The 49,361-nt window shown below is 41.4% G+C and carries 40 protein-coding genes and 1 tRNA gene; 14 read left to right on the plus strand and 27 right to left on the minus strand.

Going from position 1 to position 49,361, the window contains the following annotated elements:
- Positions 1-228: 228 nt before the first annotated feature.
- The 6 genes from Q4519_RS03390 to Q4519_RS03415 all read right to left on the minus strand — a co-directional run bounded on the left by Q4519_RS03390 (position 229) and on the right by Q4519_RS03415 (position 8,385).
- Positions 229-4,488 (minus strand): NACHT domain-containing NTPase, encoded by a 4,260-nt coding sequence (locus Q4519_RS03390; RefSeq protein ID WP_303509537.1) that lies wholly within the window; start codon positions 4,486-4,488, stop codon positions 229-231.
- 356 nt (positions 4,489-4,844) lie between these two features.
- Positions 4,845-5,303 carry a hypothetical protein gene (locus tag Q4519_RS03395; protein WP_303509539.1) on the minus strand — a complete coding sequence of 153 codons (459 nt, stop codon included), beginning with the start codon at positions 5,301-5,303 and terminating at the stop codon, positions 4,845-4,847.
- A gap of 115 nt (positions 5,304-5,418) precedes the next feature.
- Complete coding sequence (locus tag Q4519_RS03400) at positions 5,419-6,033, minus strand: hypothetical protein (RefSeq protein ID WP_303509541.1); 615 nt, start codon at positions 6,031-6,033, stop codon at positions 5,419-5,421.
- Between the two features lie 117 nt (positions 6,034-6,150).
- Positions 6,151-6,615 (minus strand): hypothetical protein, encoded by a 465-nt coding sequence (locus Q4519_RS03405; protein ID WP_303509544.1) that lies wholly within the window; start codon positions 6,613-6,615, stop codon positions 6,151-6,153.
- A gap of 100 nt (positions 6,616-6,715) precedes the next feature.
- Complete coding sequence (locus Q4519_RS03410; RefSeq protein WP_303509547.1) at positions 6,716-7,273, minus strand: hypothetical protein; 558 nt, start codon at positions 7,271-7,273, stop codon at positions 6,716-6,718.
- 2 nt (positions 7,274-7,275) lie between these two features.
- Positions 7,276-8,385, minus strand: a complete 1,110-nt coding sequence (locus Q4519_RS03415; protein ID WP_303509550.1) for a hypothetical protein — start codon at positions 8,383-8,385, stop codon at positions 7,276-7,278.
- Between the two features lie 304 nt (positions 8,386-8,689).
- Between Q4519_RS03415 and Q4519_RS03420 the strand changes: the two genes are divergently transcribed.
- Positions 8,690-8,821 (plus strand): hypothetical protein, encoded by a 132-nt coding sequence (locus Q4519_RS03420; protein ID WP_303509552.1) that lies wholly within the window; start codon positions 8,690-8,692, stop codon positions 8,819-8,821.
- Here the strand turns inward: Q4519_RS03420 and Q4519_RS03425 are convergent.
- Both Q4519_RS03425 and Q4519_RS03430 read right to left on the minus strand, forming a co-directional pair.
- On the minus strand, positions 8,807-10,954 hold the full coding sequence (locus Q4519_RS03425; RefSeq protein ID WP_303509555.1) for a hypothetical protein: 2,148 nt from the start codon (positions 10,952-10,954) through the stop codon (positions 8,807-8,809). The genes Q4519_RS03420 and Q4519_RS03425 overlap by 15 nt on opposite strands.
- A gap of 275 nt (positions 10,955-11,229) precedes the next feature.
- Complete coding sequence (locus Q4519_RS03430; protein ID WP_303509558.1) at positions 11,230-11,760, minus strand: hypothetical protein; 531 nt, start codon at positions 11,758-11,760, stop codon at positions 11,230-11,232.
- A 100-nt stretch (positions 11,761-11,860) separates the two neighbouring features.
- Between Q4519_RS03430 and Q4519_RS03435 the strand changes: the two genes are divergently transcribed.
- On the plus strand, positions 11,861-12,181 hold the full coding sequence (locus Q4519_RS03435; protein WP_303509561.1) for a helix-turn-helix domain-containing protein: 321 nt from the start codon (positions 11,861-11,863) through the stop codon (positions 12,179-12,181).
- 342 nt (positions 12,182-12,523) lie between these two features.
- Here Q4519_RS03435 and Q4519_RS03440 read toward each other — a convergent pair whose 3' ends face one another.
- A complete protein-coding gene (locus tag Q4519_RS03440) occupies positions 12,524-14,563 on the minus strand; it encodes a DNA internalization-related competence protein ComEC/Rec2 (RefSeq protein WP_303509563.1) in 2,040 nt (679 codons plus the stop codon).
- Between the two features lie 33 nt (positions 14,564-14,596).
- Here Q4519_RS03440 and Q4519_RS03445 point away from each other — a divergent pair, with 33 nt between their 5' ends.
- Together Q4519_RS03445 and Q4519_RS03450 are read left to right on the plus strand one after the other, a co-directional pair.
- Positions 14,597-15,118: a DUF2062 domain-containing protein gene (locus Q4519_RS03445; protein WP_303509566.1), complete on the plus strand. Its 522-nt coding sequence runs from the start codon at positions 14,597-14,599 to the stop codon at positions 15,116-15,118.
- Between the two features lie 278 nt (positions 15,119-15,396).
- A complete protein-coding gene (locus Q4519_RS03450; protein ID WP_303509569.1) occupies positions 15,397-16,389 on the plus strand; it encodes a porin in 993 nt (330 codons plus the stop codon).
- A gap of 399 nt (positions 16,390-16,788) precedes the next feature.
- Here Q4519_RS03450 and lolE read toward each other — a convergent pair whose 3' ends face one another.
- Genes lolE through Q4519_RS03465 form a run of 3 tightly spaced genes read right to left on the minus strand, consistent with a single transcriptional unit; the run spans position 16,789 to position 19,941 of the window.
- A complete protein-coding gene (gene lolE, locus Q4519_RS03455) occupies positions 16,789-18,021 on the minus strand; it encodes a lipoprotein-releasing ABC transporter permease subunit LolE (protein WP_303509572.1) in 1,233 nt (410 codons plus the stop codon).
- Complete coding sequence (lolD, locus tag Q4519_RS03460) at positions 18,021-18,731, minus strand: lipoprotein-releasing ABC transporter ATP-binding protein LolD (protein ID WP_232802533.1); 711 nt, start codon at positions 18,729-18,731, stop codon at positions 18,021-18,023. Before lolD ends, lolE begins: the two co-directional genes overlap by 1 nt.
- Positions 18,724-19,941 carry a lipoprotein-releasing ABC transporter permease subunit gene (locus tag Q4519_RS03465; protein WP_232802534.1) on the minus strand — a complete coding sequence of 406 codons (1,218 nt, stop codon included), beginning with the start codon at positions 19,939-19,941 and terminating at the stop codon, positions 18,724-18,726. Before Q4519_RS03465 ends, lolD begins: the two co-directional genes overlap by 8 nt.
- Positions 19,942-20,025: 84 nt before the next feature.
- On the opposite strand from Q4519_RS03465, the gene Q4519_RS03470 reads away from it, so the two are divergent.
- The 5 genes from Q4519_RS03470 (at position 20,026) to Q4519_RS03490 (ending at position 27,344) form a co-directional block, all read left to right on the plus strand.
- Positions 20,026-20,595: a PilZ domain-containing protein gene (locus tag Q4519_RS03470; RefSeq protein WP_232802535.1), complete on the plus strand. Its 570-nt coding sequence runs from the start codon at positions 20,026-20,028 to the stop codon at positions 20,593-20,595.
- Positions 20,596-20,598: 3 nt separating this feature from the next.
- Complete coding sequence (gene mfd, locus Q4519_RS03475) at positions 20,599-24,063, plus strand: transcription-repair coupling factor (protein ID WP_303509578.1); 3,465 nt, start codon at positions 20,599-20,601, stop codon at positions 24,061-24,063.
- A 9-nt stretch (positions 24,064-24,072) separates the two neighbouring features.
- A complete protein-coding gene (locus Q4519_RS03480) occupies positions 24,073-24,768 on the plus strand; it encodes a CsiV family protein (RefSeq protein WP_303509581.1) in 696 nt (231 codons plus the stop codon).
- A 314-nt stretch (positions 24,769-25,082) separates the two neighbouring features.
- Complete coding sequence (locus Q4519_RS03485; protein WP_303509586.1) at positions 25,083-26,717, plus strand: sensor histidine kinase; 1,635 nt, start codon at positions 25,083-25,085, stop codon at positions 26,715-26,717.
- 75 nt (positions 26,718-26,792) lie between these two features.
- On the plus strand, positions 26,793-27,344 hold the full coding sequence (locus Q4519_RS03490; protein WP_232802539.1) for a hypothetical protein: 552 nt from the start codon (positions 26,793-26,795) through the stop codon (positions 27,342-27,344).
- Between the two features lie 13 nt (positions 27,345-27,357).
- Here Q4519_RS03490 and Q4519_RS03495 read toward each other — a convergent pair whose 3' ends face one another.
- From Q4519_RS03495 to Q4519_RS03505, 3 genes are read right to left on the minus strand one after another with little or no spacing between them, the layout of a single operon-like run.
- Positions 27,358-29,085, minus strand: a complete 1,728-nt coding sequence (locus Q4519_RS03495) for a polyamine aminopropyltransferase (RefSeq protein ID WP_303509589.1) — start codon at positions 29,083-29,085, stop codon at positions 27,358-27,360.
- A gap of 5 nt (positions 29,086-29,090) precedes the next feature.
- Positions 29,091-29,990, minus strand: coding sequence for a DUF350 domain-containing protein (locus Q4519_RS03500; RefSeq protein ID WP_232802541.1), 900 nt, complete (start codon positions 29,988-29,990; stop codon positions 29,091-29,093).
- Between the two features lie 14 nt (positions 29,991-30,004).
- Positions 30,005-30,976, minus strand: a complete 972-nt coding sequence (locus Q4519_RS03505) for a hypothetical protein (protein ID WP_232802542.1) — start codon at positions 30,974-30,976, stop codon at positions 30,005-30,007.
- 257 nt (positions 30,977-31,233) lie between these two features.
- Here Q4519_RS03505 and Q4519_RS03510 point away from each other — a divergent pair, with 257 nt between their 5' ends.
- Positions 31,234-31,722 carry a DUF2919 domain-containing protein gene (locus Q4519_RS03510; protein WP_232802543.1) on the plus strand — a complete coding sequence of 163 codons (489 nt, stop codon included), beginning with the start codon at positions 31,234-31,236 and terminating at the stop codon, positions 31,720-31,722.
- A gap of 32 nt (positions 31,723-31,754) precedes the next feature.
- Here Q4519_RS03510 and Q4519_RS03515 read toward each other — a convergent pair whose 3' ends face one another.
- The 6 genes from Q4519_RS03515 to Q4519_RS03540 form a co-directional block, all read right to left on the minus strand.
- Positions 31,755-33,041 carry an NAD(P)/FAD-dependent oxidoreductase gene (locus Q4519_RS03515; RefSeq protein WP_303509594.1) on the minus strand — a complete coding sequence of 429 codons (1,287 nt, stop codon included), beginning with the start codon at positions 33,039-33,041 and terminating at the stop codon, positions 31,755-31,757.
- A 70-nt stretch (positions 33,042-33,111) separates the two neighbouring features.
- Positions 33,112-33,663: an alpha/beta hydrolase YcfP gene (gene ycfP / locus Q4519_RS03520; protein WP_232802545.1), complete on the minus strand. Its 552-nt coding sequence runs from the start codon at positions 33,661-33,663 to the stop codon at positions 33,112-33,114.
- Between the two features lie 253 nt (positions 33,664-33,916).
- A complete protein-coding gene (lpoB, locus tag Q4519_RS03525) occupies positions 33,917-34,513 on the minus strand; it encodes a penicillin-binding protein activator LpoB (protein WP_232802546.1) in 597 nt (198 codons plus the stop codon).
- A gap of 11 nt (positions 34,514-34,524) precedes the next feature.
- Complete coding sequence (locus Q4519_RS03530; protein WP_303509599.1) at positions 34,525-34,935, minus strand: YcfL family protein; 411 nt, start codon at positions 34,933-34,935, stop codon at positions 34,525-34,527.
- Positions 34,936-34,955: 20 nt separating this feature from the next.
- Positions 34,956-36,302, minus strand: coding sequence for a COG3014 family protein (locus Q4519_RS03535; protein ID WP_232802548.1), 1,347 nt, complete (start codon positions 36,300-36,302; stop codon positions 34,956-34,958).
- Positions 36,303-36,395: 93 nt separating this feature from the next.
- The gene (locus tag Q4519_RS03540) at positions 36,396-36,749 is read right to left on the minus strand and encodes an HIT domain-containing protein (protein ID WP_232802549.1); all 354 of its coding nucleotides are present in this window, start codon (positions 36,747-36,749) and stop codon (positions 36,396-36,398) included.
- A 484-nt stretch (positions 36,750-37,233) separates the two neighbouring features.
- Between Q4519_RS03540 and Q4519_RS03545 the strand changes: the two genes are divergently transcribed.
- Positions 37,234-39,237: a methyl-accepting chemotaxis protein gene (locus tag Q4519_RS03545; protein WP_232802550.1), complete on the plus strand. Its 2,004-nt coding sequence runs from the start codon at positions 37,234-37,236 to the stop codon at positions 39,235-39,237.
- A gap of 114 nt (positions 39,238-39,351) precedes the next feature.
- On the opposite strand, the gene Q4519_RS03550 is transcribed toward Q4519_RS03545, so the two are convergent.
- The 6 genes from Q4519_RS03550 to yejK all read right to left on the minus strand — a co-directional run bounded on the left by Q4519_RS03550 (position 39,352) and on the right by yejK (position 46,285).
- Positions 39,352-40,215: a 6-carboxytetrahydropterin synthase gene (locus Q4519_RS03550; RefSeq protein WP_232802551.1), complete on the minus strand. Its 864-nt coding sequence runs from the start codon at positions 40,213-40,215 to the stop codon at positions 39,352-39,354.
- 91 nt (positions 40,216-40,306) lie between these two features.
- Positions 40,307-41,440: an ABC transporter ATP-binding protein gene (locus tag Q4519_RS03555; protein WP_303509606.1), complete on the minus strand. Its 1,134-nt coding sequence runs from the start codon at positions 41,438-41,440 to the stop codon at positions 40,307-40,309.
- On the minus strand, positions 41,421-42,302 hold the full coding sequence (locus tag Q4519_RS03560; protein ID WP_232802553.1) for an ABC transporter permease subunit: 882 nt from the start codon (positions 42,300-42,302) through the stop codon (positions 41,421-41,423). Before Q4519_RS03560 ends, Q4519_RS03555 begins: the two co-directional genes overlap by 20 nt.
- Positions 42,295-43,893, minus strand: a complete 1,599-nt coding sequence (locus tag Q4519_RS03565) for an ABC transporter permease subunit (RefSeq protein WP_303509610.1) — start codon at positions 43,891-43,893, stop codon at positions 42,295-42,297. The genes Q4519_RS03560 and Q4519_RS03565 overlap by 8 nt, the downstream gene beginning before the upstream one ends.
- Entirely contained in the window at positions 43,890-45,173 is a 1,284-nt protein-coding gene (malE, locus tag Q4519_RS03570) for a maltose/maltodextrin ABC transporter substrate-binding protein MalE (RefSeq protein WP_336623435.1), read from the minus strand. The genes Q4519_RS03565 and malE overlap by 4 nt, the downstream gene beginning before the upstream one ends.
- 104 nt (positions 45,174-45,277) lie before the next feature.
- Positions 45,278-46,285, minus strand: a complete 1,008-nt coding sequence (yejK, locus tag Q4519_RS03575; RefSeq protein ID WP_232802556.1) for a nucleoid-associated protein YejK — start codon at positions 46,283-46,285, stop codon at positions 45,278-45,280.
- A 75-nt stretch (positions 46,286-46,360) separates the two neighbouring features.
- On the opposite strand from yejK, the gene Q4519_RS03580 reads away from it, so the two are divergent.
- The 3 genes from Q4519_RS03580 (at position 46,361) to Q4519_RS03590 (ending at position 48,671) form a co-directional block, all read left to right on the plus strand.
- On the plus strand, positions 46,361-46,573 hold the full coding sequence (locus tag Q4519_RS03580; protein ID WP_232802557.1) for a YejL family protein: 213 nt from the start codon (positions 46,361-46,363) through the stop codon (positions 46,571-46,573).
- A gap of 94 nt (positions 46,574-46,667) precedes the next feature.
- Positions 46,668-48,473, plus strand: a complete 1,806-nt coding sequence (locus Q4519_RS03585) for a DUF3413 domain-containing protein (RefSeq protein ID WP_303509616.1) — start codon at positions 46,668-46,670, stop codon at positions 48,471-48,473.
- 121 nt (positions 48,474-48,594) lie between these two features.
- A tRNA-Pro gene (locus Q4519_RS03590) sits at positions 48,595-48,671 on the plus strand.
- The last annotated feature ends 690 nt before the right edge of the window (positions 48,672-49,361 follow it).

The following is a 49,361-nucleotide window of genomic DNA, read 5'->3' on the forward strand; positions in this document are numbered from 1 at the left end:
ATCTTATTCAGCATCTTAAATTAGAGCATCTTAGGTGTCTAACATGCCCCACTCAAAGTAGCGCCAAGGGCCTTCGTGTCGAAGGTTATTGATGTTTAAAACTTTTTTCTTCCGCAGTTCGTTCTATCGTGACTACCAGAGGCCAAGTGTGACAATAAAGTTCGAAACTCACTTTTGGACATAAACGAGTCAGTGGCTTTGCTAATTTTGAAAAATACGGATTAGCTGTCATGAGTCAGAGACTAAAGCTCTTTTATTCATATCAATGGTTATAACTTCTATCTCATCGATACCTACATACCCGTGTGCAATCGACTTCCAATAGTCTTTAAGCGCTGAAGCAAGCTTATCAGTACCTACTCGCTTACCGCTTATCTTCCAATACTTGGTCGACTTCTGTGATACCAAAAGAAATACACCACAACCAGCAGTGCCCTCTCTGAGATAATCACCAACGAGCTGGTTTCGAAGCCGCTCGCACAAATCAGGACCACTCCAACCTTTATCAAGTAACTTCAACTCAATCGGCACTGGAGAGGCGACTTTCGGGTTGGCAAGCCAAATGTCCATCCTTTGCTCATTAGCTAACTCTGGCTCTTCTGCGATTGTGTAGTAACCGTTGGCACTTTTTCTTAGCTCAGCAGCAATAAGCGTTCTAATCTCATTTTCTTTGGTTGCTCTTTGCCAAGTCATCCAAGGGCTATCATTACCATTTTCGACCCAATCCTTAATCGAAAGAATTTGTTGGACACCCAGTTCAAATAGCTGCCTGTGCGACTCAGGAGAGATCAGATTAGTTTTGTGAAACTCCTTAAACTGGTTATCTGACCATAGCGGGACATCACCATAAGCTTCAGCCATTTTGTATGCGTTCTTTTTCATCCACGGTCGATGTGACTCGTCAGGGTGATCTTCTATCAGCTGTGTCAATGCGTAATAACTTTCCTTTGAGGGAATCTCGACCAAGTAGTTGAACAACATATCTCTTGCTTCTTGAGCATGATCTCGTGTTGTGGGGCTATAGACCCCTGTGCCGGCTCGATTAAGGTCATCACTGGCTCTGATATATTTATGCATCAGTCTGTACAATGTCTTTAGGTGAGCAACCACTTTAAATCGTCCTACATTATAAAGAGAACGATGTGAACTCCTCCCACCTAACAACGCTTCCAGAAATACTTCCGCAGCGTTCGTTGCCTGTTCAGGTTCAAGCGTTGCTAGCCACTCCTCTAACTCTTGAATACCTTGGTCAGGCTCACTATCGACTAACAGCGCATACCACCATGCAATTTCATGATCGTCACCTTGACTTGCTGATATGTATTTTTGGGCTAGCAAAGATAGTTGCTCAGCACTAATACCACCTTCAATCAAGAGTCTTAAGCAGTATTCCTTATTGGCTTGGATTAAATTGTCAGAACTGACTAGATATTCAAATACGGTGCCAGCGAGATGTTGTTTGAGCCAAGGTGCGTGATACACCAAATCGTGTAGAATGTGGCTTGAAACCTCTTTGGCTTTACTATTATTCTCTAGCTCCCAAAACACCTCTTTAAGAATGGCCTTATTTGTTTCCTCTGGATAAGTTCGATGTACTACCTCAAGCCAACTTGGGAATCCATTTATATCCCATGTTATATAGCGCAATAGAGTTCCAAGGTCTTCAACACTTAAAGACTTCGGAAAGTCAGAGTCTTCCTTTGCTTGAATTTCTAGCCCAGCTAAGCCTAATAACAAGGCATACGGGATTGAATTACCAATCACCTCCTCTGAATGCAACTGTGGGCGAAAGTTTCGCCAATGATTCATACAAAACTCTTTGTATGAATTTGCCACTTGTAAGCCAAATTCAGGAATTAGCCGCTCCCATTGACTTGCACTGCGTCGACTTGTAGCTGGACTATCTTTTTCTAGCTCACTTAATAGCCAGACATGGTTATTAGTAATTTCGCCTGACTTACCCTTTGGAGCAGTAATCTGAGACGGATTTTCTTGCAGCGACTGTATCCAGTCTATTCGGCTACTTTCTCGCTCCTTCTGTTTTTTTTCTGCTTGTCGGCGATACTTTGCTTGCTTAGCCTTGTACCTTAGCGTTGATTCAGGAGTTATCGGATTTAACAAATTATCTAATCGTGATACTAAGACTTCTTCACCATGCACAGCAATACGAAGCTCCTCTAACATGTTTACAGGTGTGCCTAACTGTTGATAGAGCCTGAATGCAGCATTCAGTGCGACTAATCGGTCATCTTGCTTATTGCGAGTGCTAACAAATGATACTAACCTTGAGAAACCATCACGATTGAAAGCCCAAAAATGTTTTAAATATGAGATGCTGCAATCATCAGTCAGGGGCTTATCTTTCTCACTTAGATGTTTTCTTGCATTCTCGATGCTATGCCAATAAAGAGCATCATTCAGCTCTTGCCATTCAGGCACCAGATTACCGAGGTCATGTTCAACATCATTTGTGTACCCCTCTCCCCAATACTGCAAAGCTTCTACATTTGCCATAGTGGACAGCGAAAGCTCTGACAAAGTGAATGGATCCCTATTGACCACTAGCCTTTCCAAACACTTGATGGCAGAACCAAACAACCATGCGTATTGCTTAGATACCCTACATTCTCTTTTCTCTATAAAAGGAGCAACACTAAGGTAACGACCTAACCCTTTTAGTAATTCAGGAATAAGTTTGATTTCTGCTCTCTCGATAAAGTTAAGCAGCGTCCTACCCAAACGCGATACTTCAAACCTTTTAAACTCAGCTACATGATGAATTGATTCAACTAGATATTTAATAGAATCTTCGTCGGGTACGGTATGGTCAACCAACTCACTCAGTAAGTCTTTAGGGATTTTCCCTCTGCTAATAATCTCTTGCCAGACAAGAGCTCTTTGCTCTTCATCCCCACAAGTCATTACAGCTCGTACTGATGCAATTCTGGCATACTTATCTCGCTTGCTAGATACAGAAATTTCTATAAGTGGTTCGGTGCAAGCATTCATCTTCCCTTGCCAGACTAAACGGCCAAGGAAAAATATCGCATCATCATTGCCCGCATATTTGTGAATAAGGTTAAGTACATCCTTCGTCAGATCTGGCTGTGCAATTCGGGTAATAGCGGCGTTGTCTTGAGCAGAATGATCATCTGTATTATTGGCAATTTGAGCCATAATATCAGAAAGGATTTGCCTCCTTACTGACAACGGCAACTGAGAGGGGTCGCCTTCCTCTATAGCGATTTCAGGCTTGATAGCCAAGATCTTCGCTCGCAGACGATCATCAAATAAAATTAACCATGGCAATATCGGGCGAAATAAAGGGGTAACAACAGTTTCACCGAAAACTTCCCTAATAAAGTAAGACTCGATTTGGGAGCGCAAACCTTCTTCTTTCAATAAACCAGAGAAAAACTGTGCTGCTAATAGCTCACGAATATCCCTATGCCGGAACCTTACTGCACCGTAAATAATGTCATTGAATAAACCGCTCTCAAGTAAAGACTTAACCTCTTCTCGTTCCCAGTCGTACAGAATGATGTCGGCATCAATTCCTTGCTTTACCTTTTCGGCATCAGGCACATTGATCCCTACATTACCCGTTAAGATAACGGCAGCAGCCAACCGTTGAGCACCTTCACGGGCCTTGTCTAAGTTGAGAGGCTTTCGAGCATTGTTATGTTCCTCATTTAGACGAACATCAACACTGTGTTGTAGCAGATGTAGTCGCCCATCAAGAGATTGGTCATCCAACCACTTTGTTATGATGATATCCAAATCAAAAGGTCTTTCTGCGAGATTCCACAGGCCTAACCGTTCAACCTCATCCAAGAGTTCATCAATGTTGTTAACTCCATTTTCGATACAGTAGGTATAAACCATCGTTCGGTTTAACGGTCGTAAGCTATAGACATTTAATGCACTTTTAGGATGTTTATTTTTGTCGTCATCTTTTCGAGGACTAGTAGATGGGTAGAATAGATGAACATCAACTAGAGCTTTGTCTGACTTGGCACGCCAGCTATATGGGCGACTAGAAATATAAATATGAGCTCGCCTAGCCCCTTTCTCAATTCCTTTTGCAAAACGTTTGATAGCTTTTTCAAAAGCTCTAGGGTGAGCTAGTTTTGCTTCATCTACCGAATCTAAGAAAAACCAAGCCTCATCATTTGAGTTAAGCCAGTCTTCAAACTCATCTTCATCACCTATTTCGAAAGCATCATCAAAGTTACGGTCAATATCTTCAATTCGAATAAAAAAAGACAGCTTCCTTTCATTTGAGAGCTTACTCGCCATTTCCATAAATTCGACCGTCTTACCAGCGCCTGCCTCGGCTAAAATTACAGTACGATACTCTTTTAATAGAGAGTTCCAATTGTCAGCTTTGTTGATTCCCAAACTAAGAGAAACATCTAGCTCTTCAGAATCCTTGTGGCTTTCTATTACAGGAAAAAACTGACGATCTAAGGTGATGTACTTCTGCATAACTCCATTGAGCTCCATGTGGCATAAAAACTTCCCATATTCCACTTATTACACACAATTACCCAACTAGTCTAGCTCTCATAAAGTAACTACTAATGTTAATAAGTTATCCATTAGCCAGTTTCATCGTGAAAATTACACGATCTAAAACGGTTTGGGGCATGAACATGCAAGAACAGATCGGCCTGACAAGCCTTTGGACAGGAGTGAGTTGGCGGTCATATTCGTGATCGCAAACTTCAGATTAGCTATGTTTAGGAAAAGCGAAGTAGACGACTTTGTTGTTCGAGAACATGAGTTGCGTTGGCTGTCTAATAAAAGTTATTCCCTATCTATTAGAGGGTATCTAATATGTATTAGATCGCAGGTGTCAGATTTCGAATTCGTTCGTTAACTTTATGTAACACATCAGATATTGGCGTTTTACCTAAGCTATCATAATTTATTTCGTGTCTATTAATTCTAGAAAAACTTTCGTGGAAATCACTACTTGTGGAGACAATCACCTTGTCTAAATTGTAACCAATAGAGTTAAATTGGTCTGCTGTTATATCAATAATGTAGCCATCGCAGACCAACCAAGCATGGGATTGTTCTCGATTATTACCTAAGCCCTTACCTGAAATATACGTACTGTCTTTTCCATAAGCATTTTTTAGAAATAGACCTAAAAGATTCGATGTATCACCGCAACATCCAGAGGGGAAACCATTTAAGCACTGAGAAAAGCTAGTGTTATAATGGAAATCTGACTTATCAAACGATTCAAGGGCAGCCCTGATCTTTCTAATGTCTATAATAATTGAATCTTTCAAATTACCTCCATAAGAGTATTGAACGATAACGCAGTGCTCCCAAACAATGTAAAAGCAGGTATTGTATCTTGCCGAACGGTGCTCGTCACCTTTAAAAACTTAAAAACTTAAAAACTTAAAAACTTAAAAACTTAAATATGATAACTCCTCTCTTTATCTCCTCACTAACTTTCGGTCGAGATTTAAAATCAACTAAAACTTCATATTCATGCCCAAACTCAACATTTTCACCAAACGGTGCAATAACGGCTTTAATTGTAGAGTCCGTCTTAATCTCAATTACATATATTTTTATGGGCTTGGTGTATCCATTTTTTAATGCATGATAAGTTGCTATATAGGGGGATAAAGTTGTAGATACAGGCAGTTCCCAATTGTCATTACTATTTTCCGAGCAAACTCCACGAAATAGAATCTGTCCTTTTGACAAAAACAGTCCATTTTCTTGCATTTCCATTCCTAATGCTCTTAAATCATTATCATTGAAATTTTTATATTTTTTCTGAAATGACATAAATACAGGGTTTTTAACATTATTAGCCTTGCTCTCTTGCCATTTACTCAAAGTGTCAGAGGATTCAAGAAGGGCCTCAAATTCTATAAACCTTTCAGGCTTTCTATGTTTATTTGGGGCTATTTGATAATTAATAAGTTCTGAAAACAATTCTAAAACACTATGAAAACTACCATTCCAACCAATTTCTTCAACATCAAACTTATCTAAGACCATCTTTACTCCGAATATATAATGTTAGCATACCGCACGTTTGCTATGCTTAAGGTGATTAAAATGGCCAAATAACCATCTCTTAGAAAATTAACGAGAAACATTCCGTTAATACTCATGTTATCCCCGTGCTAATAGTCTCTCTAAGACGGTTGCATAACAGGATTTAAAGTCACTTTCCAATCCCGGAGATGAGTACTTTTTTAAGTGGATACGATAATCGGCTATACCATCGTCTTGAGCCTCGAAACTAGACAGAAAGTCATTGTGTTCGGCAATAATTATTGGCGGATTCTTATAGCCATACTTGTTGAACTGATCGCTCGTAATGTCAATGTGTACACCATCCAAGTTGAGCCAAACGTGAGACCCTAACTCTTCATTAAACCCACCATTTGCACCACGAATTAGCTTTGCATTAGAATATCCGTTGTCACTCAGATATGCAGCTAGCAGCTGCGAGCTATCATCACAACAAGCTTCAGGAAACTTACTAACAGAAAGAGATGTCCCATCAAAATCACACGGATTTAGTTTCTCCATTGCAGCTCGAAACTGATTTACCAAAAATGTTAGTTGCTCCATTTAACCTCCAAGATGCATAACAATTTATTTGATCCAAAAGTGGGAAATCCACACAAAAAAATAGCAAACACCGCTACGAAATAGAGTAGCGGTGGTAGCTTTATAGATCTTCGTTAGCTAGGTTTTCTGTATTTTTCTTGTGCAACTCATTTACAAACTGAATGTTGGTAAGCATAACAGTTAGAATAGCCACTGTTTGTATGGCAGCCAAGTAAACTACTGATGTCACCGCTAACAATTTAAAAATGGATTTATGCCCTTGAATATAATCAAGGGGTTGAAGTAAAACCATTGAAATATTGAAGGCAAGAATCCCAATTATCACAAAAGCTGACGTTAAGATAATCAAAACCAAATTCTCGATCCGTTTTGTTTCATCACCAGATGCCAAAATTACCTTATCTGGGTTTGTGTATGCTGAGATTGCTTCAGGATATGAATAGGCAATCCAAATACCAGCTAACGTAAATACCGCTGCAGATATGTTTTGTAACGTACTTAATATTGGTGATAAATCGCTTATTGATAAAGAATCAACAACAATGAATGCTAAACCTAAAGAAAAAAGTAAGTATATCGAGTGCCGAACAAATCGACTAAATACGAACAGAGCAAGCATCTCAATGATCTTGTAATATAACAAGAGTTTAGATTTCATTTTTATTCCCCTACTGCAACGGAGACGAGCTCATCACATTCACTGGTAACGGTTTGTAATAAATCAGAACGACTTTTTTGAAGCTCATTCAGTAAACTTTTCGCTGAGTAGAAGTTAGATTTTTTGTCTAGTGGCTCCATTAAAACATGCTCTTTGCTTACGTATTTATTGAACCAACGAGTAGTGTCGTTCCCGCCCTCTCTAAAGCCTACGTTATTCCACGTATCAGTTTGCTTAAATTCTTGATGATACACTTCTAGCATTGACTTAAGTTCCTCTTCAGAAAGTCTCCGCTCTTCAATAATTTCAACTTGTTTCTGAAACTTCTTTTTCAAGCTCTTTCCTTGAATGAGGTCAAACAACCTGAAACACGAATCTTTCTGGTCTTCTTTAACAGTTGAAATCGTATCTCTGACCACTATATGAGTGATTTTTCTAGATAAATTTTTGATGTTAGCCTTTTGTGATGAAAGCTCCTTCATATGGACATCAAACTTGTAGTTCATAGAGAACTTGTCATCTTTAGACTTGTAAATAACCCGCTTAACTGTTTGCTCTCTATTAGAAAACTGATTAAACGAAACCTGTTCAACTACTTTTTTTCTTGGGTGATAGATTCGAAGGTCAATACACCGTTTGATGTAGTTACATACATCTGTGGTAGAAGCTACGGAGTGCGGAAAATTTATTGAAGCTACTATATTCAGTTCTGGAATAAACCAGTAATACATTGGTTCTCCCAAAATTGCATTTTGGCCTTTGACTTTAGCTTCAATTTTTATCGAGTCTTCAGGGTTTGAGCCAAATTTAGCATCTGGAGCAATCCCTTTAACCTTTCCGCTATCATCGCCATACCGCTTCCACAGAACAAACACAACATTTTTTGACGCAGGGTCAACTGCAATATCTTTACAATAAATCTGAGTTCTCTTAGGAGAAGACTCGACATCCCAAGGCACTGTTTGAGTAAAATCCCGATTCTTAACCCATTCCTCAACGAGAGTTAATGAATCTGTCAGCGAACCTTCTACATGTTCACTGTCTTTATTATTCCTCATTCGGTAGAAACCGCACTCGTTAACCTCAAAAAAGCTAATTAAGCCTCGTTCCATCAAGCATCACTCCAATAGATAAAAATTTATACTATTATCAAGCCACTAGCCTCCGAGCACAACCAGTTACTTAAAATAATCAACTTGTGTTTTTTACGAGGCGCCGAAATTTGAGATGAATGCTGACCATTAAACTTTGGTCAAAGTGAGTCAGCGCTCCCCTAAATTAGCAATTTATGAATAACTAAAAGTATGGAAGGTAACTTAACTAACCTGAACTCGGGATAAAAATAGAAATGAACTAAAAGCTGGTTCTGCGATCAGATCTTTCGACCAAGAGAGAACAATCGCAAGGGAACCAGCTATGCATAAACTAGTAGACTTATTCTGTCATGTCGATGACTTTTGTCAGGCTTTTTTGCCTGAATGGCAAAAACTTCAACTTGAAAACGGTGACCGTAAGCGGAACCGTAAAGTGTATTCACCGTATTTCTAAATATTTATCGCATTCTATCCTGACATACTCAGGTATGATATCGAACTCACCGGGGTCAAGCTGACAGATGTACTCATTCTCAATATGGTAAGTCTCATTAATAAACTTACGTATAACAGAGTTTTTAACATCCATATTAAACAGCCTAAATACTTGCAGCTTTTCATAACCGTTGCCACATCCTTCATAAATGTCTTTTAAAGAATCTTGATTTTTCAAACGTTTCAAAGTGGCTGCATAGTCAAAATCGGTGATTCTATTTGCAATCTTTGAGCAGCCGAAATCAAACTTCTGAGAATTCATTACAGGATAATCGTCACCAACGATAGGTTCCCTTTTATCAACAGGAATATCTCTTAAATGAAACAAATTCGAAAGCACTTGATAAGCATCTTCTTTGTCATCCAAGATTTCATAATTCCTTCGAAGATAAATAAGCTTGAGGATTACATCGCACTCTTTATCTATGACTCCATTACAGATCTGAGAAAAAGTCTTGATATCAGATTTTGTTATTGATTGCTCAGATAACTCTCCCCGAATTAACTTTAAGAAAGATGCTGTCACTGTATTGTTAAACTTGTCTGAAACAGCTTTGACGGTATCAATAATTGGCTCAACATCATGCGTTAGCATCAAGACTGTGTCACCTTGTAAGCAGTCTTTTGGCTTCCTGCGGAACAGCATCTCTAATATTGCGTACTTCTTGTTTTTATCAAAAGATGAAATGGGATCATCCAATACAATTAAGTCTGGCTTTTTAGCTAAACATTCATACATAAATAAGACGATTGCAAAGGCATTTCTTTCACCAAAGCTAAGGTGTTGATCACCTCTACTAACAAAATCATCATAATCTATATGTAGAAGTTTCAACCGAGATTGGTCATCTTCACCAGAAATTTCGACAGCGTACTTATACCCAGCGTAAGACAAAAAGTTATTTATATCCGTTTGATGCTTACTAATGAGTTTTTTCATCCCGGCTCGCTGCATATTGACTTTACCTTGAAGTTTGCCCGCCTGTTTGCTTACCTCATTAATTGAATCATTAATTGAAGCAATTGCCGCTTGCATCTTTTCTGAGTCGATAATGGAGAAAAATTGCAAATCTAACTTATAATCACTTAATCTGTCGTTAACTTTTTCACCTTGTTTAAAATTGAACCCATTGAGTTTTTTAAGTAGTTCAAGCTTCTCAAGGAGGTTATCAATTTGACATTTTATATCACTTAAGAACTGTTCGTGCTCCTTACCTAAACCATTGGGTAGAGAGGTTATTACCGTTAACTTTTCTTTACAATCATCTGAAAGGTAATCTCCTAGTTTTTCGATAACAGAAATTATGCCAACAAGGTTTTTGATGACTGTTTTATCATATTCCTTCCCAACTTTTTTTATCTGCTCTTTTTTTTCCTGAGTGTCGCTAGAGCAAAATGGGCAACAATCTGATAAGCTTGAAAAATCTTTCAGTCCCTTGGTTTGCCAATCTATCCAGTTTACGTTGTTCGGGCTTCTAATAAACGGCTGATATGCCTCTAAACCAGCAGGAATGTGTTCAATTTTATTTCCAGAGGACAAGCCTTTCATACCAGTTGAGGCTTTTGATATTCCTGTTTTTGTAAGCTTGAAAGCTGCTCCTAACTCCCTCAAATTTGCAATCAACGTGTCTAACTCAAAGTTATCTAAGAACAATGTCTTGATATTTTTTACAATATTTTCAATCTCTTTCTCTGTCTCAACATATGCTTCATTGCGAATAAATATATCGAAACTATTACTCAAGAGTTCATCGGACTGGAATGTAAACTGATTAACATATTCTTCGTTAAAACACATTACCGTGTTCAACTCTTCCGTAACGGTTACCTGAGGCTTTAGCCCATCTGGATTGTTAGTTCTTAGTTTAAAGGGCATCAGTTCAGAAAGTTTATCTTCATGACTATTAGAGATTAAAGCTTTGGCTATAGTGCTTTTTCCTGTACCATTCGGGGCGAATTTTATGTTTAGCTTTCCTTTTTCAATTTCTAAACTGGCACTGTCAATGTTATTACAGTTAGTTATGTCTATTAGCATATTAAATCCCATACAAAGCTGAATATCTAACTCACATAAAAAAGCAGCAAGTTGCATAAAATGCAATTCTAGGGATATTATCCTGATAAAACTGTGCCCCCCTTCATTATCTAAACATTTTATTTTAAATCAGCTACTTGCTTCATTACGTGCTATTTACTGCTAAAGAAGAGCGCAAGATTTTTGTGGAAACTAGAAATCGGGGCAGAAACGTGTTAGATACCCATGCATGTATAAAAATCGTTAAACCCCAAAAAATCTCACAAAATAAATAAAAAACAACAACTTATATATTTTCATGTAACAGGCTATTTATTATATATAGATATAGCTCATGATGATGTAACTTCTAAAATTTTCGAGATAGCATTCATTTGGCTTTGTAGCCGATGCACATCTTCCCTAGCTTGATTAAGAAATGGCTGTACATGATCCTGTTGGTAAGGATAACGTTTGATTAGGCTTGCGAAGGTCGCCACTTCTTGCTCTGTTACCTTTAAGCTTTTTTCATATGTTCGCTTCTCTTTTAACAATGCTTCATGAAAGCTAATATCTTGATTATCAGGAGTTGATGTATTGAGATTTTTGAGCGTTGATTTGGAACTAAATCTCGTCTTTTTAAATAATGGAGTGGTCAAATAACGTACCTGCTTACCAGGTCCTGACTGAGTCTTGCGTAACAGCTGTTTTGACTCCAAATATAGAATACGCCGATATACATATATACGAGCTGTATTTGAACAAAAAACATTACCTGCTTTAGCTAAAATTTCATCCCTTAACTCAATTACAGTGAAATTATTTATTCCATTTGTAATCATAAGGTTATAAAAATATTCATGTAATGACACAACATTAGACATTAAATGACCTCTCACCAACAAACTTAGGATTGCTAAGTATACAAGAATAGGTAAAACTTAGACAATCTAAGTTATACCTAGGTGGAATGATGAAATTAGAGTGTCACAAGAGAATCCGATACCAAAGCGCCTCAAAGAAGCACGAGAGAAAGCAGGTCTTACTCAAAAAGAGTTGGGTATAAGGGTTGGTATGGATCTAGGTTCCGCAAGTGGGCGCATGAATCATTACGAAAAAGGCCGCCATACTCCCGATATCCAAACGTTAAAGCGATTGGCTGAAAAACTGGGGGTTCCAATAAACTATTTCTTCTGTGAGAATGATTTAGCGGCAACTTTAGCTTGTCTCATAGATAAGCTCCCCGAAGAAGAAAAGCTAAAGCTTATCGAACAACTATCTAAAGCAACAAATCAACCAACATAGGTCCCTCTGAATCCAATATTCAACTTGTTGTGTGTAATCAGCTTCAGGCATCACCTTAATTTGTATTCTATCAAATTTTAATGCCTTAAAATGTCATGGTAATACAGCTGAGGCCTGCAACCAACGAACAATACTAGAATAGGCTCGCCACCATCCAAAGAAAGTTGTGACAAACGATATATATATTAGGCAAGGTATGTTGCGGAAAACTTGCGTTAAAGAAAGCTAGACTACCTGGTGTACATAACGGTTCCAACAAATTAGAAGATAAAGCTTGAAAGTCCAACTTGTTATATGAACGTAACCAATTGTAAAATATATAATTTAAAAGATGTAACAATATTAAAGGTGACCTTTTGAGTGCGCAGCGATCACTACATCTGCTTTTATTTGATGCCCTGCCATTTTTATTAGCTGCGCCTCTGCACGGGCTTCAATATCACCTGGGATCAAGATACTAAAATCGCCATTGGTTAAATGCAGTACACATGAATTATTGTTACGAGAACGGCCCACCGCTTTACCCCGCTGGGTGAAAAAGCGCCCGGTAAATGCACCTAAGCTAATTTGTTGGCCTTGCTGGCAGTACTGAAATGGCCACTGCGGTTGACTGTGCCAATAACGACTTATTGTTAAGTTCGCCGCTATATCCTGCCAACCGCCGGCATGATCGTTATCTTTATGGCTAACAATAAAGTGTCGTAATTCACTAATATTGTTGGCTTTTAAATAGGGTAATATAACGCTTTTTGCCATACTAAAGCCTGTCGAGCTAGCAAACCCGGTATCAAACAGCAGGTACTCTTTCCGACTTTGCATCAATACACTCAAGCCTTGGCCAACATCAAAAACAACCACTTGCCAGTCTGGCTTGTTGGGAATGAACCATGTTCGTCCTGCAACCAGACTCATAGTCGCAAGCATTATTAGCGCAAGCCGAAAAACAATAGGTGCTCTTCGTTGCCATGCCCAATATAAAAGTGAGCCAATAGCTAAAAACCAAATAGTCCAGCTTATACTTTGCTTATCTAATTCTAGCCAAGCGGTTGGTAAGTAAGTTAACACGAGTACCAACCACTCCAATACCCGATCAACCCAAGATAACAGCCATAGCCCTATTGACGGAGCTAAGAGCAGCAACGCCGTAACTAGCAAGCAGCCTGGCAGTACTAAAATGCTAACAACTGGAATAAACACTAAATTATAAACAGGCGACAAAGCACTAATACCTGAGAAATAAAATACCTGAACTGGCATCAGCAACAGCCAAAGCAATATTTGAAAATACAATAGATAGAGCAACCAGCGCCTACCTGTTGCGGCTTTCTTTTGGCCTAGCTTGATGATCAAGAAAATACCAATCACAGCACTAAACGAAAGCCACAAACTAACACTTAAAATAGCGAGAGGATCCCATAACAATAAGCAAAATAGAACGAGTAACAATGTATCAACAGACGTGACTTTACGATTAAATATAAGGGCAAAAGCTGCAATTAAAAACATCAGTAAAGCGCGCTGTGTCGGTAAACTAAATCCAGCCAGCCAAGCGTAAGTAAAAGCGGCAACAACACCACTTATAATAGACCAACTCGCCAGCTTCACTGGCACAGCAAAGATATAGCTGAGCCCAGTTAAAAAAAGATAAGCCAAGGCGCTGCAAGCCCCCGCAACCAACATGATGTGCAAACCAGAAATCACTAGCAAGTGAGCCAGCCCCATTTTTTGCACTTGCTGCTTTAAGTTATCATCCAGCCCGGTCTTATCGGCAAACACTAATGCCAACAATAGCCCTTGCTCAGACATATCTTGAGTTAACACGCTAATGCGTTCGTATAACAGAGCTCGCCAAGATAAAGTCTCACTGATAAACCCCTGAAATGACTTTACCGAAACCTGATAGCCAATATGTTGGCTAAAGAGATAAGATTGTTTATTAAACGAAGCGAGATTTGCCCTGCCCCAAACAGGTTTTATCTTAGCCTTTAACTTAACTACCTGACCTGCTTTGAAATTCAGCTTAGCGCGATACCATGTTAAGCGAACTTTTTTGGTAAGCAATGGCTGGTAATCATCGATTGTGATTAAGTCTCCTTGATAAAAATAGGGCATTGGAGAGGAATTTAATGAATTTATTCTCACAACTATGGTATGTTCTGCGCCTGAATTAAACTCGTCTGGTAACCAGTTTAATTGCCAATGAGCAACGCAACTAAACCAGACGAGCGCTAAGGGGAAACCGCTTAGCGCGCGCATTTGTTGTTTAGCAAGCAATAGAGCTGCGAAAATAACACTCAATATGCATTGTTGTAACGATAGCAGCTGGGGTAAGAACAGCCCGCATGTTATGCCTGCGACAAAGCAAAAGTACCATCTGCGCATTGGATAAACACCTAACTACAATAAGTAAACTATATGCCAAAAAAGCTGATTAAGCGGTATACGCCCAACCCTGAAACGCTGAAAAATCATAAACACTTGAAAATATTTGGCGATTTACTGCATGACGCGAACTTATGGCATTTAAACAGACGCTCTGCGGCAGGTGCATTTGCTGTTGGTTTATTTATGTGTTGGATCCCGCTGCCATCTCAAATGATAATGGCTGCCGGACTGGCAATCTTATTCCGAGTGAACTTACCCCTATCTGTTGCTTTGGTGTGGATTTCCAACCCTATAACCATGCCACCTATGTTCTATTTTGCTTATCTGATCGGCGCCTATTGCTTGCAACAACCGATTCAGCACTGGCAGTTTGAACTTTCTTGGCAATGGCTAATGGAAATACTTAATACCATCGGCCCAGCATTATTATTAGGTTGTGGCTTGTTGGCAGTGATCAGTGCAGCATTAGGCTATTTGGGAATTCATTGGTTATGGAGGCTATCAGTGATCCGTAACCGATCTCAGCGTAAATCAAGAAAATTCAAAAAATAGCCGTATACTGATAAAGATAAAAATAAAGTCGCTTACAGCGAATTTTTAAGTCTTATTACTGATTCACTTTGATTTATGTGATCTTTATCCTGTTCAACTTAACATATGTAATATTAAGTTCATAAATCTCGACTAGTATTTAGTTCGTAAATTAGGACCAAATAAAAATTGATAATCATTTCTGTTATCATTATATTTGTTCAGCATTATTTTTTCAGCTCATATTGAGCTGATTAATAACAAGATTCTTGCTCCCTATAATAAATTAAGGAAATATTGTGAAAAAGACGCTATTAACCTCAGCTATTCTAGCTGCACTTGCTTCTGGTTCTGTTTCAGCTGCTGAAGTTTACAAAGACGAAACTCACAAAGTTGACGTGTACGGTAAAATCCAAGGCATGTACTACGACTCTAAAGACAAAGGCGAAGAAGGCGATCAGAGCTACTTCCGTCTAGGTGTTAAAGCTAAATCTGCTATCACAGAATCTGCTTACGCTTTTGGTCGTTTTGAAGTTGAATATGCAGCAAACACAAGCGATGACTTAGACGTACGTCTTGGTTACGCTGGCCTAGGTGACAAGCAATTCGGTGCCCTTTCTTACGGTCGCCAATACGGTGCTTACACACTAGTATCTGATTTCACTGACGTGCTATACGAGTTCGGTGGCGATGCTTCTGGTACAGGTACTGATCACTTCGGTACAGGTAAAGCAGACAGCCTACTGAAATACTCGGTTGAATTTGGTGGTGCTACTTTTGAAGCTAACTACCAACTAGATAATACTAAAGAAGAAAAAGAAAGCGGCATTAACGATACCGCAACTTCTTACGGCCTTTCAGCCACATACGGTTTCGATTTTGGTGTTAACATCGGCGCAGCTTACAACAACGGTGAGCGCTTAACTGTTGGTGCTGGTGATGCAGAGATGACAGCTATTGCAATCAACTATGATGCAAACGGCGTTTATGCTGCACTTCTTTACTCTTTCGGTGAAAACTGGGGTAAAAGCGCAACGACTATCAATAACACAGACTTCACAGCATTCGAAGCTGCATTAGGCTATGATTTTGCTAATGGTTTCGGCGTACTTGCAGGCTACAACAAACAAGAAGCTGAAGCTGGCAACGTATCAACTGATACCGTTGACTACTACACGCTTGGTGCTCGCTACCAATACAACAAGCAATTCCAAGTTGGTGTTGAATACAAAGCTGACCAAATCAAAGGCAACGAAGACGTTGTAGCTCTAGCCGCTGTTTACAAGTTCTAATATCTTTTGAACTTACTTAATTAAATAAATCCTGCCTCGGCAGGATTTTTTTTGCCTAAAATAATACACTGCCTAACTTTACCTCAGTTTTACTTGAGCTTATCTCAGCCGCTAAAGAAGATTTTTAGATGAATAGGCGAACGGGGATATCAACTCAGATTAACTGCACCAAACAGCCGGGCAAGAGTATTGCAACAGTCCATCTAAGTGGCTACTTTCTAAGCACATTTGATACAAAATAGAATGGCGTAAACCAACACTTGGTACACAAGTATTTTGTCAATGTTCTGTTTAAAAATAAGCGTAGAAGCAATAGAAATAAAGCAAAGGTATGCCTTGAGCAGTTGTACTACCAATAACATACCCCACTGCTTGTAAGCGTTATGCATTTAGCATGAATTAGCCGTGCCCTAGTTGCTGGGCAGGTTTTATCTTACTCGCACGCCATGCAGGGTAAAGCGTTGCTAGTAAGCTCATTAACACTGCGATACCGGCAATAACAACCACGTCTAGCGGTTGCACCAAAGACGGCATAAAATCAATAAAGTAAATCTCGCCAGACAACACCTTTTGTCCAGTGAAAGACTCAAAAAACTGGAATATTTCCGTTAGGTTAAGTGCTACAATAACGCCTAAAATTACACCAAACAATGCACCAACCACACCGTTTAACAAGCCTTGCACAATAAAAATATTACGCAGCAAAGCATTACCTGCCCCCATGGTTTGTAAAATAGCAATATCGCCTTTTTTCTCGTTCACAGCCATCACTAAGGTTGACACTATATTGAAACAGGCCACCGCAACCACAAGAAATAAAATGACATACATCAGTACTTTAACCATTTGAATATCTTGATAAACATTTCCTTGGCTAAACACCCAAGGCTTAATGTAAACCAATAAGCCTGAAGCATAAGCCACGCGGCGGGTAATAGACACGGCATCCATTACATCCGTGGTTTTAAAAGCCACACCGTTTACGCCAGCCGTTAATTCATTGCCTGTATTCAAATGAATAAAACCCAAGCTATGGTCAAGTTGACCGCCCATTTCCAGTAGACCGACTAAAGTAAAGGTAAGCCGCCTTGGCGCGGATAACTTGTTATCATTGCTTAAGTTAGGTAGTAACAAGGTAACATTATCATTAACCTGTAAACCCAGTTTATCGGCAATCCCCTTACCCAAAATAAGCTGATAACCCGGCTCAGCTAAGCGCTGCCAGCCATCGCCGGTAACAAACTGTGACATCTGTGTCACCTTATCTTCTAATTCTGGCTCAATAGCGCGTAGTGCTACTCCTTTCATTTCATTGCCTTTTTGTAGCAACCCAGTGACATTTATATAGGGTGCAGCGGCTATCACTTGTCGGTCTTGCTCAACTTGCTTTACTAAGGCAGGCCAATTTGCAAAGGGGCCTTGGGCCGATTCTAACTCACCGTGAGGGATCACCGATAAAATGCGCTCATGTAGCTCACGTTCAAAACCGTTCATCGCTGACACGCCAACGATCAACACAGCTACGCCAAGCATAATGCCCAACAATGACGACAAAGATATAAATGATATAAAACGATTTTTTTGTTTCGCGCGGCTGTAACGAAGGCCAATAAACGCCGATAAAGGTAACACTAAGATGGCTCTCCAACGCTGGCTAAAGAATGAGCACCTTGCAATACGCCATCACGCATATGCAATTGTCGATCTAGCTTATTCGCTAAGCTTAAATCATGAGTGACCACGACAAAGGCCGTGTTTAAGCTCTGGTTTAGCTCTCGGATCAGCTGATATATATTGTCGGCACTTTGTGCATCCAAATTCCCCGTTGGCTCATCTGCCAATAAAATAGCAGGCTGATTAATTAATGCCCGCGCAATCGCAACCCGCTGACGTTCACCACCAGAAAGCTCGGAAGGGCGATGTTCAATGCGGTGCGCCAACCCTACTTTGTCAAGCATGGCAATGGCTTGCTGCTTAGCTTGTTTAACCGGCAGCTTAGCGATCAACAAAGGCATCATGACATTTTCTAATGCGGTAAATTCGCCAAGCAAATGATGGAATTGATACACAAACCCCATCTCTTGATTACGTAACCGCGCTTGTTGTTTGGCAGACATTTGGTGAATGTTACAACCATTAAATAGCACTTCACCGCCACTGACGGAGTCAAGTGCGCCAAGTAAGTGCAACAAAGTACTCTTACCTGAGCCCGAACTGCCTACAATCGCCAGTAATTCACCCGGTTTCACATCCAAATCCACACCATGCAACACTTGCGTTGCCACATCACCATCTTGGTATACCTTGGTGATATTACGACACGTTAACAAAAAATCATTCATATCTAAGAGCCTCTGCGGGTTTAACACGGGCCGCTCGCCAAGCAGGGTAAAAAGTCGCAGCAAAACTTAACAGCATTGCGCCCAAAATAATGTTTACTATTTGCCAACCATTAAACAAAACAGGAAGTTGGCCACCCACTGCTGTGTATAAATCAAAACCTAAAAATGCCAATAACGGATTGATATAAAGCGCTAATAGCATGCCTATCACAGCGCCAAATAACGCACCTAACACACCACTCCACGCCCCCTGCACCATGAACACGGCAATGATGTTGCTATTACTCATGCCTAAGGTTTTTAATATCGCGACTTCGCCTTCTTTATCTGTTACTAACATTACTGAGGAAGATAAAATATTAAACGCAGCGACGGCCACTATCAGGCATAACAACATACCAATCATGTTTTTTTCCATCTTTATTGCTTGGAAAAACTGGCCATGGCTGGTGCGCCAATCATAGACATAAAGATCTTGCGGCAATGTCAGTTGTTCAAAGCCTTGAATATGAAAGGGGTCATCGAGAAAAAAGCGAATACCTGTAGCTGCACCTTTGGGCAAGCGCATTAAACGAGCCGCATCTGCACCGTGTAAAAATATTTGGTTAGCGTCAGCTTCTGAGCCTAAAGTGAAAATACCCGCCACAACAAAGTTACGCTGGCTCGGGATCCGTCCTAACGGTGTAAACACTGAGCCTCGGGTAGAAATAATACGCAGCTTGTCATTTAAGCCAATATCCAATTCTTTTGCTAACTCACTGCCTATTAGCACGCTATAACTACCCGCGGTCAAATTATCTAACCGACCTAAATTAATCGCCTGCTTTAAAGTATTTGGTGCCCATTGCTCTGGGAAAATCCCTTGGATCTCAACTGCACGTAACTGTTTAGGGGTTTGCACCATGGCTTCAGCGTTGACCATGGCCGATACACCTTCAACATTAGCAATATCACCAATATCGCGCATCACACTTTGCCAATCAGGCAACAATTGCGCTTGATTGGTGATCACCACGTGAGGGATAGCGCCTAGTACGCGCTTTTTTTGTTTCTCTTCAAAGCCATTCATCACGGACAAAACCAAGATCAACGACATCACCCCGAGCAAGATGCCACCCGTTGAAAACAAGGATACAAACGAAACAAATCCATTGCTGCGTTTAGCTTTGGTATAGCGAAGCCCAATAAAGAGGCTGAGTGGATAAAACATAAGTGTCTATTCAATAGCTTGCGAAAGCACAAAGATAAAGGATAATAAAGGGAATACAGGTTAAGACACAAGGGCAATCTTTTAATGGACACAGAATCCTATTTTAGCGTGACGCATCCCCTAACGGTGAACATTGAGCCCTTGGCAAAAAATGACACAGTGCCCAATGCCGATGAATTGGTGCGCCACATGCCCGCCTCTTTTCAAATTGCCAGTGAAATTGCGCAGGTAGATGCAAACTCGTTGCGCTTTCTCAACCAACTGGGCGAGCAAACCCAAGACTTAGTAAACTACCTCAGCCTACAATCAAAAAAAATAAACATGCTACTTTGTCACATGATGGCACAAGAAGATGAGATTCAGTATCGCCATCATACCCTTGCCTTTGGTGGCGGCGGTATTCGTTATCTACATTCTCAAGCTATGGAAGTTGGCCAATTCGCCAGCTTAAAAATATTTTTAGTCGATGAAGCCGCTGCCGTTTTTTGCTATGGTCAGGTCAGCCAGTGCCAGGCTGTCGAACAAGGCTATGAAATAGAGATGCATTTTGCCAGTATTCGTGAAACCGATCGCGACGTATTAATCAAAGCCAGTCTGCACATTCAATCGAAACAATTAAAACGACGCGCGGAGCTGCGCCAGGAACAAAACTAAGACATGACAGTCTCTTCGTTACTTACTCTTCCCGCATTAAAAAAAGCGGGCGACAAACAATTTTTGGGCCAACTTTCTGGATCTAGCTTGGCATTAGGCGTAGCCGAATTTGCCCTGCAGCATCAAGGTATGGTGCTATTATTGGTGGCCGATACACCCAGTGCCCTTAGATTAGAGCAAGAAGTCACCTTCTTCTTACAAGGTAAAAAACCAGTACTGAGTTTACCGGACTGGGAAACCTTACCTTACGATAGTTTTTCACCCCATCAAGACATTATTTCGACGCGCCTCACTACCTTGTATCGCTTACCGCAAGTGACCACTGGCGTGTTAATCGTCCCTGTGGCGACCTTACTACTACGCTGTGCCCCTGCCAGCTATTTAACCCAACATAGTTTGTTACTTAATACCGGTGAACAACGAACGCTTCAAAGCTTACGGCAACAACTTGAGCAAGCGGGTTATTATCAAGTGGAACAGGTGATGGAGCACGGTGAATACAGCGCTCGTGGTGCAGTATTTGATCTGTTCCCAATGGGCAGCACCCACCCGTATCGCTTAGACTATTTTGATGACGAAATTGAGTCGATCAAAGAATTTGATCCTGAAACACAGCGAAGCACACAAACTGTCAAGTCCATAGAGCTGTTACCAGCACGAGAATTTCCCACCGACAAAGCAGCTATTGAGCGTTTTCGCAGCCAATATCGTGAGCGTTTTAATGCCAGTCGTGAAGCGCAATCCGTTTACCAACAAGTCAGTAAAGGCACCTTCCCCGCGGGTATTGAATACTATTTGCCGCTCTTTTTCGAGCAAACGGCCTGCTTATTTGATTACTTGCCCGATACCACGGCCATTGCAGTGGTCGGCGACATTCAACAAGCCGCGACCCACTTTTTAGACGATGTAGAGCAACGCTACGAAAACCGCCGCCACGACATCCAGCGACCTTTACTGCCCCCTCATGAGCTGTACTTGCGTATTGAAGAATGCTTTAGCCAGTTAAAGCAGTTTCCTCGCTTACATTTTAGTGAAGCAACACTGAATACCGAAAAAGCCGGTTACTTCAACGCGGGCACGCAAAGCCTGCCCACTATCGCGGTAAGTCACAATCAACCGCAACCACTTGCCGCCCTTACCGACTTTTTAGCGGATTTTGATGGCAAGGTACTCTTTTGCGTAGAGTCTCAAGGGCGCCGTGAAACCTTACTGAGCTTACTTGATAAAGTAAAACTCAAACCGAAACAATTTCAGCAATTAGTTGACTTTACCCAGTCTGAAGCACGTTTAGGCCTGATCGTTGGCGACGTTAGTCGAAGCTTTATTCTTCCATCCGCTAATATTGCCTTTATTTGTGAAACGGAACTACTTGGCGATCGCGTGGTACAACGCCGCCGTAAAGACAGCAAAAAAACCGTTAACACCGACGCGCTAATCCGCAACCTTGCCGAATTGGCTATTGGCCAAGCGGTAGTACATTTAGATCATGGTATTGGCCGATATCAAGGGCTCCAGACCCTCGATATCGGCGGCATGGAAACCGAGTACCTCACTTTAGAATATGCGGGTGGCGATAAATTATATGTCCCAGTAACGGCCTTACACTTAATCAGTCGCTACAGCGGCGGTGATGATGAAACCGCTCATATTCATAAACTTGGTGGTGAAACATGGAGTAAGGCGAAACGCCGCGCAGCGGAAAAAGTACGTGATGTCGCAGCCGAATTACTCAATGTTTACGCTAATCGCGAAGTCAAGCCTGGCCATATCTTCGCCATTGATAAAGAACAATACGCCAGCTTTGCCGCGGCATTCCCATTTGAAGAAACCGATGACCAAATAAGCGCGATTAATGCAGTACTGAGTGACATGTCGCAAAACAAAGCCATGGATCGCTTGGTGTGTGGTGATGTTGGCTTTGGTAAAACCGAAGTGGCCATGCGCGCCGCTTTCGTAGCAGTTAACGCTGGCAAGCAGGTCGCAGTGCTGGTACCGACTACCTTACTAGCGCAACAACATTATGAAAACTTTAAAGATCGCTTTGCTGACTGGCCAGTAGAAGTGGAAGTGATGTCGCGCTTTAAAACCGCCAAGGAACAAAAAGAAGTATTGGTGCGATTAAAAGAAGGTAAAGTCGATATCTTGATCGGCACCCATAAACTACTTGGCGCCGATATCGAGTTTATTGACTTGGGCTTGCTTATCGTCGATGAGGAACATCGCTTTGGCGTACGTCAAAAAGAAAAAATCAAGGCGCTGCGGGCCAACATTGACATTCTCACTCTAACAGCCACACCTATCCCTCGAACCTTGAATATGGCGATGAGTGGCATGAGAGATTTATCGATTATCGCCACACCACCAGCGAAACGCCTTGCCGTTAAAACCTTTGTACGCCAACGTGAAGATGCGCTAATCAAAGAAGCGATTACCCGTGAGATCATGCGCGGTGGCCAGGTCTATTTTTTACATAACGCCGTGGATACCATTGAAAAAACCGCTGCAGATTTAGCCGAGCTTGTCCCAGAGGCAAGGATCATCGTTGGTCATGGCCAAATGCGTGAGCGCGAACTGGAAAAAGTCATGTCTGATTTTTATCATCAGCGTTACAACATTCTGGTCTGTACCACCATTATCGAAACAGGCATTGATGTACCGACGGCGAACACCATGATCATTGATCGCGCCGATAATCTAGGTTTGGCACAGTTACATCAATTAAGAGGGCGTGTTGGCCGTTCACATCACCAAGCTTATGCCTACTTATTAGCGCCCCATAAAAAGCTCATGAGTAAAGATGCGAAAAAGCGTTTAGAGGCCATAGCGTCTTTGGAAGCCCTTGGTGCCGGCTTTACACTTGCCACTCACGACTTAGAAATACGTGGCGCTGGGGAACTACTGGGTGATGACCAAAGTGGTCAAATTCACTCTATTGGCTTTAGCTTGTACATGGAAATGCTCGAACAAGCCGTTAACGCGCTGCGCGAAGGCAAAGAGCCGGATTTAACGCAATTGCTTAATCAACAAACAGAGATTGAGCTACGTATACCAGCGTTATTACCTGATGACTATATTGGCGACGTCAACATGCGTTTGTCACTTTATAAACGCATTGCCAGTTGCACGAATAAAGATGAGCTAGATGATTTACAAATTGAACTCATTGACCGTTTTGGTCTATTACCTGAGCCAAGCAAACATTTACTGAAAGTAGCTGAATTTAAGTTAGCCGCATCAGCCATTGGCATTAAAAAAATCGAAGCTCATGCAGCAGGCGGCTACATAGAATTTGCAGAAAAAACTAAGGTAAATCCGGCATATCTGGTATCTTTACTGCAAAATCAACCGAAAATTTATCGCATGGAAGGGCCAACACGTCTGCGTTTTGCCATTCCGGCTCAAGAGCGAAGCGATAGAATTAAACTGGTGCAAACTATGTTGACTGCACTGACAGAAAACACCTTATAAAGGAACAAGATGTTGCAACGTTTGTTATTTATTTTCATAATGTTAGTAAGCCTGTCGAACGCACAAGCCAGCGAGCGTTATGAAGTTGAAGTCATCGCTTTTAAACACTATGTCGCTGCAGATAGTGCACCAGAAAACCTGAGCTATCAATTACCGTTATTACCCGTCGATCAAGGGATCAATATATTAGCAGGCTTACTGCCCAGCCAAACAATGCCTACAGTTATCGATGGCGAACAAGTACTTTCAGGCTCAGAAAGCATCCAGATTCTGCCTAAGTCTAGCTTAACTATGAATACGGAGATGAAGCGCCTTACCCGTAACTTAGCTTTCACACCACTCATTCATCTTGGTTGGTCAGTAGAGCTAACGGAAGCAGGTGCTCCCTCAGTACGCATTTTAGCGGGCAAAAACTTTCAAGGCCGCTACCCACTTAGTAAAAGCCAAAACAATGTGGATGTTGCAGGGCCTTTATTTGAGTTAGATGGTCTCATCACACTGTATAACGATCAACAGCTCTATCTAGAAACAGAACTGGTATTGCGTGCACCTCCGCCGTATCGTGGCACAGCAACGGAAGGAACCCAGCCAGCCCCGTCATTGATAGAGTTTCCAGTGAAACAACGCCAAGCGATTAACAGTGGAGACACCTATTACCTTGACCATCCACTATTGGGTTTATTGGTAACGATCCGTAAAATTTAGCGCCTACTTAATCGCATTGAAAGCTCTCCTGCCTTGTTTTAAATACTAGGCAAGCTAATCAAGATTCTAAACCACTTAGCGTAATAACCTAATGGGAGCACTGAGGTGCTCCAAAAGGGCAAGCTGTACCCACTAGTTAAAATCAAGCATTCTTCAGATTGATTGGCTATAAATAGCTTCTGAATAAATTCAGAAACACGCGTTTACCTAGTAAATTAAAAGCCGCACTAAGCCACTCCAAAGTCAGTTTTTGTCTTCTATACTGAGGTAAATCCCTCTTTTTTTATAGTGCCTTGCAAAAGTATCGATATCGTTTGTTCATTAAATTACTATTGCCCACAGCCCTTGCCGTGTCTGCACTGAGTTTGTTACTGGTTTTTTGGGTACCAGAGCTCACCTATAACTTACAAAAGCAAGATCAAGTGAATACCCTCGAACATCTCAATCTTTTTTTTCAACAACAGTTTGACCGTGTCTCTTTACAAGATACGTATCCTTTCCACCCTGCATTTAGCCATGATAATGAAGAATCCACTGCCACAATTAAACTTTTACCCATCAAGCCCAGACACAATGAAATGGAATTTGCCATCAATAAACACTTCATTAGAAACCCAAACTCTGACTACTTCGAGTGGACGAATACTGACGAATATAAAACTCACTTTATGGTAAGTCCAATAAGGCTCAATCAAGTAAAGTGCGTGGCTTGTCATAATCAGTACCAAGTGGGTAGAAACAGGGCCTGGCGTGAAGGGGACATTGCTGGCTTTATTGCCTATGCAACGGACCGTGAGCATATCATTAACCAGGGAAGCGAAGTAAGAACGAACATCACAGTGATAATGTTACCATTTATGATATTAATGCTGGCCTGCGCCCTACTGAACTACCGAAAAACAAAAACAAATGTAGCTCGTTTACTGGATGCCGCCGCTGATATTACGCACGGCAATCTACAGCGACGCGTAGCAATAAAAGGACATGATGAACTTGCTCTATTTGGTCAGGCAATGAACATCATGCTGGATACGCTAGAACAAACACAATCTGAGCTGATGGCGAGCCAGCAGAACTTACGTAAAGTAAGTAAAGAGCTTAAGTTACTGAACATCGAATTAGAACAACGTATTTTTGAACGGACTGATGCCTTGAACTCCGCTCTATTAAACTTAAAAGAAACTCAAGAAGAGCTCATTAAAAACCAAGGAGCCATCACCGCCTCAACCTTAGTTGCTGGCATCGCCCACGACATCAATAATCCATTAGGCATAGCACTAACAGCCATCACCTACTTGCGCGATGAGAACTTAAAAATACAAGATAAGATCCAACATAACAGCATAAGGCGTTCAGAAATAACCACCTATATCGATCATGTCAACGAAAACTCTGACATTATTGAAAACAACCTTCGCCAAGCCACTCAGCTGATCCGTAGCTTCAAAGAGCTCAGCATAAACCAATGTAACGATGCGTTACAGCCAATCCAGCTACAGCCATTTCTTGAAAGCTTGTTTTTGAGCCTAAGTCCAGAGTTAAAAAAAGGACAAATATCCTATCAACTTAACGTTCCTTCCGATTTGTCTTTGCTAAGTTATCCTGGATTTATAAGTCAAATATTTACTAACTTAGTGCTTAATTCCATTCGTCATGGCTACAGTAAAAACCAAAAAGGGAAGATACAACTCACAGTGACACAAACTGGCGAGTTACTAGCATTTGACTACGCCGATGATGGTTGCGGCATAAACTCAGAAGTAACAAAAAAAATGTTCACCCCTTTTTTCACGACCCGTAAATCCAAAGGGGGCTCAGGTCTAGGCTTGAACATGGTGAAAGAGTTGATCAAACAAAAACTTAAAGGTGATATTAGCGTCTACAACGTCCGCCCCCATGGCTTGGGATTTATTATCACTTTGCCTCAACTAAATGAAGAACAATTATAAATGTCACAAATACTTCACACGAATATCCTGTTTTAACACTATATTTACAAAATATTAATGTTAAAGAGCGACCCAATGAGCACCACTATTAAACCAAGCTGCAAACAGATCAAAATGACCACCTTAAGCCAAACCCTAGAAAAGTTAATTGCCTGCTACCCTGAGGCCACTGTCATTAACTTTACCAAACACAAAATGGATATAGAGTTGCCTGCTAACTTATGTTGGCTAGATGTTAACCCTAAAGGCAAGACGCGAGTAAACCAATCACAAGTTTTAACGGGTAGCCTGACCGAATTAGATTGGTTAGTGCATCTTGATAAAACCACGAACCAAAAATTCATCATCTTAATCAGTGAAAACAAAAAGTACACCTATGAGCAGTTACAGTATTTATTAGATACGTTATCCAGTTGGGCACCTTGTATCGATTTATTAGTCGATAAACAAGTGAAAGATAATCCTGCTCGCTGGCCAATCAATGATTTGCATGAAGCACTAGAGCTTATCGACGTAAAAGATATAGAACTGACTAAAGTACCTAAATCTTGGCTAAAGCGCATTCAGTACTGGTTAGGTGTTAGAACCCACTACCAAGTCTATCATTATGGCTCTCTTGATTTTTAATACGTTCGCTTCGTTACTTTTCTGCCGTAGTATCAATTTCTAATCCCATTTCGGATTGCCAAGCTTGGTGATGATACTGATATAAAGTATGCGTGCCCAACTCATTGACCAACACTTGATCTCGTTGCCGATAGTAATCGGCAGGAAAAACCAAAGCAGCCTGAAACACCTCAGCATTTAACCAAGTTAGTTCAAAAGGAAATAAAGGCTGTTGTTGCTGCGCCCGAACACTGGCGGGAGCGCCCATTTTAGTGGCAATACTCCACCCCCATTCACCAAAACTAGGCACATTCTGATGATATTGCTCAGTGTGAGAGAATCCAGCAGCGGCAAGGGTTTTACCAATAGAAATAAAAGCCTGCTTAGCATGAAACGGCGACGTAGATTGCACAACTATCGCCCCGTCACCATACAATAGTTGACGCAGTCTGGCATAGAAGTGTTTGCTGTATAACTTATTTAGGTCAGGATGACTGGGATCAGGTAAATCAACAATAATAGTGTCAAATAAAGCCCCTTGTTGCAGGAGTGAGTCCACTTCTACAAAAGCATCACTATTAACCACAGATACTCTCGAATCGTTAAAAGCGTTTTGTGTTAAACGCATGACCACTCGACTGAGGTCATCCGGCAGGTAGCGCTCAGGGTATTGAAAAAGATCAACTAATTCATCATCTAAGTCTACTAATTTAACACTTTCAACAGGCCACTTAAGCACTTCACGTAAGGCTAATCCATCTCCTCCACCAATAATTAATACTTTGTTATGACGGGCCGACACGGACATAGCAGGGTGAACCAGCATTTGATGGTAAATTTGCTCATCCATACTCGAAAACTGTAAACGACCATTGATGTAGAAACTGTAGGCTGAAGGCAAGTTACCCGACATATCTCGGCGAGTGAAAACAAGGTTCTGAAAGCGAGTTTGCTGCTGATGTACCACTTTATCTAAATAGAGTAGATCCTGCATTTTGTTCGACCACTGGCCACCATAGCAATACACCATGAAAATCATTAAAGCTAATATCAAATGACTGATGACCAGCCACACCCGAGTTTTAATTTGTCCTCGGTAGCGCACAAAAAATATCACTCCCGCTACCAAGTTTAGACTCGCGGTTAGGGCCGCAGCTTGGTTAATTTCAATTTTTAGCATCACGATCACCCAGATCGCAGCACCTACACCAGCCCCTATATAGTCCGCACCATAAATAGTGCCAACATTATTACTTAAGTGTTTACCGTAAATATCCTCACGAATTCGTGCAATAAGTGGAATTTCCATGCCAATAAGAAAGCCAAGTAAAAAGCCAAAAACATAGGGCATCACTAAAGAAAACTTGACTAAACTTTCGAACATGCCTCCTAGTGGAAGCATGTCAACAGGAATGGCAAAAGTGTCAGCAATAATTTGCGGTAAATATTGAGTAAAACCAATTAAGCTCGCAAGGAATATCGTTGCGCCGCAGCCAATAAGGGCAACACTTACTTCTAGCCAAGCAAAGCCTAAGTAGGGGTCTTTAATTTTTTTTGCCGCAAACGCGCCTAAACCCATAGCGACGATCATAATGCCTATCATGGCATAGATAACCGTTTCCATACTGCCTAGTACGCGAGCGCTGTAATGAGAGAGAAGGTATTCGTAGATTAAACCACACGCGGCCAATACTGCCATAATGCCAATAAGCAGGCAGTCATCGAGCAGCAACCTAGGGTTGCTGCGTAAGTTTTTCAACATAAGAATTAAGCCATTAATGCACTAAGAACTAACGCAATCGATACATTAATCGCAAATTCAATAGATGCAACGCCAACATTATGTTGCTGTTCAATTTCGACATCACGTTTAATGCCCAGTAGCACCATGCGCTTGGCAATATAAGCAAGCACTTTCAGTAGTACCATCATCACTAGACTAATTGCAAACCACGACAATAAACCAGCCACTAGATATGCCGGGTCATAGAAGACAAAATGGCTTGCCGCAGTCACTGCAACCGCAGTACCAATAAGGTGACCACTATAGCGCACCGCTAAAGCAACATTACCTTGGATAAGTGCATGCTGAAACCCCGCAACATTGTTTTGGTTATAGCGTTTCTCACGGATGCGAGACACTAAAACCAAAATAATTTGACTGATTAACCAGCCAGACAAAATGGCAGTGAAGGTAGAAATATCAAAACCTTCTACCCAAATTAACACAGCGCGAACAATAATGGCCGTCGCAATAGCACTTGCGGCATCTGTGATAGCAACAGCAGTGTTACGCTCTAAAATAAGTTGCGCTTTATTAAACTGCCCCAATGAAAATTTATCATGGACCCAACGACCCGCCTTTATCAACAGCAAACCCGCGATGCCATAAACCGACATACCAATAATTTCATTGAGATAATTGTTTGCACTTTCACCAGTGATAGCCCCTGTTAACACGATACCCATGGCCAATACACTGCCCGCCATACTAATGCCATAAGCAAAGTTATCACGTTTAGCTAGCTCTTCAGTGGTATCAATTTTCCCCATGACTCCCATGATATAGCGCATGGTACTTAACAACAAAATGGCGATGACTACATCGATCAATAGGTAAACTAATAGTTCCGGATTAAATTCTAAAATGGCATTGATGGTGTTCATTTTATTGCCCTTCCTTATTTGCCACGACTGGGGCTACGCGAGCTAGTATTACGGTTAGTTCGAAAGCTACTACTGTTTGATGTAGTACTGCTTGATTTAGATTTAGCATTGGAGTAACTCGATCGACTAGCAAAACCAGTCGTCGCCTTTGCTTTTTGGCTGGCACTGGAAACTTGGCTGCTGCCAGTACGACTCTTAGCGTAAGGGCTGCTAAATTTACTATTATTATTGCCAAATTTTTTGGCTGTTCGAGCAACTTGTTGCTCTTGGGCTTTATATTGTTTAGGGCTGGTGTAGCGTGAACGACCATAGTCGTTGTAATAACTGTAATCACGACCACGTGACCATGAATCATAGAGTACTGGCCGTGTTAAATTCGAGAATAAGGCATACATACCGTACCATTCCCAAAACGACACGCCATTACTATTTTGGCTCCATTGTCCGTAATTTGGGTTGCCGACTAACTGACTGCCATCACCAAAGTCCTGTGCACCATTGGCTTGTAAACTCGATTGCTTACTTACCGCATTAACCCGAGCCAGTTTGCCATCTGACATATCCGCCAATACATTGATGGGATCAGATAGCGCATCAGAAAATAAATCTGGATTCGCCGCCTCGATGATATTTTCAAGTTCAGCTAGCTGCTCTTCCTTTGATACAAAATTTTGTGGCGAGTCTACAGCTTGTTTCAGACGCTTTTGCAACCCAGTGAACATGGGGCCTGCAGTCGTGGCATCTTTAGCCAGCTCATCAATAAGCGGCCCATAATCCGGCTTTTGCTGCTTAAGCAAAACAGCATATTGCTTTAATAAGGTTGCATTACGTACTTGACCTGCATCTAATTCACTTGCAAGGGTATTTAAACGTAGCTTAGCAACTCGTGTGTTAGCATCAATGGCCTCTGCTAGTTTATCACTGCACCCAGAGATAAATAATACGAGCCAAAATAATAAAAATGCCCCCACCTTCGGATGGTTCATTTTGCTCCCTTAGTCTATTGACTGACAATGCCAGAATTTTACTTAAAATTGATTAAAATTAACAGTAATATTAATGCGTTAGTTACTGTTTCAAAAAAAATGCCGATAATAAAAGACATCTTAGATCAACAATAGTAGAACACAGCAGTAACTAAAAAGGGTTGAGAATGGCGATATCAGTATTGCCATACTTGAAATTCGTGACATAGCCCACATATCTGTTTAACCTATGGCTCTACGTTAAGGATAACCATGCCATGCGACATTTGTACCCCATCTCACAATATGACAATAATGGCGATCTAAAGCCGCCTATTTGGTTTTACGCTAGCTTGTTTTTTCTCGCGCGAACTTGGGTTATATGGATCATGTCTGCAACGATCCGCCCTGATGGCAGTAAAATAATGGCGCTATTTTACCCCATCAAAGTGCATTTTTTCATGGGCATGGCCAGTGGCACATTGGCAGTCGTACTCTTTCTCATCGCTAGCCGTAAAGAAAATAAATGGATTGCACCGCTTTGGCATAAAGGCAGAGTATTGCTGTTGATCGCGGTTCTTGTTGATTTTGGCTTGTTACTTAATGCTATTATGGATCAACATTTTAGTTATTCTTGGACTAGCGCTGTACAACTGGTTTTTGTTAGTTGGATTTTGCTCTACACCATAAAGAGCCAACGTTTAGCCGATTGCTTTAATAATTACCAACTGGGAACGAAAACGACCAACAAAAAAATACCTGCATGAGCAGGTATTTTTATCGGAATTGTAACCAAAAATCAGTGCAATTTTAATCGCGGTCGTAGCACTCGGTTGATTCGCCCTACGACCGTCATCAATGCAGTCTTGACATAACCATGTAACGCTATTTGGTGCATGCGGTATAAAGACACGTAAACCAATCTCGCCATCCGCCCTTCTACCATCATAGAGCCACGCATTAAGTTACCCATTAAACTGCCAACCGTACTGAATTGACTCAAAGAAACCAAAGAACCATGATCTTTATAAACATAGTCTTTTTCTGGTTTACCTTTAAGGCGGGCTAAAATATTGCTGTACACACAGCTGGCCATTTGATGTGCTGATTGCGCGCGAGGCGGAACTTGCGTGCCATCGGCCAAGGTGCAGGCAGCGCAGTCACCCAGAGCATAGATGTTCTCATCTAAAGTGGTTTGCAAATTAGCTTTAACGACTAATTGATTCGCTCTGTTAGTTTCAAGTCCTGCGATGTCTTTCATAAAATCAGGCGCTTTAATGCCTGCTGCCCAAACCATGAGATCAGCTTCAATTAGCTCTCCTGATTTAGTCATAAGCCCTTCAGGTGTAGCTTTGGTTACCATGGTCGCAGTTCTGACATCAACCCCTAGCTGTGTCAGTTCTTGATGCGCTGCACTCGAGATGCGCAAAGGCAACGCAGGCAAAATTTTCTCCCCTGCTTCCACTAACGTAACATGTAAATCACTGGCTGACATGTCATCAAAACCATAGCTTTTAACTTGCTTTAACGAATTAAACAGCTCTGCAGATAATTCAACCCCAGTAGCACCCGCTCCGACGATGGCAACGCTCACCGCAACCGTTTGCTTCTCACCCAATTGCAAAAACTTATTAAGCATTTTATGGTGAAATTTATGTGCTTGATCTGGACTATCTAAGAAAATACAGTGCTCTCTTACGCCTGACGTACCAAAATCATTACTCACGCTCCCTAGCGCCATCACTAAGATATCGTAATCAAGCTGGCGCTCACGGAGTACTTCTGAGCCATCATCGTCTAACATCGCCCCGAGGGTAATTGTTTTTTGCTCTCGCGAAATAGCTGAAAGTGTACCGAGTTGGAAATAAAAACCGTGATTTTTAGCATGGGCGCGATAACTAAGAGCATCAACGCCATCATCAAGTGAGCCAGCTGCGACTTCATGTAAAAGGGGTTTCCAAAGGTGGGTGCGATTTTTGTCGACTAAAGTGATATGCGCTTTCTTATTTCGGCCTAATTTACGGCCTAACTTAGTGGCTAGCTCTAATCCGCCGGCACCACCACCAACAACAATGATTTTGGTCATGTATTACTCCAATTAAAAGCTAAATAGCGCAGAGGGCTGCACTATTTTAGTCTTAGTAGAGTAATCAGACTTAAGCGAGGCTTCCCTGAGCTTTAAATGTTTTTATCGTTTGTAAGTGATGGGAAATGTCTCGGAACTTGTGTTTTTGTTTTTCATCCCACACTATTTCGTAATATTCTTTCAGTTCCGTTTCAGATTTACTATTATCCAATACTTCATCGCCAGTTGAAAGGATACAAAGGCAATTTCCTGAATTTTTATTACGAAAATCCGAAACACACTTACTATCGATATCCGTATACTCTTCTGGCCATTCAATTTTACCAACCATGTTGTCTTCCGGATGAAGATTAGGATTTAGCAATACTTGGCGTATTCCACATAAAAAGCCAATACGCTCACTCCAATAACCACCCAGCCCAACACCACAAATAAGTGGCGATTCATCATCGCAATGTTGAATGTGCTTATGTACTTCTTTTAACAGGTGGCTCATATCCATTCTAGGGTGAATAGTACTGTAATGAACAAAGCGCACATCATCGTCAATAAATTTCAGCTGCATCACTTTTTCATGATTACCCGGGCTGGTCGCGTCAAACCCGTGCAAGTAGATAATCATAAGCTCTCCTTCGTTGCCTTTACTACCCGTCTTTTGCGAGTTTAGGCTAGTCTATTTCGTTAATTAAATATCAATTTACCCCAATAAACACGCTGGTCAATTGGATTTTTATTGCTTAGCTCACTCACCGTGTGTAAATCATATTCATTTAAGCGCGAAGCAAGATAGCTAAAAGTCAGCCATAGCTAGGGTATATTATGTTTGTGGTTAACTTTAATCGTGGTAAAAGCCCGCATATAGCGGGCTGTTAAATTTATAAACCAAACTTGTTACGCTCTTCAAGTTTACGAATCTCGGTTTCATCAGCCCATTCAATAATACCACTTTGTAAGTCCATCAAGCGCATCGTGAACTTGTAATATACATCTTTCTTTTTACCATTATCTTTCACTATGCTCGACAAATTACCATAGAGCATATACTGCGCCCCGATTTGCTTACCAAAGGAAATAGCGGTGGTGGGATCAACCATACCACCATCATTTTGAAATTCTAACTGCTGGCGCACCGCTTCAACTCGTCCCATATCAACAAAGCGAAACTTACCTGAGCGCAACAAATTGGTTGAAATAGTGTCAGAAATTGATTCCGTATCAATGTGCTCACTGGTTTTGTTCTTAATGCGCTCAACATATACCACAGGACGGGCTTTGGCTGTGATTGCAACAACCGCAGGAAAGGTTAACATGTCATCGGTCATTTCCTGGGCGACTTTTTGCAGGTCGGTTGAGCCAAAACCGATGTCGGTGGTTTCTACTTCGGTTGCATCACCGTAGCTAATTTGATTAGAACAACCTGCCATAGTTAACGCTGCAATACCGATTGATACTGCCATCAGTGTCTTTTTCATCTCAATAAACCTTACTGTTTAACAACTTCTCGAATATATATATGTGCTTGTTCGGCACTTGAACTAAGGGCTGTCCCTTGAATAGACACTTGCTGGTGCCCGTGCAACTTTAACGGTTGCCATGGCGAACTGTCACGTTCAACCTCAAAACCTAAGTGATCAAACCAATAAAATTTGTATTGCAATGTTTGATCAAAATCAGCGGTACTAATGACATTAGCTTGAACAACTAATAAATCATTGACCACTTTCGTTTTTATATCGCTTAACACTAACTTACTCGCCAGGTTTGGATTGTCTATTTTAACCACAGGCTGAGCGTTAATGCTGTCTATACCTAAACTAATTCCCGAGGTATTTTGGCTACATGCCACTAACACCAAGCATGTCAAACAAATAGACCATTTACTAAGTAGATTCATCCGAAAACCTATTGAGTGATTCATAAAGGAAAGACCTGAGTAGTGATACCGTTGTTTTGCACCGAGATCAAGACTAAATTAAGCTTATCGGCATGAACGTTGAAATTGAGCGGGAACTGTTGCCGACCATCACTTAACACCAATGATTGTTGTCCTAACGAAAGCTGAGTATCAACAACCAGGGCTTCATCAGGCAGTAAACTCCAACTACGAGTGTCGGCTGTTTCTGACGCCATATTATAAAGATTAATCAATAAATTGCCCCAATCCCCTGCTTCTTTAGCCACCTTTTGGCGCACGAGCTCTTTGGCAAACAAGCGAAGCCCTTGGCGAATTAATTGTGCCGTGAGATCTTCTTGGAGCTGCTTCGCCGCCATTGACGTCAGTTTTGCAATAGGTGACGCATCAAGTTGGTCGTCCTTCCCTAGTAAAGTAAAATGCGCGGCTTGATCGCCTTGTTGATACACAGGCATGGCAACATTAAATACTCCATAATAGCCATCGGTAGAGCGAATTGGCACGGGTAAACGAACTTCTTGTTTGGCCGCAATCAAGCCAGATTCAATTAAAAAAACCACTCTTGCCACAGATGTTTGCTGCACAGAAAGAGCAGGGGTTGTCGTAAAGTCTCGCTCGAACTGCGCCCTATCATCGGCCATATCTAACTGCTCAGCTAAGTAAAGTAAGCGTTTTTGGATATATAAATTACCAGGAGTGATTTCTAATGCGCGTTTATAATCAATATAAGCCGAATTGTATTCTTTAGCTGCATCATATAACAACGCAGAGAGGTAAAAGGTATAGGCGTTTTGATAGCCATTTTTCAACTCACCAATAACTCCACTCATGTCAGGGTAAGCACTTAATGCACCTTGAGTATCAGGAATAACGCCTTCTTCTTGTGCCGTTTCAACCGCACTTTGTAAGTCGGCTTGATGCTCCCTTAATGCTTTTTCTTGCTGCAAATTTGCCCTACGAATTTCAACTAAAGCTGCCTCTGGCTGCTTTAAAGCAAGGTAATTCAAGGCCAAATAATGATGAAGCAAAGTTCGTTCATAGCTTGGCACTGCGTAAATAATGGCATTATCATTGGTTATCGTCGTACTTAGCTGATTAATACCTTGAGATAATCGATACTGCGCCGCCCTGTCTTGTTGCGCAAGGGCCGCATCGGCTTGTTTCAAAGTATCTAAACTTTGCTGCCATTGTTGAGCAAGAAACTGGGCTCTGCCTTTCTCGAGTAACAATAAAATATAGTTATGCTTTGCAGGAGAGCCTGGAGAAATATTATCCGCAGCAAGGCCAAATTGGCCTTGCGCAACCATGGCTCGTTGCGGCTGCATCTGCGTACTATAAGTGACAAACATATTTTTTACATTCGGCGCAGCACACCCACTAACGAGCAATCCCAACAGTAGGAGGCAAGAGTAATATTGACGCCGAATCACTTTCGCTAGCATTTACTTCACCGTTAGCATTGGGCCTAAAGGCTCACCTCCAACCAAATGCAAATGGATATGATAGACCTCTTGGCCGCCATGTTCATTACAATTCATGATTAGTCGATAGCCTGATTCATCAATGCCCTGCTCTTTTGCCAGCTGTTTCGCAACACGATACATTCGACCAATCACAACTTCATCTTCTGCCTGAATATCATTAGCAGTGGCAATTTGTTTGTTCGGTACAATTAATATATGCACCTTCGCTTTTGGCGCGATATCAGGAAAAGCGGTCACCAACTCATCTTGATATAATAAGGTAGCAGGGATCTCTTGACGGATAATTTTACTAAAAATAGTTTCTTGAGCCATGGGCTATCTCCTATGTCGTGATTAAAATTGTGAGATGTGGCCTATAATGACAGAAGGCTTAAGATTAAGCATGTTTTTTCTAAGCCAATGTAATGTCGATAAAAGCTTGCCATAATTGACTCTCTTTTGATCAATCTGCCGAAACCTTGAGGTGCTCAACTTAGCGACTAGTGATAACTTAAACATCATTAATTTGAATTAGACTTAAATATTACGATTAGTAAAAAAGAGTGATGGACCCCAAATATGTCGAAAAAAACGTCTTTTTTGATAGTTAAGTTAAAGATAAATAAGCATTTAACGATAACAATATAAGTAAGCAAAAAAAGTAAAACGCTGGATGCATCACAATGACAAGTAAAAAGGATGCCTAGAGAAGAAATGTTTAAGGTGCAGGTATGAACACCACATTTTTTATCTATGCTTGCTTAATAAAAACAAGAGGCCTAGACCTCAACTTTCTAATGCAAAGCACGAGTATTTTATGAAAAATTTTTGGAACAATCTATCCATCATACGCAAAGTGGGGTTGGGCTTTGTCTTGTTAGTGATCATGTTATTGTTCACTAATTTCATGTCTTTACAAACAGGCAATAAGCTTGAAAGCGCCATGGCTGACGTCACAGAGCGCGCTACGCCTCTCGTTTTGCAAACCAGTAAAGCTGCCGTTGCATTATTGCAAGCAGATAATGACCTCAAGTATTTTCTACTCAGCGATAAACCTGAAGAATTAAATGAGTTAGTTACTCGTTTCAAAGAAAAGCAACAACGCTTTGAATCTGAACTCAATCAATTAGCACAAATGGCACAAGGCCAAAGTGGATTAAGCGCACAAGTTGCTAGTATCACAGAGCAAGAGTTACTTTATTTTTCAACCGCTAACGATGTAATGCCAGTGTGGATTGATTTTGTAAAGCAGCGCGCTAAGTTCACGTCACAAAAAAGCCAATTCGCGGTCATGACACCGAATCTTAAACAAAAAATACTCAGCTTAACTAAAGATGACCCAAGTGCGGCGGCTACAGCCGATGCGATGGTTTCAAAAATTTCACTATTAGAGCTAAGTACCAATGATGCACTCAACCAAGAAGATCCTGGTAAAGTAAAATCCACTTTAAGGCGTAATAAGTTTCAAATTCGTTCGATCGAAAATGCAGCCAAGTCACTCGCTAAAATGAATCCCGAGTTTGCTGGCCAAGCCGCTGACTTGGTAGCGCAATTAGTGAAAGACACCACCGACCCGAAATCGGGTCTATTGGCTGATTACCAAAAGTTGATGATTACTCAAGCCAATATCATCACCCAAGTACAACAAAGTGCCGAACAAGTTAATCAAGCCATTAATATGCTGATTGAAATAAACAACAGTGCAGAAACCGTTGTAGCAAGTGCAGTCCAAAACACCAAAAGCACGCTAATGACCAGCCGTAGTAACCTAATTATAGTTGCTGTTATTTCATTATTGGTGGCCTTTGTCGTTGCATTCAGTGTTGCGGTCAGTATTCGTAAACCACTACAAGCCATTTTAAACGTATTAACGGCAGTGACTGATGGTGATATGACGCAGCAAGTAGGATACAAAAGCAACAATGAATTTGGTCAATTAGCCGGACAAGTCAACATCCTAGTTAAACAAATGCGTGCGATTCTAACTGAGCTGGCAGAAGCATCACATAAGCTGTCTGATCTTGCCAAACTCAACCAATCTACAATGGACAAGTCGAAACATGAGCTCGACAACCAGCGCCATGAGACCGCCAGTGTCGCAGCAGCCATGACAGAAATGGAGCAGTCTGTACGTGAAGTTGCCAATGCTGCCCACTCGACATTAGATCAAGTCAATCACGTTGAACAGGCATCAAATACAGGCCGAGAAGTCATGGCGCACAACATCTCAACCACTCATCAACTTTCAAGTAGAATCCAAAATTCAAGTGCTGTGATTGCAGAAGTGGGCAACCTAAGTAACAATATTGGCGGTATACTAGACGTCATTAGAGGCATTGCAGCGCAAACTAACTTACTTGCTTTAAACGCAGCCATAGAGGCGGCTCGAGCAGGTGAGCAAGGCCGTGGTTTTGCTGTCGTCGCTGATGAGGTGAGAGATTTAGCGCAAAAAACCACTAACTCAACCACTGAAATTCAAAGCATGATTGAAAATCTGCAAGCCAGTGCGCAAAAAGCAGTTGATGTGATGGCTGAGTGTTCAACAGAGATGGAGGCGAGTATCGCACAAAGCTCTGACGCTAATGGCGCGATGGAAGAAATTCAAGGTATTGTTACGTTGATATCAGATATGAGTAGCCAAATTGCTGCAGCGGCTGAGCAACAGCAAGCGACCAGTGCTGAGATAGCGAATAATTTGAACAGAATCTCTGATATCTCAGATGTGAATTATCAAGGCATTGAAGAGTTAGCCAGTACTGGCCATGTGTTAGAAGATCTTGCCGCCAATCAAGATAAACTCGTGGCCCGCTTTAAACTCTAAATAGTGCAATCAAGTTCACTGGTAAATTAGCAATAAAAAAGCCGAGATTGTCTCGGCTTTTTTATTGCTAATAACGGCGCTAAATCAACACATTTTGCTTATTTCAATAGCAAATTAATCAAGTTCCACTATCGCGCCCTTACCTATGCCTTCATAGCCCATTACTTTGACTTTACTATTCGGATAATCCGCTTTAATGGTATGACATAAGTATTCCGTTAAGCTTTCAATTGTCGTATCCAATGGCAATAACTGGCACAAACGCTGAGGAATTATCAACTCAAATAGGCCTTGAGAGGCCGTGTATTGAAAACAATAGCTCTGCTGTTGTTGCGGACACTGAATTGAAAGCGCCGCTACATCCACTATATCTTCTTCGCTCCCTAAATAAATATCCTGCCAAGCTTGTGCCCACTGAGTAACAAGAGCACTGTCCCACTGTTCATTAAGAAAGACATCAAGCCGAGAGCGATGGCCGTGTGCAATTCGCTGACAATTACCGTCATGCTTTTTCAGCCCGTGACTGTAATGATAAAAAGGTGTATCAATTTTTTCATGGCTTAAGTGTAGCTTCAGCCCACTGATATTATCCGGTAATTGAGATAAGATGACTTGCTCTAAATAAGCCGTCAGCCCAGCCAGTGAGACAGTTTCAAGATCAAGTAAGCAATAAGCTTCTGCGGGTCCATTCAACACAATAAATTCACCCGTTGTCAGGGGGAAGCTAATTTGTTGTTGCTGTGTCCCTACCACTGAAGTACCCGCTACCTGGGTTGGCACAATCAATTTATGATCAACCACATCATCAATAATCGATTTAATTTGCTTTTTGACTAATGAAAAGTCCAACAGCATATTTTGATCATTAACACGTCCATCAAGCTCAACATCGACTTGATAACTTTCTCCTACCATTCCTCTCTCACTGTCTAAGTAAGAGGAATCAATCACGGTAAGGGCTTTCACAAACAATTTCATAACAGGACCAAATTAACAATCAGAGCGCTATTATAGCGGGATCTGGCAGCGCAACAAGGGAGAAAAAGTAAGGATAATTACGCAGGTTAAATTATAAGTACAGTTGCTCTGATGTTCTCGGAAACGCGATACCTTGAGCGTTAAACAAATGACAAGCATGGCTTGGGAAATGCAGCGCTATCTCGCTAACAGTAGGCAAAGCTATGGTTGCCAACATTCTCAGCACCAATTGCTGGCCTTGATGATTTAGGTAAACAAACGTATCGGCACCAAGCTTATCAATGCCAACAACTTGCGCCAACAAATGAGTCTCTTGCTTGGACTTTGCCAGCTCTAGGTGCTCAGCTCTAATACCTAAAGTGATCGCAGAGCCCTCCTCCCCTTGGCGGGTATCCGCTTGCACACTGATTAGCTCACCAGTAACAAGCTTAATCGCACTGAGTTTATTACTGGTTTTAACTAAGGCTCCCTTTAAAAAACACATTTTTGGCTCACCAATCAACTGTGCTACTTGGGTATTTCTCGGGTTCAAATAGAGCTCAAGAGGCGGGCCAACTTGCTCCAGATTAGTCATGACATGATCGGACAAATGGCTTAACACCGCCATACGATCCGCTATCGCCATTGCATCTTGATAATGATGCGTCGTCATCACAAAAGTAGCGCCAAGCTGGCGCTGTATGCGGTTAAGCTCAAGTCGCAATTGGCTTCTTGTATCACCAGACAAACCGGTAAAAGGTTCATCAAATAAAACCAGAGAAGATTGTGGGGCGATGGCTTTAGCAAGAGCCCCCCGCTGTACGTTTTCAGTCGATAAATGCATGGGTAAATGGTTTATCACACCATCTAAGTCAAATAGTTTACTGACCCATTTAACTCGTTGCCTTTGATCTGCTTTACTTAAAGACCGATGTTTCAAACCGAAGAGAATATTTTCTTCTAAGGTCATATGAGGAAATAAAGCATGTTGTTGAAATACCATTTCCAAGCCACGACGCATCACTGGCACTTTATTCATTTGCGTCTGGTCGATAATAATTTCACCTTGGGACGTAGTTTCCAAGCCAGCAATCATTCTCAGTAAAGTAGACTTACCTGACCCCGATGGCCCAACAATACCAAGACACTCTCCCTGCTCAACATATAAATTAATGTCTAATAGCAGGTCTGGTCGCCCTTGACTGACAAATGACTTACTGACATGACTAAGGATCAACTGCGACATAACCGGACTCTTTCAAAGGTGATTGACTAAATTGGAGCAACCAGTATTGGATCAATAGCAACAAAATAACTGCAGGGCTGGCGCTTAATAATGCAAACGCACAAAATTCCCCCCAGTTATAATAGTGGTCAGAGAGGTAAAGTTGAGATCCAACCGCTAGCGTATATTGATCTTGTTGCTGTAATAAAATAGAGGCAAATGGAAACTCACCGAATGCCATCATAAAAGAAATTAAAAAAGTCACCAATAAACCAGGTAGCAACAGTGGTAAAATAATGTGCATCATTATTTGCCAAGCCCTAGCCGATGACAGTCGAGCACTTTCTTCGTATTCACTGGGCAGCCCCGATATTTGCCCTTTTAAGAACCAGATAAAAAACGCTAAACCACCTAAATAAACCACCACTAAACCACCGTGACTATTTACACCTAAACTAGGCATATAAACGCCCAATTTACGCAGTAAAATATACACCGCAACTAAGGCTAACACCGACGGGAAAAATTGCAAAAACAACAAGCTATTTGCGATCGGCTTAGATGCAAAAACATGTTTACGAACTAAACCATAAGCCGCCATCGCGGCAAGACTCGTAGCCAAAATGGCATAGATAAAAGCAACTTTTAAGCTATTAACTAGCCAAGTTAACGCGGGATAGGGCGAATAAATCCATTTACCTTGCTCGTTCTGCACTGCAAACCCCAGCACCAAGCGCCAATGCTCCGTGGTCCATTGCCCTGTTTCGCTCCCAGGAGCTCCCAATGACCCCCAAAGAATCAACATGATGGGCGTTAACACCACCCCACAAACACAGCATAAAACTAGATGTTGCCACCAAGGCATATGACTCTGTTTATACACGTCTACCCCTTGTCGTGTTGACCTCATTGTTCAACCAGCGCCAACAACCCAGCGCCACTATACCAATTAAGACTAAGCCAAAAGAAGTAATGGCACTGGCCAGTGCGTAGTTTTGCTCAGCGCTAAATGCAATTGAATAAACATAATTCAATAATAATTGTGAATAACCCGCCACCGGAAAAGCATCTAGCATCACAGGTCGGCCTTGGTTAAATAAAAAAACCAACACAAAGTTATGTAAATTGAATGCAAAAAGCGCAACCAACACAGGCTTTAAGGGCTTAATAACCAAAGGGAATGTCACATGGATAAAACGTTGTATCGGTCCATAGCCGGCCATTGCCGCCGTTTCATAATATATGCTAGGTATGCGCCTTAAACTGGCTAACACAAGTAGCATCACATAAGGGTAGCCAAGCCAAATACTCAGCCCCACCAAGGTATAGCGAGCAGAATCAGCATCATTAGCCCAATCAGGCGTTGTTGAAAAAAGTAATGTCAACAAATTTGCCAGTTCGCCCCCATGAGGAGTGAGTAACACTTTAAAGCTTAATATACTTACAAAAGGTGGGATCGCCCAAGGTAACAATAAAACACCGCGATAAAAATAACTGAAACGAGTCAATGGATTAAGGGTTAATTGTGCCAAGATCAAGCCAATCAAAAAACTCCCTAGCAAAGACAATAGAGCGAACATAAAAGTCCAGAGCAACACCTTTAATAGTGGTAACAACATCGCTGGATCAGAAATAATAGCAGCATACTGATCGGCCCCTTTAAGTAAAACAAATCCAGGGGTGACAGGAGGGCCGATAAACTCGCCTTGGCCATCAATCGCGTGAAAAAAACCCGTTGTCATGTTTGCCCGTAAAAAATGTTCGGTCTGATTATCAAACAAAGTATTTACATCATGCAGCATGGTTCCGTTTGCCAGCACTAAACCTTCATTTAATTGCCGATAGCGAGGGGCGACTAGCCCATAAGCTGAAAAATCTAATCGAGTCAGTTGTTGACCACTTGGTAAAACAAGGGGCTCAGAAGCAAAATACCGCCTAAACATAACTTGCTTGGTCAGATCAGCCTCAGGCAAGAATAAGGAAGCACCTCCAGCGCGTAAGCTTAAGGCCTGGCTTGCAACAGGTGGCAATGAAAATTGATTACTTAAATAGGATTCATCATCGCGCATTAATTTTAATCGGTAGAGCTCACCATCAGCCAACACTTGATAGTCATACTTCACTTCGGTGACATAATACTCTTGTAGTAAACGTTTAGTGACAGCTTCAACTGAATTCATATTACTACTCGTGTAATTAGTCACACTCATAAAAAGTGTAAATAATAAAGGCAACACGCTAAAACTAAAAATAGCAGCTAATGCTGGGTACATCAGGCGATAGGGACGCCCTGCTCGGCTACGATAAACCCACATGCCACTCAGAGAAATACAAATAAAAAGTACTGCAAAAACATATTCAAGTGCACTGATTAGTACAACCGACACTACAATAATGGCCATACATAAGATAAAGTCGATTAAAGATAACCACTTGCGCTGTTTATTAGATTCGCTTACCTGATTTAAGCTCATGGCAGCTCAGCCTTAGCCGGCAGTAACTTACGCTCAGCATCCAATAGTATGTCCGCACTAGGGCGATGACTTGAAAGTTGTGACCACACCCCCTCCATTACCTTGAAAAAACGACTAATTTCAGGAATATTTGGGGTTAACTGGCCATACTTTAAACTGGTAAAACTGACTTGTATCCAAGGATTACTGGCAACTTGATTTAAATAGGGAATATAGGCCGGCACACCCAATGATACATGCTTATCGAGAGAAGCTAATCCTTGCTCTGTAGTTAAATAGTTGGTAATAAAATAATCGGCTATATCTTTCTGAGTGCTATATTGATTAATTAACGCACTGTAAACATTAATAAATGGTTTAGGTGACTCACCATTGATTAAAGGTATTGCACTTAACCCAACCTGAAAACCAAGCTGCTTTAAACTTTGCCACTGCTGCGGTTTCACTAACATCATGGCTTGCTGCTGTTGACGAAACTCCCGCTCTATCTGTTCTTGATTCACCTCATTCGGTAACCATTGTTGCGCTAAGAGGGCTCGAATAAAATCAATACCACGGCTTGCATTTGCTGCTGTTAAGCCTGAATGATTGCCGTTAAAAGTAAACCCCGAATGGGCAAAACTGTAAGCACCATAAGCCGATAAAAAAGGAAAACTCAATTCAGTGTCATGATAGTCCCAAACTAATGACTTTTTGCCTTGGCGACTGAGTATTTTTTGCCAATACTGCATTTCATACCAAGAGCTTGGCGGGTTACTGACTAAATTTTTATTATACGCCAAACTAAGCACTTCAATCCCTAAGGGATAGCCATAATACTGGTTTCGGTACTTAAGACTATTGATCGCAAGAGGTACATATTTAGCGAAAGATGAAGCACTAAACTCAGTGTTAGCCAATAAACCGTGACTAGCCCATAAACCAATTTGATGGTGGTAAGTAAGGATAATGTCGGGACCATTGCCATTAGGCGCAAACAGAGGAAACTTGGCGTCCATAAATAGCGGGGTTTGCACAATCACCTTGATGCCCGAAGCGCGTTCAAAACGTTTTGCGATAGTTTTGACCCCTGACACGCTTTGTTGCGTCGACATCCAAATGATCAAAGGGGATTGCGCCATTGCTGAATGAGTTGAAACAAAAAAAACAAACAAGCTGCAGCAAATCAGGCATAGCAGTGACTTCAAAGCAAATTCAATCCTTGAATAGCAACAAAAAATTACAGCAGTTATCTCACAGTGCAAATAAATAACAAGATAAGAATTAACATTTTGCCACAAAGATCATTATGAGAAGCAACATCTGCCCTCATAATGACATATATAGCCAATCAACTTGAAGGTGCATGTATCAAGCATCTCTAGGTTGATTGGATATAAAACAATTACTTTCGTTTTAATTGCTCTCTTAGATTCGGCGGTAATCCCGTAATGGTCAAGGTGTCAGTTTGTTCATCATAGTGAACCCGTTCGCCTAAATGCTTTTGATCAAAACTAATGCTTAGGCCACCACCTGAGCCAACATACTTAGTTAATTTACGTATAGTGCTGCGATCGACTGGAAAGCGCTCTTCCAATTCATAATCTTGGGATACAAAATCATAAAAACTGGCTTCATTCTGTTGCTCTGGTAACACTTCCGCTAGGGTTTTTAATTCAACTTCTTCACCTTGACTAAGCTGCTCAGCGCAGTAATTAAAGACCGTTTCTCGGTATTCTTTGGTTTCAGCAGCTGGCAGCGCTTGAGTTTGGCAAAACTCATCAACGGCTTTCATCAAGCCGACATTTTGCTGTTTCGCATCAAGACCGGGCTGGCAGCCCATAAAATCTAAAAAGAAATCAGCCACTTTGCGCCCTACTCGACCTTTAACATAAGAGATATAACGATTACTTTCTGGCTCTCGCTGCCATTGCGTTAAATCAATACGAGCCGCCAACTGCGCTTTACTTAAGTCTAAGTGTCGGCTCGAGCTAATGTCTAACTCATCCGTCACCATCACAGTGTCTTTGTTAGCCAGCATCACCAGTAATAAATAATCACTGGCCACCCAAGTGTACTTAGCTAATAACAGTACGCCTTCTTCGGCAAACTCATACTTAGATACTTCATTGGCCAATAAATGGGCTGCAGATTGAGAAAACTCAACAAAGCTGGTCTCATCAGAGACCACTTGCTGTAATAATCGAGAAAATTCCCCATTATGCTCTTCATCATTAGAAAAAAAGCCAAAGCCTTTGCCAGCCTTACTTTGGTAACTACTTTGTAGTTCTTCCACTAAGTGGTTTACGCTGTTATTAATCGGCAGCTCTTGGTCTCGCGTACGACAAACCAATTGCCCCTCGTTTCCCATCACTAGGGAATGTAAAATAATATTGTTTAATTCAAGGCTCATATAAAAAAAAGTGTGTTAAGGATACCTGTGGGGTATTATATGCCGCTTTGCCAAAACAATCAGCACAGGATATTTATGCCCATCGTTTCAAAATATTCTAATGAGCGCGTGGAACAAATCATTGACGACGTTGTCAATGTGTTACAACGTCATGAAGCGCCATTAGATTTAGCCTTAATGGTACTCGGAAATGCCACCACTGAGCTTATTAACGGAAGTGTTAAGCCCGAGCAACGAGCTGCAGTTGCAGACAAATTTGCAAAAGCGCTCACAGCCTCAGTAAAATAATACTAAGCTATTGTTTGCGCAGGCCTTACCTGCGCAATAATAGAAAAATTAATGGATATTTTGAATCGTTATGGTCGAAACCGGTAATCGATATATGGACAATGTTTCCAAGCTTATTAGCTGGGGCCATTGGTTTAGCAGCATTAACATACTGTTTGCCTTGATTATTGCGATTAGATACTTAGTTGCCGCTGAATGGCCGCCGACCTTTCTTGGTCAATCTTATCTACTGATTAGCTGGCTGGGACATTTTAGCTTTATCAGCTTTGCATTTTATTTAGTCTTTATCTTTCCTATCAGCTTTTTCGTGCCATATGAGCGCATTTTACGGCTACTTGCTGTATTTGCTTCCACCGCTGGCTTAACCATACTGCTACTGGACACCCAGAGCTTTAGCTTGTTTCGTTTTCACCTTAATCCCTTGATGTGGCAGTACCTCTTTAATGATAACAATCCAAGTACTGCCAACTTATTGTTTATCGCTATCCCCTTTATTTTTTTATTGCAACTTACCGCTTCTGAGCTTATCTGGCGCAATTTACGTCCCTTATATCGCGCCAATCATGGCCCCAAGATAGCCGTAGTATTAATCATCGCATTCCTCTTAACGCACTTGGTAAACATCTGGGCAGACGCGACTTTTTACCGCCCAATAACCATGCAAAAAGCTAACTTTCCACTTTCTTACCCGATGACGGCAAAATCTTTCTTGATCCGTCAGGGCTGGGTTGATGAAGCCGAAATCAGAGCACATCAAAATCCACATCATGAAGGCCGAACAATAAAGTACCCCCTGCGTGAAATTGAGCATAATTTGGTAACACAACATCCTAATGTTGTCGTCGTCATGGTCGATGCACTGCGGGCCGATATGCTAAACAAAACAAACATGCCTAATCTGTCACGACTTGCTCAAATGAGCACTGAGTATCAAAGCCACTTTAGCGGTGGTAATTATGAAGATTTAGGCATTTATAGTTTCTTTTATGGCTTGCCAGGGCGTTACTGGCCCGACATAGAGCAAAATAAAACGCCTTCTGTATTATTGAGCAGTTTGCAACAGGCAGGATATGAGCTTGGTCTATTCAGCAGTAATCAAGCGCCGTCATTACAGGCTATCGCGGCCAATAGTCAGCTAAATGTGAGCACTAATGAAGGAGCCCTCAAAGGCGATATCAATGCGATCAAGCAATGGCAAGAATGGCAAGCAAACAATCAAACCAAGCCGAGTTTCAGTTTTCTTTATTTCACTGCCGCCTCAGCAATGGAAACGCCACCTAATTATCCTGAATTATTTAGTCCGACGACCAGTACTTTAAAAGATAAAAAGTTGGCTGAGCCCCAGCAACAAGAAGCTTTATTCAATCGTTATAAAAATGCGATTTCGTACACCGATATTTTGTTAGCACAAGTATTTGATAGGTTGACTGAGACCAACCAGTTCGATAATTCAATTATCATCGTAACTGGCGCTTATGGCCAAGAATTCAATGACTTGGGCACTAATCAGTGGGGCAATCATTCAAACTATGGCTGGCCACAAACGCAGGTGCCTTTAGTGATACATTGGCCAGGACAAACTGCACAGAAAATTGAACAAGATACCAGCCACTTAGACCTAGTACCGACGTTAATGGAACAAGTGTTAGCGACTAAAACACCAAGTCGCTTTTACTCAACAGGGCAAAACCTGCTTGAGCCATTAAAGCGTAATTACATTTTAATGGGGGATGATAATGACTACGTGGTTTATCAGAAAGATAGCATTATAGAGCTAAATGCAAAGGGTGACACCTATGTACTCGATCGCGGTTACAACCCCATTCCAAAAGCCGAACCGGATGTAGCAGTATTGATGCAAGTGTTAAATGATTTACGGCGTTTTTACCCTGCAAAATAGACACTTAAGCTAAAAATTAACCAACAAGCTATGCCATTGATGGTTTGCTGAGCAGTCAGTTTTTTAAATAACAATTGTTACTTGCAATGCGTTAATAAATGCTTAATATAGCCATACAAATCGGGATATAGCGCAGCTTGGTAGCGCATCTGCCTGGGGGGCAGAGGGTCGCAGGTTCAAATCCTGCTATTCCGACCAATTTCTAAGAAACCAGCCTTCGGCTGGTTTTTTCGTTTGCGCAATCGTCAAATACAACAACCCTCTCTCCTTCAGTGCTCTAAATTGACACTTTTATGTCTATATAATGCCCAATCAACTTAGCGATACTTACATTTCAGCAAGGGTTTATACACATTTAGGCAAGGCATTGAAGCAGGTAATGGCTTTTCCTTATCAGCATCAATCTTGCAGCACAAACCCGAGTAAAACTCGCCCTTTGGGAGCGTAGTCTTGTTTCCCAGACTTAAAATCAAGCGCGTTATTACGCTAGTTTAAAAGGTGTTTACATTCCTGCATTTGGGTGTCTAGTATTAGAAACAAGGCATGCTGCATATTCCCATGAATGCCGATCACCCAATAACATTGATGCCGATCACCTGATAACACCCAAGTCGATCACCCAATAACATCGAAGCCGATCACTTTTGCCTCGAAATGTTATTCAGCGATCGGCATCAATGTTATTAGTATGTTTTTTCGTCAATTCTTCTTTGTAGGTGTGTTTTTACCGTTATTCTGTTGGTTTTCCCAGCGGAGTGACCATGCCAGCAGCACCTATATCTATGAGAAAACTAAAAGAAATACTTAGGTTAAAATACGGTTGCGCCTTGAGCCACCGACAAATTGGCAAAAGCTTATCCGTTTCACCCTCTGTTGTATCTATGTATG

The sequence above is a fragment of the Motilimonas sp. 1_MG-2023 genome, from assembly GCF_030547455.1.
Classification (GTDB): Bacteria; Pseudomonadota; Gammaproteobacteria; order Enterobacterales; family CBDFNC01; genus Motilimonas.

Bases quoted from the DNA above. Each gene is read 5' to 3' on its own strand.
- Q4519_RS03530 (WP_303509599.1), bottom strand. From the start codon at position 34,935: ATGAATCTACTTAGTAAATGGTCTATTTGTTTGACATGCTTGGTGTTA.
- Q4519_RS03515 (WP_303509594.1), bottom strand. From the start codon at position 33,041: ATGACCAAAATCATTGTTGTTGGTGGTGGTGCCGGCGGATTAGAGCTA.
- Q4519_RS03535 (WP_232802548.1), bottom strand. From the start codon at position 36,302: ATGTTTGTCACTTATAGTACGCAGATGCAGCCGCAACGAGCCATGGTT.
- Q4519_RS03470 (WP_232802535.1), top strand. From the start codon at position 20,026: ATGGACACAGAATCCTATTTTAGCGTGACGCATCCCCTAACGGTGAAC.
- Q4519_RS03405 (WP_303509544.1), bottom strand. From the start codon at position 6,615: ATGGAGCAACTAACATTTTTGGTAAATCAGTTTCGAGCTGCAATGGAG.
- Q4519_RS03550 (WP_232802551.1), bottom strand. From the start codon at position 40,215: ATGAAATTGTTTGTGAAAGCCCTTACCGTGATTGATTCCTCTTACTTA.
- lpoB (WP_232802546.1), bottom strand. From the start codon at position 34,513: ATGAAAAAGACACTGATGGCAGTATCAATCGGTATTGCAGCGTTAACT.
- Q4519_RS03430 (WP_303509558.1), bottom strand. From the start codon at position 11,760: ATGTCTAATGTTGTGTCATTACATGAATATTTTTATAACCTTATGATT.
- Q4519_RS03415 (WP_303509550.1), bottom strand. From the start codon at position 8,385: ATGGAACGAGGCTTAATTAGCTTTTTTGAGGTTAACGAGTGCGGTTTC.
- Q4519_RS03540 (WP_232802549.1), bottom strand. From the start codon at position 36,749: ATGGCTCAAGAAACTATTTTTAGTAAAATTATCCGTCAAGAGATCCCT.
- Q4519_RS03545 (WP_232802550.1), top strand. From the start codon at position 37,234: ATGAAAAATTTTTGGAACAATCTATCCATCATACGCAAAGTGGGGTTG.
- lolD (WP_232802533.1), bottom strand. From the start codon at position 18,731: ATGAATGATTTTTTGTTAACGTGTCGTAATATCACCAAGGTATACCAA.
- Q4519_RS03505 (WP_232802542.1), bottom strand. From the start codon at position 30,976: ATGAACCATCCGAAGGTGGGGGCATTTTTATTATTTTGGCTCGTATTA.
- Q4519_RS03410 (WP_303509547.1), bottom strand. From the start codon at position 7,273: ATGAAATCTAAACTCTTGTTATATTACAAGATCATTGAGATGCTTGCT.
- mfd (WP_303509578.1), top strand. From the start codon at position 20,599: ATGACAGTCTCTTCGTTACTTACTCTTCCCGCATTAAAAAAAGCGGGC.
- Q4519_RS03565 (WP_303509610.1), bottom strand. From the start codon at position 43,893: ATGAGCTTAAATCAGGTAAGCGAATCTAATAAACAGCGCAAGTGGTTA.
- Q4519_RS03445 (WP_303509566.1), top strand. From the start codon at position 14,597: ATGCCAAAAAAGCTGATTAAGCGGTATACGCCCAACCCTGAAACGCTG.
- Q4519_RS03585 (WP_303509616.1), top strand. From the start codon at position 46,668: ATGGACAATGTTTCCAAGCTTATTAGCTGGGGCCATTGGTTTAGCAGC.
- yejK (WP_232802556.1), bottom strand. From the start codon at position 46,285: ATGAGCCTTGAATTAAACAATATTATTTTACATTCCCTAGTGATGGGA.
- Q4519_RS03480 (WP_303509581.1), top strand. From the start codon at position 24,073: ATGTTGCAACGTTTGTTATTTATTTTCATAATGTTAGTAAGCCTGTCG.
- Q4519_RS03510 (WP_232802543.1), top strand. From the start codon at position 31,234: ATGCGACATTTGTACCCCATCTCACAATATGACAATAATGGCGATCTA.
- Q4519_RS03400 (WP_303509541.1), bottom strand. From the start codon at position 6,033: ATGGTCTTAGATAAGTTTGATGTTGAAGAAATTGGTTGGAATGGTAGT.
- ycfP (WP_232802545.1), bottom strand. From the start codon at position 33,663: ATGATTATCTACTTGCACGGGTTTGACGCGACCAGCCCGGGTAATCAT.
- Q4519_RS03580 (WP_232802557.1), top strand. From the start codon at position 46,361: ATGCCCATCGTTTCAAAATATTCTAATGAGCGCGTGGAACAAATCATT.
- Q4519_RS03390 (WP_303509537.1), bottom strand. From the start codon at position 4,488: ATGCAGAAGTACATCACCTTAGATCGTCAGTTTTTTCCTGTAATAGAA.
- Q4519_RS03495 (WP_303509589.1), bottom strand. From the start codon at position 29,085: ATGTTGAAAAACTTACGCAGCAACCCTAGGTTGCTGCTCGATGACTGC.
- Q4519_RS03555 (WP_303509606.1), bottom strand. From the start codon at position 41,440: ATGTCGCAGTTGATCCTTAGTCATGTCAGTAAGTCATTTGTCAGTCAA.
- Q4519_RS03465 (WP_232802534.1), bottom strand. From the start codon at position 19,941: ATGTTTTATCCACTCAGCCTCTTTATTGGGCTTCGCTATACCAAAGCT.
- Q4519_RS03420 (WP_303509552.1), top strand. From the start codon at position 8,690: ATGCATAAACTAGTAGACTTATTCTGTCATGTCGATGACTTTTGTCAG.
- Q4519_RS03500 (WP_232802541.1), bottom strand. From the start codon at position 29,990: ATGAACACCATCAATGCCATTTTAGAATTTAATCCGGAACTATTAGTT.
- Q4519_RS03425 (WP_303509555.1), bottom strand. From the start codon at position 10,954: ATGCAACTTGCTGCTTTTTTATGTGAGTTAGATATTCAGCTTTGTATG.
- Q4519_RS03440 (WP_303509563.1), bottom strand. From the start codon at position 14,563: ATGCGCAGATGGTACTTTTGCTTTGTCGCAGGCATAACATGCGGGCTG.
- Q4519_RS03490 (WP_232802539.1), top strand. From the start codon at position 26,793: ATGAGCACCACTATTAAACCAAGCTGCAAACAGATCAAAATGACCACC.